The organism is Pseudomonas sp. Root329, from assembly GCF_001424925.1.
Lineage (GTDB): Bacteria > Pseudomonadota > Gammaproteobacteria > Pseudomonadales > Pseudomonadaceae > Aquipseudomonas > Aquipseudomonas arabinosi.
This window is the reverse complement of sequence record NZ_LMCV01000012.1, coordinates 115,344-173,014: the sequence shown is the minus strand read 5'-3', so window position 1 is coordinate 173,014 and position 57,671 is coordinate 115,344. Positions and strand designations below refer to the sequence as shown.

Sequence of the window (57,671 nt, the reverse complement as noted above, 5' to 3'; positions counted from 1 at the left end):
GCAAATGATGATATCCGGATGAACACCGGTCTCCATTGATAGAAAATTTTGGGTGACGACCAGATTCAGGTCTATCTCTGGATGAGATTCCAGGAAAGAAGGTAATCGCGGGCCAAGCCAAAAATGGGTGAACGCAGGCGAGCAGCACAGGGTTACCACATGCTTGGAGCTGGTATTACTGCGCATTCGCTCAGCCGCTTGAGCAATGCTGGTAAATGAAAGCTGCACCACGTCATAGAAATTAGAACCAGCATCCGTGAGTTTGACCGCCCGGCCTGCCCGGTCGAAAAGCTCCGTTCCGAGATGAGCCTCTAGCTCACGTATCTGACGGCTGATAGCACCTTGAGTAACGCAGAGAGCTTCAGCAGCGCGTGTGAAGTTTTGATACCTGGCGGCCGCTACGAACGCTTTGACGGCACGTAGAGATGGCATCTTGATCAGGGTTTGATCAGGTTCATTGGGCTTAACCATTACTGTAGATCATCACTAGCCCCTATAAAAAATCGGTTCTACCGGCCATAGGCCGCGCCTTAGACTGATGATCTGACGCTATAAACCGGCCGGTTGCGAAACACGCTACCTCATGTAGCGCTTATATGTCAGGTACGTTCGAGAGGTAAAGGGTCATGCCATCCAACCGCAACCTGTCAGAACAAGAACTCTTGATGCATGGAGTGATTTTGCGGGAGGCACTTCTGCGAATTCTTACCCGTCATTCCGATCTTTGCCGAGTCGATGGCGGCGATACTGAAGTCTGTGTTCGCTCTCTGGGCGATGCCCGCTTGAACATCGGCCTGCCTCCCTTTAAAGGCAGCTCCCTGCCCTCTTCCTTGAAACCCACGGTCTCAAAGGCGCTGTTTAGTGCTCCCAGAATTCAGCGGGACTTCAAGATTCTGCTATCAGCTCTCGAGGCATTACTACCCAATAGCCGCTGGATAAAGCGATCCGCAGCTGAAAGGGATGACGCTGCTTTCGAAGAAAAACATCGGCATGCATTGATTTTCGGAAAAGGCGCTCTGTTCGAATGTTCAACGATGACAGTGGGACTGGCAGTGATGGAGTCCAACCTTTGCTATCCGTTCCATAAGCATCCCCCTGCAGAGTTCTACGTCGTTTTATCAGAAGGTGACTGGTACCGGGAAGATGTCGGATGGTGGAATCCGGGAGCTGGCGGTGTGGTGTTCAACCCAACAGCAGCTGTCCATTCAATGAGATCAACTGACAAGCCGCTGCTCGCACTTTGGGGACTCATAGAGGAATCGTCACAGTTCACACTTGAGCTTTAAAGCTTAGCGGGATTGAGTTGAATCTCCCCACGAATGTCATCGACAGAAATAACGCCCAGAGACAATGGAAATTGGAGTTCACCACTTGCCAGTGCAGTCGGTTCTCTTTGAACCATGTCGTGGGGCTCCACCTGTCTTCACCACAGATGAAATCACCGTATTTAAGAATGCTGGAGGTGCCCACTTAGATCTTTTCACAGCAAAACTACTGGCGACACGAATGAGCGTTCAATAATCGACGAATAGAATGTTAATCACCATCAGGGGGACGCATGTCACATTCCCTACCCGCAAAGATGCATGCAGTGTTACTCAATGGACTCGGTGGACTAGAGCAACTCGAATACCGGACAGATGTCCCCGTTCCCCAGCCGGGTGACGGTGAAGTGCTCATTCAAGTACGAGCCTCTGCTGTCAACAATACGGATATCAACACACGGATTGGTTGGTACTCCAAATCGATCAGCAGCGCTACCGGCTCCGGTGGCGCAGACGGTTTCGACAGCGTGAACGGCGATGACGCCTCCTGGTCGGGCGCCGCGTTGAAATTCCCACGCATTCAAGGTGCCGATTGTTGTGGTTACATCGTTGCCGTTGGACGAGGCGTTGCAACTTCACGCATCGGCGAACGCGTGATCGTAAGTAATCTCCTACGTACCTATGTCGACTATAGGCCTTATGAGTGTTGGACATTTGGCAGTGAATGTGACGGCGGTTTTGCACAGTTTGCCGTTGCACCCTCTCAAGAGACGCTCAAGGTTGAATGCGACTGGACCGATGCGGAGCTCGCGTCATTACCTTGTTCATATTCAACTGCAGAAAACATGTTGCACAGATTAAAACTGGGTGTCGAGGTCGTGTTAATCACCGGCGCTTCGGGAGGCGTGGGATCTGCCGCCGTGCAGCTCGCCAAGCGACGGGGAGCGACCGTAATTGCGCAATGTTCCGCTGCCAAAGCTTCCGAGGTGATGGCCTTGGGTGCCGATCGCATTATTGATCGCAAAGCCGATCTGGTCTCGATACTCGGCGAAAACTCTGTGGACGTGGTGGTCGACGTTGTGGGCGGTGACGATTGGCCGAATCTTTTACGCGTACTTCGTCTAGGAGGCCGGTATGCCATTGCAGGTGCGATTGCGGGCCCAATAGCAGAGATTGATCTTCGTACACTCTATCTAAAAGACCTCACTCTTTATGGCTGCACTTTTCAAGAGGCCGAGGTGTTCACCAATCTCATCTCATATGTAGAGTCGGGAGACATACGTCCCGTCGTAGCTAAAACGTATCCGCTAAATGAAATTCATCAAGCACAAGAAGACTTCTTGAGCAAGGCGCACATAGGCAAGTTGGTTTTAATCATTCCAGAGGTAAATCAATGAAAATTGCCAGTGTTCATATTTATACCCATGAATTACCGGTCCTTGATGGGCCGTATACCATGGCCAACCAGGTCGTCTATTCATTGACGACCACGCTGGTCAAACTCGTAGCGGATAACGGACTGTTTGGGTGGGGAGAGACATGCCCTGTTGGCCCGACCTTCTCCGAGTCACATTCGGGCGGTGCGGCGGCGGCTCTGACTGAAATGGCCAAGGGACTCGTAGGCACTGAAGTGCTACCTGTTCCTCTGCACCGACGCATGGATGGATTACTCAAAGGTCACAACTACGCCAAAGCAGCGATCGATATCGCCTTGCATGACCTGTTAGGAAAACATCTGGGTCTCAGCGTTTCGGATCTACTAGGCGGTGCTTTGACAGATCGCGTCCCCTCCTACTCTGTTGTTGGTATCAGTGATCCCGACGAATCAGTCCGTCTTGCTGTCGATAAGCGCAACCAAGGTTATCCCCGCCTCCAGATGAAGGTAGGTGGCAGGCCAATCGAGGAAGATATCGCGGCCGTTCAAAAGGTGTGGGAAGCAGTAGGCAGTTCGCGTATCAAGCTCGCCGTAGATGCCAATCGAGGCCTGAATACACGCGATGCCTTGAGACTCTGCCGCGAATGCGCAAATGTCCCTTTCATCCTCGAGCAGCCTTGCAACACCATCGAAGACTTCCAAAAAATCCGCTCGCAGATTAGCCATGCGATGTACATGGACGAGAGCTGTACCAGCATAAATACTGCGATCACTGTAGCGGGAACCGGTCTAGTCGATGGTTTCGGAATGAAGGTCACAGCGCTGGGTGGCTTGCATCCAATGCGGGCATTCCGTGACATTTGTGCAGCACGGAACTTGCCCCACACCTGTGATGATGCATGGGGCGGAGATCTCATTGCGGCCGCCTGCACCCACATCGGCGCGACCGTCGCCCCTGAACTGCTGGAAGGCGTCTGGATCGCAGCCCCCATGATCGAGGGTAACTACGACCAGAAAAATGGAATACGGGTGGAAGGTGGCCATATCAAACGCCCACAAGGAGTCGGCTTGGGCGTTGTGCCTGAAGAGGGCATTTTTGGCGAACCGGTAGCGTCCTTCTAAATCAAAATCCTGGCGACGCTTGGCGGCAGCGCCAAGCGTGTAGCGTACGAGCATTTGTGACCCATCGCGCCTACCAAGCTCCAGCTCCTAAAAATAACAGCGGAAGAAGTCATGAATATCAAACAGAAGCTGACTTGGGCATTTGCGACCATCGCCTGCCTCCCAGCTATCTTAGTGGCGGTAATTGTCGTGCTAAATCTGCGTGACGCGGCACAAGCCAACTTCCTGGATAGCAGCGGCCGAGAAATTCGCCAGATCGACAATGGGATGACACAGTTCTTCGATAGCATCAGCCAGAGCGTTGAATACATCGCCAAGGATCCTCGGATCGTTACGGCTTCAGGACTGAAAAATTACTCGAGTGCCGAAGCCGCACAAATCCCCTTCCCCGAAATCAATCAACAGCTGTTGGGGATCTTCGAGAGATTTGCCAAAAGCCATCCGGCAACCGCCTATCTTTCGCTAGGCCTCAACGACGGAGGTTATGCTACCTGGCCTGACGATCCTAAGATGGCGAAGTACGACCCGCGCGTGCGGCCCTGGTACAAGGCGGCCATGGCCGCTCCGGGCTCCACCGTACGCACAGAAGCCTATTACTGGGCGCCGGACGATGTGTCGTTGATCGGCACCGTACGTACTATCGCCGACACCCGTGGTACTCCAGTAGGAGTAGTTGGCCTGGATGTATCGCTCAAGCAACTGACCGAGCTAGTGAAAAACATCAAGCTAGGCAAAAGCGGCTATCTAATACTGGTCGAGGCCAATGGCAACGTCCTGGTGGATCCCAGTAACTCAAAACATAACTTCAAACCGCTGGCTGATCTTGGCTCCAACTATGCTGAGCTGGCCAAGCACGCGGATGGCGTGAGTCAGGTCGAGATTGACGGTGTGCCCTACATGGCTAACGTAGTCAGCTCCCTGGGCTTGGGCTGGCGATTTATCGGTTTGATCAAACGAGACGAAGTTATGGCTGAGGCCTCCAGTCTAACTTGGCTGATCGTTGCCATCGCAGCGACGCTTGCCGTCATCTTCGCAATCGTCGGGGCGAGCTTCGCTGGGCTGATCGTGCGACCGATTCGCAGTGTCGCGAGTGGTCTGGAAAGCATTGCTGAAGGGGAAGGCGATCTGACTCGAAATCTGGAAGTTCACGGCCGAGATGAAACCGCCACGCTGGCCCGTTGGTTCAATCAGTTTCTTGGGGCTATTCGGCAGTTGGTTCAAAGCATCAGTTCGGCTTCTGGTGACTTGCAAAAAGCATCGGATAAAACCACTGAGGTTGCCCGTGACATGAATAATGCAGCTGGTCGCCAACGAGAAGCGGTGGAATTGGTGTCGACAGCATTCAATGAAATGGTCGCCACAGCCAATGAGGTCGCGCGCTCATGCAGTGCAGCAGCCTCTTCGGCAAACGCAGGTCGTAGCCAAGTAAACAATGGCCAACTGCGCATTGACGAGGCAACTGGCAGCGTTGGCCAGCTTAGCGAGAACCTGCTGCTATCGACACACGCTATGGAGTTACTGGAGAAAGACAGTAAAAACATCAACACGATTTTGGACACCATTCGTTCAATAGCCGATCAAACCAATTTGCTTGCCCTCAATGCGGCCATCGAAGCGGCACGTGCCGGTGAACAAGGGCGAGGTTTTGCAGTAGTGGCTGACGAAGTACGTGCTCTGGCAAAGCGCACCGCTGATTCGACCGGTGAAATCGATGACCTGTTGGGTGGCTTAGCTAGACGTACCCACGAGGTAACTACCCAGATGCAAAATAGCTTGGCCATGTCGAAGACCAGCGTCGAACGCATTCATCAGGCGCGCGAAAGTTTCGAGCACATTCGCAGTTCCGTTGAAGACATCCGTGAACAGACCACCCAGATTGCTACTGCGGCAGAAGAACAACACCAAGTGGCTGAAGATATAAATCGGCATATCATTCAGATCCATTCCGATGCACAACTGGTCGAAGATCTCGCGCAAGCCGCTCGCAGTGACTCAGGCACCTTGGCGCAATTGTCTGGCGAGTTGAACGGCTTGGTGGGGCGCTTTAGAACCTAAGCCTCGTAGGCTTTACCGCGACATCTTCATGTCGGCTTATTAACCCCGTCCATCCAAGGAGCACCATGGCGACATCCCAGGACAAAGGAACCACGTCAATCGCACTGGTGCATGAAGCCCTCCACAGCGCCAGGCAACGAGACATCGATGTGGCATTTGCATTAGAGAAAGCCGATATCGATCCTCAACTGCTGGACGCCCCGCGAGCACGGGTTTCTGCCAGTTCATTCGCTCGTCTGTGGGTCGAGTTGGCGGACCTGCTGGATGACGAATTCTTCGGTATCGACAGTCATCCAATGCGACGTGGCAGCTTCAAACTGATGTGCCATGCCCTCCTTGACTGCGACACGTTGGGCCAGGCTCTACAGCGAATGCTTTCGTTCCTGCGGCTGGTACTCGATGACCTCCATGGTGAATTGCACACCAAGGAAGATCACGCCTTGATCATCCTGCAGGATCACGGGAGCTTGCGACGTCTGTTCGCTTATGGCACCTGGTTTATCCTGGTCCATGGCTTGGCGTGCTGGCTGGTCAACCAACGTATTCCATTGCTGGCGCTCAGTTTCCGCGCCCCAAGACCTGCTGATGAAAGCGACTACCGAATGCGTTTTTGTGAAGCGATTCAATACGACGCGCGAATGACCCAGGTCACCTTCGACAAAAAGTTCCTGGACATGAAAATTGCACAGACGCCCGCCAGTCTCAGCGCGTTTCTGAAAGAGTCCCCCGCCAGCCTTTTGGTCAAATACCGCAACGACGACAGTATCAGTGCGCAGATAAGACGACGCTTGCGAGGGTTGAGCCCGGACAAGTGGCCAGAAAGGGACGAGCTGGCGCAGGTGCTCTGCATGTCCAACTCTACCCTGCAGCGCCGGCTGCAAGCAGAAGGAACTCATTATCAAAACCTCAAGGATAATTTACGTCGCGACATGGCCATCGACTTGCTCTCGCGTGGCGACCTGACGGTGACCGAAGTCGCGGTACAAACCGGTTTTCAGGAAACCAGCGCCTTCCACCGCGCATTCAAAAAGTGGACGGGGGTCAACCCTGGCGCCTATCGGCGCAACCATTCCGACGACTAGTGTCGCTTTACTGAAACGACGCACTGCCCTCCTTCCCCGCTCCATAGACGCCTGCCAGGAACTGCTTTCCTGGCAACCGCGCGCGCTCTTCAAACATGCCCAACCAGCTCACACAAGTTGGCGCGCCCAGGCATGGGCTGCCCAACATCGCCTACCTAGAATGGCCAGGAAACCGCGGCTATCTCGATGTATGCAGGCAAGTGCACTTCACCAACAAAAATAAAATCGAAGGAGACACGATATGCAACCAGTGAACGTCTATACGCTCGCAGGCGAATCAAAGTTCAACAGCTTCCATCGGCTGATTCTTTTCTGGTGCGTGCTGATATTGGTCATCGACGGCTACGATCTTGCCGTTGTGGGTGCTGCATTGCCCGCCATCATGCAGGACATGGGAATTGACCCGACCAGCGCAGGCATCATGGCCGGCTCGGCGCTGTTGGGAACGATGCTTGGCGCGATCTTTCTGGGGACGCTGGCCGACCGTATCGGTCGACCCAAAATGATCGCCATCTGCGTTGCGTTGTTCAGTCTGTTCACGGCGGCTGCGGGGCTCACTAGCGACCCGATCAGCTTCAGCGTCGCCCGTTTCATCGCCGGGCTGGGGATCGGTGGCGTCCTGCCGATCGTGACCGCGCAAATGGGCGAGTTCTCGCCGGCGAAGCTTCGTACCCGGCTGGTGACCTTAGTGTTTGCGGGCTACTCCGTGGGCGGCATTCTGGTCGCACTCACCGGAAAGCAACTGATCGAAAGTCACGGTTGGCAGTCGGTCTTTTACGTCGCCGGCCTTCCCGTGCTGTTGATCCCGTTGATTTTGAAGACCATGCCGGAGTCCATGGCTTTCCTGCTCAAGCAGGGTCGCCAGCAGGAATTGCGCACCCTCATCAAAAGGATCAGTCCCTCTTATCCATTGGACAGCCAGACGGTGCTTGCGGGTAATCCTGCCGAGAGCGAAGCCTCGCTCAACACCCCGATCAAAGGCCTGTTCAGCGAAGGCCGAGGCTTCAGTACGGTGATGATCTGGGCAGCGTTCATGACCGGACTGTTCATGGTCTACGCACTCAATTCGTGGTTGACCAAACTGATGGCAATGTCAGGCCATAGCCTGGGCTCGGCGCTCAATTTCGTCATCGTTTTCAACGTAGGTGCGATTGTCGGTGCGCTCGGAGGCGGATGGCTGAGCGACAAGTTCAACATCAAATATGTGCTGGTTTCATTCTACGTCGTGGGCGCGGTGGCGCTGACCGTGATGGGCTTTACACGCTCGACGGAGTTGTTGTTTGTGGTCGTGTTCATTGTCGGCGCCTCCACCCTCGGCACTCAATTAATTGCCTACGCCTATGCGGGCGATTTCTATCCGACTTCCATCCGTTCCACCGGCGTGGGCTTCGCTTCCGGTGTCGGTCGCATCGGCGCAATCATTGCGCCAGTGCTTATCGGCTGGCTCGTCTCGCTGGCTTTGCCACTCGAGCAGAACTTCATGGTGATCGCACTCGCAGGCCTGATTGGCGCCTTGGCGGTCACGTTTGTAAACCAGGCACGGGCGGACTCCACACAGGTCAGCAAAGCGCCAGCGTTGTCTCGCTGACCGACCGTCTGTAGTCCAGATCTCGTTGTCGTCTGACTCCAATCAGTTGAAGGATGTGTCCCTTGAATCGCTTGTCACTACCGCCGCTGTCAGCGCAAGAATTAAAGCGCACCGTCGACTGGGCAATCGCCTCACGCCGCAGTGTCAGAGCCTTCCTGCCGACGGCCGTGTCGCGTGAAGAAATCGAAGCGATTCTGGACATCGCGCGCTTCAGTGCCTCGGGGGTCAACATGCAACCGTGGCGCGTTCACGTCGTCACCGGCGACGTGAAGGAACGTCTGTCGGTGGCGATCGAAGCCATCGACAACGATCCGCAGCTCAGTAGCGATACGCAAGATCCCTACGAGTACTACCCGCGTGAATGGGTCACACCCTACGTCGATCGCAGGCGCAAAGTAGGTTGGGATCTCTACGGGCTGCTGGGGATCGCCAAGGGTGACAAGCAACGCATGCACCAACAGCACGGACGCAACTACCGGTTCTTCGATGCACCGGTTGGCCTGCTGTTTACGCTGGACAAAGTGCTTGAGCAGGGCAGCCTCCTGGATTACGGCATGTTCCTGCAAAGCGTGATGGTGGCGGCTCGCGGTCGAGGCTTGCACACGTGCCCACAAGCCGCCTTTCTCAAATATCACAAAGTCATTTCAGAGGTTCTGGGCATTCCGGCCGGGCAAATGCTGGTGTGCGGCATGAGCCTTGGCTACGCCGATCCCGCGTCCATTGAAAACACGCTGGTCACGGCCCGTGAGCCGGTCAGCGCTTTCGCCGTTTTTCATAATAATAAGGAGACCTGTCCATGATTACTGGTGCCTACACTCACGGACTCGATCAGAGTCCGGCGAACCATGTCCCGCTGACACCCCTCGGCTTTTTGGATAGAGCCGCACTGGTTCACCCCGAACGCGTCGCCATTGTCCATGGCGAGCTGCAGAGGACTTGGGCGCAAACCCGCGAGCGCTGCTACCGGCTTGCATCGGCGCTGGTGGGCAGAGGGATCCTTCCAGGCGATACGGTCTCCATCCTCTCGCCCAACACGCCGGCGATGGTCGAAGCGCATTTCGGGATTCCGTTATCGGGCGCCATCCTCAACACGATTAACCATCGCCTGGACGCCGAAGGCATTGCGTTTATTTTGCGTCACAGCGAATGCAAGTTGCTGCTGGTCGATTGTGAGTACATGGCCGTTGCCTGCGCGGCCCTTGAGCGACTCGAATGCCGCCCGGCAGTGATCAACATTCGCGATCACCTGGCCGCCGTGTGCGTCGACTCGCAGATGCCCGACTACGAAACACTGCTCGCCGAGGGCGACGAGAATTTCGAAGGGCTTTGGCCGAATACCGAGTGGCAAGCTATCGCCCTCAATTACACCTCGGGCACCACGGGAGACCCGAAAGGCGTGGTAGTCAGCCACCGTGGCACCTACTTGATGAGCCTGTTACAGATGACCAATTGGTCGCTCCCGCAAGCGCCTCGATACCTGTGGACGTTACCCATGTTCCACGCCAACGGCTGGTGCTTCACATGGGCGATCACGGCAGCGGCCGGCACCCATGTGTGCCTGCGCAAGGTATCGGCAGAAACGGTGCTCGACGCGATTGCCAAACACCAGGTTGATCATTTCTGCGCGGCCCCCACGGTGATGGCCATGATCGCCAATGCATCCGATTCCCCCGCGCTGCCCCACCCGGTTCGCGTATTGACGGCAGGTTCCCCGCCACCTGCAACCGTGCTGGACGCGGTGGTATCGATGGGTTTTCAGGTTGACCATGTGTATGGCATTACTGAAGTGGCGGGCACGCCGATCAGCTGCGTGTGGCAGGACGGATGGGATGAGCTCCCCGATCGAGACAAAGCGAAAATGCGTGTTCGACAAGGCGCACGTGCTGCAGCGTTTGAAGGCTTGATGGTCGCGGACCCGCAAACGCTACAACCCGTCCCCCATGATGGCCAGACCACCGGCGAACTGCTGCTGCGAGGCAATACCGTGATGATGGGCTACCTGAAAAACCAGACCGCCACGCAAAAGGCATTCGAGGGCGGCTGGTTTCATACCGGTGACGTCGCAGTGGTTCATGCAGACGGTTACATGCAGATCACCGACCGTTGCAAGGACGTCATCATTTCGGGTGGCGAAAATATATCCTCCGTCGAAATTGAAGACATCCTCCATAGCCATGCAGCGGTACTTCATGCCGCCGTGGTCGCGCAGCCGGACGATAAATGGGGCGAAGTGCCCTGCGCTTTTATCGAACTGAAAAGCGAAGCCCTCTCCCCTACAGAAGCGGAACTCATCGCGTATTGCCAGGCACGCCTGGCCCGCTACAAGTGCCCAAGCCGGGTGATCTTCATGGAGCTTCCAAAAACGGCCACCGGAAAAATCCAGAAGTTCATTCTTCGCCAACAGGCCGGCAGTCAGGAAGCGATCGTACGACTGGCTTCAAGTGGCTGACACCTGCGTGATCTCGCTCGAATCACGCTGATCCTGCACAACTGACACCCACACATTCATCAACGTGCGGAGCGCAGCCGCGTCGCTCTCTCAGGGAGAGGTGCGCGCTGCCGACACCAAAAACAACAACAAATGGTGCATTAGACATGTCAAAAAAACGCATGACATCGTTCTCGACAATCGTGTTCACTTGCGCGATCCCCAACGCCTTTGCAGACTTCATCGGCGACACGCAGACAAGCCTTGAATTACGTAACTTCTATTACAACCGTGATTTTCGCAACGAAGGCGCCAGCCAATCCAAACGCGATGAATGGGCCCAAGGTTTCATCTTGAACGTGCAGTCGGGCTTCACCCAGGGCACGCTGGGCTTTGGCGTCGATGCGCTCGGCCTGCTCGGGGTCAAACTGGACTCCAGTCCCGACCGGACCGGTTCCGGCCTGCTGGCCTTTGATTCGCAGCGCAATGTGAATGACGAGTACAGCAAGTTCATTCCAACCGCCAAGGCTCGCCTGGGACGCAGCGAACTACGCATCGGTGGTCTCAATCCCGTGCTGCCCCTGTTATCCAGCAACAACAGCCGCCTGCTCCCACAGGTGTTCCGCGGTGGAATGCTGATCTCTAAAGACCTCGAACCTTTGACCTTCAGTGCTTTACGCATTAACGCCGTGAAGCAGCGTAACTCTACGGACTTTGAATCCCTGACCACGTTCGGATACAAGCCGGTACAGGCCGATCACTACACCTATTTGGCCTTTGACTACAAAGTGATGCCGCAACTTTCGCTCAGCTACCATGTGGCCGAACTGGAAGACCTCTACCGCTCGAATTTTTTCGGCTTGAAGTACGAACGAGCGCTGGGAACCGGATCGGTGATCTCTGACATTCGCTACTTTGCTGCCAGCGAAACCGGGGATGAAAGCCTGGGTGAAGTGGACAACCGCACGCTCAGTACGATGTTCTCCTACCGTCAGAGCGGCCATACGTTTGGCGTCGGCTTTCAGAAAGCCTGGGGCGAAACGTCGTTCGCCATGGTGAATGGCGCTGATACCTATCTGTTCGGCGAGTCGTTGGTCAGTACCTTTACAGCACCGGACGAGCGCGTCTGGATCGCACGTTACGATTTTGATTTCGCAGCCGCCGGTTTACCCGGCCTGACCCTGGGCCTGAAGTATGTAAAAGGCGACGAAGTAGACCCTGCACGTTTGGGAACATCCCTGGCTGCCAACCTTCGATCTCAAGGGCAGGATGGCAAAGAGTGGGAGCGCGTCACCGACATTACTTACACCGTACAAAGTGGCCCGCTCAAGAACGTATCGGCACAGTGGCGCAACTCCACGAATCGTTCCACCTACGCCGACAGCGCCAACGAAAATCGTCTGATCTTTCGATACACCTTCAAGTTCTGAGAGACCTCTTAATTGGCAATAAATGCAGCTATCGCCAGAAAAAAAATGCATTGGGCGGGTGACCAGACCTTCCCAATGCAAAACGACCTGATTAGATGTTCCTCGAATCGATTAACCCAGCGTGTTCAGGCACACCACCTTGGGTTGGGTCATTTCCTCATAGGCGAAGCGCACCCCTTCCCGGCCCAGGCTGCCGTATTTGGAGCCACCAAACGGCATCGCATCGAAGCGGTAGTCGGAGGAGTCGTTGATCATCACACCCCCGGCTTCGATTCTTCGTGCGGCGCTCATGGCCGTTGCCAGATCATTGGTGAAGATCCCCGCATGCAGGCTGTATTCGGGCTCGTTGGCCAATGCGATGGCCTCATCGAAGGTTTCGAAAAGCTGCAAAACCACCACCGGCGCGAAGACTTCGGTGCGCCACAGCCGACTGCAATGATCGACGTTTTCCAATACCGTAGCGGCGTAGCACGAGCCTTGGCGCCGATGGCCGCAGAGCAATGTGGCGCCCTCTTGCAACGCGTCGTTCACCACTTGCTCGGCATTCTGCGCAGCTTGCGGGGTAATCATCGGGCCGATATCAGTGTCGGCACGCATAGGGTCGCCGTTCACAAGCGCCTTGGCCTGGCTGACAAAACGCTCACGGAACGCTTCATAAATCGACGCCTGAATCAGCAAACGCTGAGTGCCTATGCAGTTCTGCCCCGCTGCCCAGAAGGCCCCTGACAAGCAACTCTCGACGGCGGCCTCAAGGTCGCAGTCGCCCATGACGATCACCGGCGCATTGCCGCCCAAGTCCATGGCGAGCTTCTTCAGGCCGGCCGTGCGTGCAATCTGCTCCCCGGTGACGAAGCCGCCAGTAAAGGAAATCATCCGCACCTCACGTGAGGCCACTAAGGCCTTGCCCAGTTCCGCGCCCCCGGTGGCGACCGTGACCACCGATTCGGGTAGCCCTGCCATGACCAGATACGACACCAGCTTGATGGCCGACAACGGCGCCAGCTCAGACGGTTTGAGAATCACCGCGTTGCCGCCGGCAATGGCGGGACCGAGCTTGTGCGCCACCAGATTCAACGGATCGTTGTACGGGGTGATCGCAACGATCAGGCCCAAGGGTTCGCGGGAAAACCAGCCTTGGCGCGACTCGGAGCCCTCATAGGCGTCGAAAGGCACCACTTCCCCGGCATTACGCTTGGCCTCTTCGGCAGAAAGCTTGAGGGTGTTGACGCAGCGTTTGACTTCTTTTTCAGCCTGCTTGAAGGTCTTGCCGGCTTCGGCGACGATCAGCCGGGCAAACGCTTGGGCATCACGCTCGATGTTCAATGCAGCTTGTTCGAGAATGCGTGCCCGACGATGACGCGGTAACCCGGCACACACTCGCGCACCGCTGCGCCCGGTCTCCAGCAACTGCGGCACTTGCGACGCACAGACATCTGCGACGGTCCCGATGACGGTGCCGTCAAAGGGGTTAAAGACTTCGATTTGTGGCTCCACAACAGCCAGGGCCAGACGCGATAGGTTCACAGGCATTCTCCTAGTTGTGTGCAACAGACTGATGGATGCTGATGATGTCAGACAGCAGCGCAAACGCTGTTTCCATGCGCCCTGCCCCCGGCCCCGAAACCGTCACCGCGCCGAGCAGATGGGTGGTAAACGACACGGCATTGGTGGCGCCGGAAATACCGGCCAGCGGATGATCGTGTTTCAACAGACGCGGTTCGACACTGGCGCTGATCGAACCATCGGCATGCCGCGTGGCCGCGCCAATAAGCTTCCAGCGAGCCCCGTCCTGCCGGGCTTTTTCGATGTCGCCAAGGTCGAGTGAGGAAATACCGCTGCACCTGACATCGCTGACGTTCAGCTTGGCATCCAGCAGTTCATTGGCCAGGATCACCACTTTGAGGCGCACGTCATGCCCCTCGACATCCGCCGTCGGATCGGCTTCGGCGTACCCCAACTCCTGAGCTTTACTGACCGCTTCGGCAAACCCCAATCCACCTTCCATACAGGTAAGAACGAAGTTGGACGTGCCGTTGAGAATCCCCTCGAAACCGACAATCGAACTGCCTGCCAGCGACTGCTTGGCTACGCGAATAACCGGCGTGCCACTCATCACCGAACCTTCGTATTCAAAGGCGACGTTATTGCGTCGGGCCAGTGCTTTCAGCTCGGCGCCGTGCAAGGCAATGGGTCCCTTGTTAGTGGTGACTACATGTTTGCCGCGTTCCAGCGCCCAACGGCAGAACGAGGTGGCCGGCTCGCCGTCCACCGGATTGGTGAAGGTGGCCTCGACAATGATGTCTGCACCGCAATCCTTGATCACCGCTTCGTTCAGGGCCTCAGCTGCGCCACCCGGCAACTGCGCCAATGCACCTTTGACTGCCGGCAGCTTGGCCAGCAACGCGGCGTCCAGCCCTTCGCGGCCAATCACCGAGCCGAGAAACAGGTCGGTCACGCCAACGATTTTCAGGGTAAAACCCAGTTCGGTTTTCCAGTTTTCGTTACGTTCGGCAATCATCTGAGCCAATGCCCGGTTCACACCGCCGAAGCCGACCAGCGCCAGTTTGTATTCAGTCATTTTTTTATGCCCTTGATCCGGGTGATGGGTTGTTGGGCTCTAGGTTAGGGACGCGACCAGGGCAGTGAAATAGGCCAATTTGCTCTATTTTGTGGGCGTTTTGACCAGCACCCGGGCAAAACGCCAGGCATAAAAAAAGCCAACACAGGTTGGCTTTTTTTAGAACGACAAAGGGGTTAAACGACGGACGACAGCACGAATGAGGTCACGGTGTTTTCCACCCCGGGCAACGCGGAGATTTCATTCCAGACCTTATGCACCCGCTCCGGACTGGCAGCGCCGACCCGCAACATCAGATCGAACTCGCCACTCATCACATCGCACTGAATGACTTCCGGTATTGCCCGCAGGGCCTGCAGCACTTCCGCGCCGCGCATGCGGTCATAGCGGTAGACGAAAATCACCGCATTGATATTCGAAGAAGCTTGTCGCCCCTCCCCCGTGCGTATCGTATAACCCTGTATCGCCCCGTCGCGCTCAAGCCGTTCAATGCGCTGGCGCACGGCATTGCGCGACAGGTTGACCTTCGCAGCCAGCTCGGCGTGGGCAGCCCGGGCATTGAGCCGCAGTTCCGCGATGATGTGTTCATCGAGAGGGTCCAGAATTCGCTTCACTTGGCCTCCTGTTGCTGCGCCTTCACAGCGCGCCGAGCAGTTGATGGATGGTGTCGAGGTCGTCCGGTTGAATCCGGCAAAGCTGCGCCGGCCCTTGCTCCGCGACCGGACCGTGTTGCGCCGGCGTGCTGATCCCCAGCTCGCCGAGCAGCACCGCCGATTTGGCCGGCGAGATTTCCCCCAGGGTAACCATCGGCGCCACCAGGCTTCGGCGATACAACCTGGCCGCGAGGACACCGGTGGCGGTATGCGGGTCGATGACGTAACCGGTGTCGCGATACAGCGAGGTGATTTCCTTCAGTGTCTCCTCATCACTGACCGCGTAAGAGTCGATGATCATCCGTGCCTGCAACCAGAACTCGTTGGCGATGGTCATCTCGCCGCTGGATTCGAACGTTGCCATCAGCGCGCTCACGGCCTGATCGTCATGCCCGTAGAGTTCCCAGAGAAAACGTTCCAGGTTAGAAAAGATCGACAGGTCCATGGCCGGCGACAAGGTCTTGTTGGCTCGCAACCTGGAGTAGTGGTTCTTCAGAAACAACTGATGCAACGCGTCATTCTGGTTGGTCGCAACGATTATCTGAGTGATCGGCAAGCCCATTTTCTGCGCGATGTAACCGGCATAGACCTCGGCAAAACTCGCGGCTGGCACGCTGAAACCAATCGGACGCTGACCGCCCCCCAGTTGCAGCACGGCGTGGAAATAAAACACCAGTTGCGCCAACACACTGACCCAGTTGCTGGAGTTGAAACTGATCGCCTCGTGCTGCGTGTACGGCCACTGAAGGAAAAGCCGGGTGACGATGGCCTGGCACTCGTCGAAGCTGCCATTCACTGCGAACTGATGAACCTTGGGATGCGCCACCGCTTGCAGATGCTGGAGTTGGTCTTGCGGTACACCTGCCTCCGGGTAAAACACCACCACGTCCGTTTCGTCGCAGTGCTTGAATGCCTCGATGGCGGCGAGTCCGGTATCGCCGTTGGTGGCACCGAGCACCACCGCGCGACGCCCGCGTTTGCGCAGAAAGTATTGCACCAGCCGTGCCTGCAACTGGGCGGCAAAATCCTTCGAGGAGCGGGTCGGTCCATGGAACAGCTCCAATACCCATTCGTTGCGATCCACCTGATGCAAAGGTGCCAGGGATCGATGGCTGAATTGGCTGCCAGCCTCCTTGAGCATGCATCTGAGGTCTGCCTCGGGGATTGCCTCGCCAACAAACGGACTCATCACTCGATAGGCCAGTTCGTCATAGGGCAACGTCGACCAGTTGGCGATGTCCTGCGGTTCGAACAGTGGCAGTTCGAGCGGCACGAACAACCCACCGTCCTCGGCAATCCCAGACAACACGACCCTTTCGAAATCGACCTGAACGGCCGAATTTCGGGTACTTACATAGCGCATGGTTGGCTCCGGCCATTCATTTGAAACGATGTGCCTGCTCGACCAGCCAGGTGGAAAACATGACCGCGTCAGGGTGCTGGTCGGCCCCGGAACCGCGTACGAGGTAAAACGACTCGCTGGCTTCGATGCGCTGGTCGAAAGGCTCGACCAGTCGTCCGTCCTGAAGCATCTCTTCAACCATCGAGGACCGGGCCAGGGCAATCCCCTGTCCCAACTCGGCCATGCGCAAGGTGGAAATCAGTGTGTCGAACTGCATGCCGGTCGACGAATCGACGGTGTCCGCACCGACCATGTTCAACCAGTAACCCCAACCCTCTTCGTAACCCAGGACATGCAACAACGGATGGTTCGCCACGTCCGCCGGCACCGTCAGCGGCGAGCTCGCCATCAGGGCTGGCGAGCAGACCGGAAACAAGGTGTCCCAAGTCAGGCGCTGCGACACCAGGCCGGGCCATTGACCATGGCCCCAGCGAATTTCCATGTCGTCCTCACCATCCAGTTCTTTAACCCAGATGTTGCTGATGTAGCGGATGTCGACCTGTGGATGGGCCTGGCGAAAATCCACCAGCTTGGGTGCCAGCCAGTGCACGAAAAACGCCAGGCTGCCGCGCACCTTGATCGGCCGGCGTTTGTGCTGGCCAAAAATCTCGTTGGTCCCCACCGACAGTCGAGTGATTGCATCCTGCACGACCGGCAGATAGGCCTGACCTTCCTCGGTCAGCCCCAGGCCACGGGGCAAACGCTTGAACAGCGCCACCCCCAGATGGCTTTCCAATTGGCGGATCTGCTGGCTTACCGCACCCTGGGTCAAAAACAGTTCTTCAGCAGCGTGAGTGAAGTTCAGGCAACGGGCGGACACCTCGAATGCCCGCAACCAGTTCAATGGGGGTAACGTCTTTTGCTTCATGGTCTGAACCTCAATGACGCCCCCTCCACCGAGCACGCTTGCCCACCCCGTCGACAGTGCCTAGAACGCATCGGACGGTTGTGCCAAGGGGGTAACCGACAAGCGTCGCTCGCGGCTTTTGCGGGTAATGTAATACACGAAATAGCACCAGGCGATGAATGGCAAACCGAAGTACAGAGCCACCCGCTGTTCAGGGTCGAAAGCAATCCCGACACACGCCAGGCTGCAGCAGACCAGCGCTCCCAACGGCACCCACGGATAACCCCGGACGCGGAACTTAAGGTCGCGGACATCGCCGCCATTGGCCACATAGTGACGGCGGAAAGCAATCTGGCTCGCGGCGATGCTCATCCACACCACCACCACTGCCAAACCGGAGATCGACACCAGTGCCAGATAGATGGTGTCGGCGGCAAACACGCTGCTGAGCAACGAGGCAGCACCACCGGCCATGCTGACGATAATGGCGTTGAGTGGTGTGCCCATGCGGGTCAGGGCCGAGAACTGTTTGGGCAGGTGACCTTGGTCACTCAGGGTCCAGAGCATCCGTGAAGCAGCGTACAAACCGGAGTTGGCGGCCGACAACAGGGCACTGATGATCACGAAGTTCATGATGTCTGCGGAGTACGGAATCCCGATGTAGGTGAACACGGTGACGAATGGACTCTCTACGAGCCCGGCCTGTTCACGGGGTAACAAGGTCGCCAGGACGAAAATGGTCCCCACGAAAAAGATTGCCAGACGTAGCACGGTAGTGCGAATGGCACGCGGCACATTGCGCTGGGGGTCCTTGGTTTCACCCGCGGCGATGCCGATCAGTTCAGTGCCGGAGAACGCAAAGGAGACCGCCAGTAACGTCATGGCAATCGGCATGAAACCGGTAGGGAAAAGCCCCTCGCGAGTGAAGTTGCTCAGCCCGATACTGTGAGCCTGATCGATATGCAGCAGGCCGAGAATCGCGCCACCACCGATTAGCAGAAACACCACCACGGTCACCACTTTGACCAGTGACAACCAGAATTCGGTCTCAGCGAACAAGCGCACCGATATCACGTTGGTCAGAAACACCAAGCCTGCGAACAGCGCACTCCAAATCCATACCGGTGTATCGGGATACCAACGCGCCATCAGAATCCCGGCGGCGGTGAATTCAGAGCCGATTGCCACAGTCCAGGTCAGCCAATACAGCCACGCCACGGTATAGCCGGTGCCGGGTCCGAGAAAACGCGTGGCATAAGTGCTGAACGAACCGGTTTCCGGCATCTGTACCGCCAATTCGCCCAAGCACATCATGACCATGTAAACCATGAGTGCGCCGATGATGTAAGCGATAACCGCACCTAACGGACCGGCCTGGTTCACGGTGTACCCGGACGTGAGAAACAGCCCGGTACCAATGACACCACCCAATGCCAACATGACAATATGGCGCGTCTGCATTTCCTGTTTAAAACCGGTACGTGTGTTGAGTTGTTCTTCTTTTATGGACATGGTTGTTCTCATGAAAGTTGTTAGGGCGCGCATTAACGTCTGCGATGAGTTACGGGGCAGAGTAAAAACAGGTCGCCACTAGTTTTATTATTATTCCACTTCATGAACGCCTCACTAACGGCCTTGTCGTGAGGTACTAACGTTAAAACTTCAGCTTGCTGCCTCGATGCACGTTTTGTTGTTTGAGTGCTGTGTGTTTGCCTGTGCCAGCTCATCGCGTGAACACCTGACAAAAGCGAACGCCTGCTTCAAATCGTCGAGCAGATCGTCAGTGTCTTCAATGCCGACCGATATCCGCACCAGTCCTTCGGAGATACCCAGAGCCAGTCGTTCCTCCATCGTGTTCTCGACATGGCTGGTGGTCCGGGCCGGGCCGTAAATGGTTTCCACTGCACCGAGATTGCCCGCGCAGTGGGCGAATCGCAGACGTGGCAAGAGCACCTTGACCGTGTCCATCCCACCGACCAGAACAAAACTGACGATGGCGCCGAAGCCGGACATTTGCGTGCACGCCACAGCGTGGTTCGGATGACCGGGCAAGCCGGGATAATTGACCGACTCCACCAACGGTTCGGTGCAGAGGAACTCCGCCAGGACACGGGCACTGCGTTGCTGTTGACGCATGCGCAGCACCAGCGTTTTCATGCCCCGGATGATCATGTAGGCCGAGAACGGGTCGAGCGTCGCACCGTTGATTTCCCGGTAATGACGAACCTTGGCCATCAAGGATTCGTTACCGCATACCAGACCGCCGAGCACATCGCCATGGCCACTGAGGAACTTGGTCGCGCTGTGGATGACCACGTCCACACCTAACGCCAGGGGGTTTTGATTCAACGGCGTGGCAAAGGTGTTGTCCGCCACCACCACGGCACCGACGCGCTTGGCTGCAGCTACCAGACGCTGGATATCGAGTATTTTCAGGGTCGGGTTGGTCGGCGTTTCCAGGTACACCAACTGGCAGCCTTTGGCGATTTCACGCTCGATTTCCTCGTGATCGAACGTCTCGCACAAGGTCACCTCCACACCTGTACGCGGCAGGAATTCTTCGAAAATCTTGTTGGTGCCACCGTAGCTGTCCTTGGTTGACACCACACGATCGCCATTGGCCAGGAAGGTGAAAAGCACACTGCTGATCGCCGCCATGCCGCTGCTGAAGGCCACGGCGGACTCGGCCATTTCCAACTCACGAATTTTTGCTTCGAGGATCTCGACCGTCGGGTTGCTCATGCGGCTGTAGATAAAGCCCGGCGTCTTGCCCAACGCAACGTCGTACCAGACGTCGATGTCGTCGTAACCGTAAGCGGCACTGACCACGATCGGTGTTTGAGTGGCGTTGTAGGGGTGCCTGACTTGCTCCCCGCCCCAGACCGCTCGGGTCCCCGCTCCGGCGTTATCAAGCCCTGCGTTGTCAGGTTTATTGTTCATTAAGACTACTCGCACTGAGGGTGGTGAGTGTTGAGTCATTCACCAGATCTGGCGGCCAATATATTGAAAAGCGGTGCGCCCGAGAAACGATGTTATCGGTGCCAAAGGGCTGCTTTTTTTAATGGCTGTGTGTAGTCCTGAATTAGCTTTACACCTTCTGATCTGTTTTTCAGGAGGACATGATTGTTCGGCGGCTGTCGCCCAATGTTGCCTGGGTCATCGTCGGGGCTCCGGACTACCTCAATCGTTTTACCCCTTGCTCGATTGGGGTATCGCGATACGGCTACTGGTCTTGACCTCGCGTAACGACAAACTGGACTGGATGGAGGCAATACCCACCTGACGCCTGAGAACCTGCTCGATAAAGTCACTGTAGCTATCAAGATCTTCTGCCAGCACTTGCAGCACGTAATCGGCATCCCCGGTGATCTTGTGACAGGACAACACTTGGGGCAATTGCGCAATCACCGCCTCGAAGGCGTCCGGAGCGTGATCGGCGTGGGTGGAAAAACGGATGTGCACGAACGCCATGATATCCAGCCCCAGCATTCGTCGATCAAGGATGGCTTGGTAGCCCTTTATCACGCCCGCCTCCTCCATTCTCTTACGCCGCCGCCAGCAAGGCGTAAGGCTTAACGACAGCCGCTCACTGAGCTCGGCGTTGGAAATACTCGCGTCCTCCTGCAGCAACGCGAGAATCGCCAGGTCGGTGTCGTCGAGACTGATGCGTTTGGATGATTTTTTCTGCATTACGCCATTCCTGAGTAAAAATTCCCGATTAATCTAGTAAACCACGAAAACAAAGCAAAGAAAGCGCACCCCAGCCGGAACAGAATATTTGCACTGGCTTACATCAACGGATGCGCACAATGTTTACAGTTTTCAGTGATTCCCACCGTTTGCACCACGGCACCGAATTGAAAGACGGCGTGCTCAAGCCGTCCTTCGAACAGCCCAGTCGGGCCGATACCGTCCATCATCGGGTCAAACAGGTAGGGCTTGGCCAGATCATCGAACCGCAAGCATTTGATCGGTCGTGCTATGTCAACGCGCACAGCGAGCGCTACGTAACTTTTCTGGAATCTGCCTGGTCTGAATGGTGCGCAACCGGGCGCACCCACGATGCCTTGCCGCTGGTATGGCCAGTGCGTGATCTGGCCAACGAGCAAGTGCCGACTTTCATCGACGGCAAACTGGGTTTCTACGCCATGGACGCCGGCTCCCCGATTACCGCCACCACATGGCACGCGGTAAAAACCAGCGCCGATATCGCGCTGACCGGACTGGCGCTGATCGATGAAGGCCACGACAGTGCCTTTGCCCTATGCCGTCCGCCCGGCCATCACGCAGCACGTGAATACATGGGCGGCTATTGCTATCTGAACAACGCAGCCATTGCCGCACAGCAGGCCATTACCCAAGGTGCCAAACGTGTCGCGGTACTGGATGTCGACTTTCATCATGGCAACGGTACCCAGAATATTTTCTACGGGCGCAGTGACGTCATGTTTGTCTCGCTGCACGGCGAACCGACGGTGTCCTATCCGTACTACTCAGGCTACCGCCACGAAGTCGGCGCCGGCCACGGCGAAGGTTACAACCTGAACTATCCGCTGCCGAAGAACACCACGTGGGAAAGCTACCGCAACGCCTTGCTCCACGCCTGCAAGAAACTCCAGCAATTTGCCCCTGAAGTGCTGGTTATTTCACTGGGCGTCGACACGTTCAAGGACGACCCCATCAGCCACTTCTTGCTGGAAAGCGAAGACTTCATCGGCATCGGCGAGCTGATAGCAGGCGTGGGCTGCCCCACCCTGTTTGTGATGGAAGGTGGCTACATGGTCGATGAAATCGGGATCAATGCGGTCAACGTGCTGCATGGCTACGAGAGCAAACGCGCCTGATTCATCCCCTGAATCGCAGCGCTTCAACTATTGAATCGGAGAATAAAAACATGACTCTTTTTATCGATGTCGATCATGCCGCACGCCTGTTCGCCAAGGTGGGAATCCGCCGGGCTATCCGCGAAATGGCGGCTTACATCGAAGCTGACTATTCACGCTGGGCACAGTTTGATAAGTCACCTCGCACCGCCAATCATTCGGCCGCCGGTGTGATCGAGTTGATGCCGACCGACGATGGCCAACAGTACTCGTTCAAATACGTGAATGGACACCCGGACAACGGTCAAAGGGACTTGCTGACGGTCATGGCCTTCGGTGTCCTGGCCGATGTCCACAGTGGCTATCCAACCCTGCTCAGTGAACTGACGCTGACCACAGCCGTGCGCACTGCCGCGACCTCTGCCTTGGTCGCGCAGTCTCTGGCGCGCCCCGGTGCAAGCATCATGGCAATTATCGGCAATGGCGCTCAGAGCGAATTTCAGGCCCTCGCCTTCCACGAAATGCTGTCCATCAAGGAACTACGTATTTTCGATATCGATCGCGACGCTTCACTCAAGTTGAAGCACAACCTGTCCGCATTCCCGGATATCGAGGTGATTCTGGTCAACTCGGTACAGGAAGCGGTCAAGGGCGCGCACATCGTCACCACAGTTACCGCAGACAAAGCCTATGCGACGATTCTGACGCCCGAGATGATCGAGCCCGGCATGCATATCAATGCCGTCGGCGGTGACTGCCCGGGGAAAACCGAACTGCACGCCGACATTCTGCGCAATGCCCGGGTCATCGTTGAGTTTGAACCTCAAACCCGGATTGAAGGCGATATTCAACAACTGGAGCCTGACTTTCCCGTCGTGGAGCTTTTCAGGATTGTTCAGGGTGAAGTCCCGGGCCGCGAGAACGACGCACAGGTCACCGTTTTCGATTCGGTGGGTTTTGCCCTGGAAGACTTTTCATCACTGCGCTACGTGCACGACCTGGCGCGCAAGCATGCCATCGGTGAGCGCATCCATCTGGTGCCGACGCCTGCCAACATAAAAAATCTCTACCAACTGCTTGGGCAGCAACCAGCAGTTCTCTCGCGCCTGCGCACAGTCAGCTGATAGCCCCCTGAGCAAGTGCCAATGGGCCGTGCACCTTGTTAGCGGAGGAGAAACCCTGCCACCCCCAAACCACCACCGTCAGTAGCCGTTGCATCTCTAACAAGAACGCTAGACACCCACTTTCTGCCAAAACTCAAAAACATAAAATCAAGAGGTTTTGTAATGAAATCGACTCCATCCGAGCGGGTTGAACAACCCGCGCTGCAGCGCACGCTCAGCAATCGTCACATTCAATTAATGGCCATGGGAGGTGCCATCGGTACAGGCCTGTTCATGGGTTCCGGGAAGATCATTGCCCTCTCGGGCACGTCGATCATCCTCATTTACATGATCATCGGGATGTTCGTCTACTTCGTCATGCGCGCCATGGGCGAACTGTTGCTGTCCAACTTGAACTTCAAAAGCTTCGCGGATTTTGCCGGTGCTTACCTCGGCCCGCGAGCGGCATTTTTCCTCGGTTGGTCGTACTGGCTGAGTTGGAGCGTAGCGGTGGTGGGCGATGCCGTGGTGGTCGGCGGATTCTTTCAGTACTGGTTCCCCGATGTACCCGCCTGGATACCGGCCATCGGTATGCTAATGACGTTGTTTGCCTTGAACGTGCTGACCGTGAGGCTTTTCGGTGAAGTGGAGTTCTGGTTCGCAATCATCAAGATCATTGCTGTCGTCACCCTGATTGGGGTCAGCATGGTGCTGATTGCCAGCTCCTTTGTCTCACCCAATGGCGTCACGGCATCCCTGAGCCACCTGCTGGATAAACAGGCAACCTTCCCTAACGGCTTGTTCGGTTTCTTCGCCGGTTTCCAGATGGCCATCTTCTCATTTGCCGGCACCGAGCTGATCGGCATCGCTGCCGCCGAAACCCGTTCCCCCGAGAAGACCCTGCCTAAAGCCATCAATTCGATACCGCTGAGAATCATCCTGTTTTATGTGTTGGCACTGGCCTGCATTATTGCAGTGACTTCCTGGCAGCAGGTTTCGCCCAGCAAGAGCCCCTTCGTCGAACTGTTTCTGGTTGCAGGGTTTCCCGCAGCAGCAGGTATCGTTAACTTTGTGGTGCTGACGTCTGCCGCCTCATCGGCTAACAGTGGCGTATTTTCATCCAGTCGTATGCTGTTTGGATTGGCTAATCACGACAACGCTCCGGGGATTTTTCGGCGCCTGTCGAGCAGTAGCGTGCCCTTGCTAAGCCTGGCGTTCACGACACTGTTGATGTTGGTGGGCGTACTGCTGCTGTTCATCGTTCCGGAAGTCATGACAGCGTTCACCATCGTCTCTACCGTGTCGGCGATCCTGGTGATTTTCACTTGGTCGACCATCCTCGCGTCGTACATTGCCTATCGCAAAAGCCGACCCGACCTGCATGCGCAATCGACCTACAAGATGCCTGGTGGCGTGCCGATGGCCTGGTTCTCCCTGGCGTTCCTGGGGTTTGTTCTCTGCCTGCTGGCATTAAGACCTGACACTCGTATTGCCTTACTGGTCATGCCAGGGTGGTTCATTTGGTTGGCAATTGCTTATCAACTGACCCATTCCAGAAAGCTAAAATCCGCTGCTGGTTCGGCAAATCAGTACAGCTGATGTTCACCTGCCGCCTCTAAGTGCCGATGCAATGAAACGCGCTGCGTTGCGTCCCACTGCCAGCGGCAGGGCTCTTCACGCCGGACGTGTTCAATGTCGATTGCAGCCCTTCCCTTCAGGCGGCACGCACTTATGTCTGCCACCCAGGGGACTATCGGTTATTCAATCGACCAGAAGTGAGGATCTCCTCAAGAAAATCGATGAACACATTGATGCGGCTGGAACCCCGGTGATTGGGCAAATACAGCGCATTGATGCAACTGCTCGCACTGCCGGGATTGACTTCGTAATGCTCCAACAAACGTGTCAGCCGGCCTTCGGCGACATCGTCGCGCACCAGCCAGTCGGCCAGAAGGGTCACCCCGCCGCCAGCGATTGCCGCTTCTCGCAGGATGTCGGCGTTGTTACTTTGCAGGCGGCCGTGCACGTTGAGCTGGATAGTTTGCTCGTCGCCCTGGAACGTCCAGTGATGATGCGAACCACCGTAATCGAAGCGCAAGCATTGGTGCTCGAGCAAGTCACGGGGATGACACGGCGACGCATGACGGCTCAGGTAATCCGGGCTGGCCACCACCCAGCGCTGGAAGGCCCCTACCCGTTTACTGACGATGTCCTCACTGACCACCGACGATCCGAGACGCACGGACACATCGATCTGCTCGCTCAACAGGTCACTGACCTGATCGCTCAACGACACGCTTATTTCCAGTCCAGGATGACGCTCGAGCAATCGGCTCAGATGTGGCGCGATGATCCGCCGACCAAACTCGACGGGGACACTGATCCGCAGGCGTCCTTGCGCCTCGCTGCCACGGTCGGCGACCACGGCATCGGCTTCATCGATGGCCTCAAGGATGGCGACGGCCTTTTCGAAATAGGTTTGCCCGGCGACGGTCACGCTGGTGTTGCGTGTCGTGCGGTTGAGCAGACTGGCGCCCAGCTCGTTTTCCAGTCCCGCCACTTGGCGAGTGACCGAAGACGTCGAGATCCCGAGTTTGCGCGCCGCGGAGGAGTAACCGCCGCAACGCACGGTTTCAACAAACATCTTCAGTGCCAGCAACTTGTCCATAAGCGGAGCCCGGTCGAAAAGGAACGGTGATGATTGTGCATCACCGTTCGCCAGCCGTCTTGTATGACCGTGCTTCACCGAACTCCCCTGCGCCTGGCGCTCAGGCATTGGCCTTGCGACCCAGGAACATCGTCAGGGCCAGAGCCGGGAGCAATGCCACCGACACAGCAGACAGGCTCCAGCCGAAGTGTTCGTAGAGCGGGCTCGCCACCAGCGATCCCAAGGCACCGCCAACGAAGATGCTGGTCATGTACACGGCATTGAGGCGTGCCCGGCTATGCGGGTCGAGGGCGTACACCTCGCGTTGGCCCAGCACCATGTTCAGTTGCACGGCGAAATCCAGCAACACCGCGCACACCACCAGCCACAGGTAGCTGCTGCCGGGCAGTGCGGCGATCAACAATGAAACCGGTGCCAGCAGCAGTGCGACCAGTGTCCCGCGGCGGCTGTGACCGGCATCGGCCAAGCGCCCGGCAATCGGCGCAGCGACGGCACCTACCGCTCCGACCAGAGCAAAAATCGCGACCTGCGCCTGGCTGAAACCGTGGTTACGCATCAGCTCAATGGGCGCGAGGGTCCAGAACAGGCTGAAGCTTGCGAACAACAACCCCTGATACAACGAACGTTGACGCAGCAGCGGGTGGCGACGAGCAAGGGCAAACACCGAGCCGATCAACGCAACGTAAGTCGCCTGATGCGTCGGCATACGTCGCGGCAGCACAGCCGCGGTGATCAGGGCGATGACCGCCATCAGTGCCGCCGCGCTGTAAAACACTCCGCGCCAGCCGAACACGTCCACCAGCAGGCTGGACAGCGGACGCGACAACAGAATGCCCAGCAGCAGCCCGCTCATGATATTTCCCACCACGCGGCCGCGCGTTGCTTCAGGCGTCAGGTGCGCCGCCAGTGGCACCAGAATCTGCACCGCGACTGAAGTAAGGCCGATCAGCAATGAAAAAACGAGGAACATCGACGGCGAGTGCGTCAGCCCGGCACACAACAGCGTAACGCTCGCCGCGAGGGTGAAGCCCACGACCAGACGCCGGTTTTCCATCAGGTCGGCTAGCGGCACCAGCAACAGCAGGCCCAACGCATAACCAAACTGTGTGAGTGAAACGATCAGGCTGGCATTAGCGCTGGACAGGCCGATCTGCGGCGCGATCAATTCGACAATCGGCTGGGCGTAATAGAGGTTGGCCACGACCGCGCCGCAGCAAAACGCCAGGAACGCGACCATCAGGCCGGAGAGTGAAGCAGGCTGTTCGGCCTTGGCCGCCGCTGCGGGGTTGCCCGTGAGCATCATGACACCTCGTTGAGTTCGGGAAAGTGGTGGCAAGGCTAAGGGCACGGGTCGACGCAGAGAATCCATCCCCCGGGCAATGGAGTGATGCGCCATCCGCAACGACCCCGGCGTTGCTGTTGGCGCAATGCGCTATTGCGCGACTTGGCAATACTCCGGCGTTTGCGCCTTCTCTACCCTTGGGCACTTGGCGCAGGGCTCTCCATCAGCGCCCTTCCCCGGCTACTCAAGGAGCTGTTCATGATCCCGAATCCATCATCAATGCCCACCGTGCGTCTCTCGCGCTTCCAATCCTCATGAAGGGCAACCTCCTGAGGTCCAGCCCCCTGTGGATCAGCGCGGCCGTCCTCGCTTCGATAGGCGCAATCGGTGCGGCGATGCTGATGTGGCGCCCGGCGATAGCGCCCATTGAGCGCCCGCGAGCGTTCGATTCCGCGCAATTGCAGCGCGGTGCGCGAGTTGTCGAGGCTGGCGATTGTGCGGTGTGCCATACGCGTCCCGGCGGTCAATACATGACTGGCGGACTGGCGTTGGTGACGCCGTTCGGCACGCTCTATAGCACCAACATCACACCCGACCCGCAGACCGGTATTGGCCAATGGTCACTGCCGGCATTCGAGCGGGCGATGCGTGAAGGGATCTCCCGCGACGGCCACTTCCTGTACCCCGCCTTCCCGTACGTTCACTACCGCGGCACGACCGCAGGCGACATTGCCGATGCGTATGCGTACTTGATGAGCGGCCCTGCCGTGGACTCGCCGGCCAGGCAAAACCGCATGAATTTCCCTATGAACATCCGGCCGCTGGTGTCGTTCTGGAATGTGCTGTTCCTGCATGCAAAGCCGCTGACGCCTGTGGCGCAGCAATCTGAAGCGTGGAATCGCGGGCGTTATCTGATTGAAGGGCCTGGCCACTGCGCGGGCTGTCATTCACCGCTGAACCTGATCGGTGCCGAGAAGTCCGGTAAAAGCCTCGCGGGCGGTGTTGTGGATGGCTGGGAGGCGCCTTCGCTGCTCGGCATGGCCCGTCGCGCAAACCCGTGGAGCAGCGAGCAATTGGTCCGCTATCTGCGGGCAGAAGTGGTAGACGGGCACGGCACAGCCGCCGGCCCGATGCGCCCGGTCAGCCTCAGTCTGGCTCGCTTGCCAGTCAGTGACGCAGAGGCGATTGCCGAGTATTTGCTGAGCCTGCAAACCAAGGCCGTGACCACCGAAACCCAACCCGGCGCTGCGAGCTTTGAGACCTACGACCAGACCAGCGGCGCCCTGCTGTTCGCCAGCGCCTGCGCTGGCTGTCACGCCCCAGCGGCGCCGATGCGCGAAATCGACGGACGTCCGGGGCTGAATCGCACGTCCGCGTTGCAAGCCCCGAGCCCGCGCAATTTCCTTAAAACGGTGTTCGAAGGCCTGCCGACAACTCCGGGTGTACCCGGACCGGTCATGCCGCCGTTTGCCGCCAGCCTGGACAACGTTCAACTCACAGCCCTGGCGTCCTACCTGCGCCAGCAAGCCAGACCTGACCAACCCTGGACAGAGCTTTCTTCCACTATTGAAGCGATACGTCAGGAGACGAAATGACCCCAGTCACGCTCAACGTCAACGGCTCGGCCCATGCCTTGGAGCTGGAACCTGACATGCCGCTGCTCTACGCGCTGCGCAATCACCTGGGGCTGAACGGCGCCAAGTACGGGTGTGGTTTGGGGCAGTGCGGCGCCTGTACGGTCATCGTCGATGACAAACCGGTCTTTTCTTGCGTGACGCCCTGCGCGGGCCTTGAAGGCAAAAAGGTTCGAACGGTTGAAAGCCTCGGTACCGCCGAACGTCCCGGCCCTTTGCAAAAAGCCTTTATCGACAAACAGGCGGCCCAGTGCGGCTACTGCATCGCCGGCATGTTGATGCGCGCGCAGTCATTGCTGGAAAGCACTCCGCACCCGGACGAACAGACCATTCGCGAGCACATGGCAGGCAACCTGTGCCGCTGCGGCACGCACCTGCGGATTATTGAGGCAATCAGCCTGGTAGCCAGGCAACACGGGAGCGCGCTATGACGGTGGTTAAAGAGGTCGATCACAGTCGCCGCGCTTTCTTGCGTGGAGGCGCCTTGCTAGTGGCGTTTACCCTGGTGCCGGTAGCGCGGCGTGCATGGGCCGACACCGAAGTGGATACCCTCGGCACAGTGGTGCTGGCGCCGGATCTTCCCGGCAGTCTGCGCACCAACCCCTATCTCGATGCGTGGATCCGCGTCGGTCCTGAAGGCATCACCGTCTACACCGGCAAGGTCGAATTGGGCACCGGCGTCAAAACTGCCTTGCTGCAAATTGCCGCCGAACGTCTGGAGGTCTCCCCGACGGCGATCAACCTGATGACGGCCGACACAGCCCTGACGCCCAACGAAGGCTACACCGCCGGCAGCCACAGCATTTTCGACAGCGGGACCGCTTTGTTCAACGCCGCGGCGCAGGTGCGCGAGTTACTGCTTCAGTCAGCCGGGCGCAGCTGGAAGGTTGCGCCGGCACTGTTGACGACTCAGGAGGGCATCATTCACGGCCCCACCGGACAACAAATGTCCTACGCCGACGCCGTCAAAAAAGTCGATCTGCACCTCTTCGCCAAGTCCGAATCGCCGACAATGCCTGCGACGCAATTCAAGCTGATCGGCCATTCCCTGCAACGGCTGGATATTCCGGCAAAAGTCAGCGGCGGTCCTGCATTTGTTCAGGACATTCGTCTACCGGGCATGCTGCACGCTCGGGTCATTCGCCCTCCTCGTCCCGGCTGCACGCTGGAAGCCTTCGACGCGGAGTCGATCAAAACGTTGGCCGGGGTTGTGCAGGTGATTCGCGACGGCAATTACCTTGCCGTGGTGGCGCGTGATGAATGGCAAGCGATCAAAGCCATGCGCAGCGGGTATGAATCAGCGCGCTGGAGCGGCGGACAAGCCATACCCGAGTCACGGGACATCCACGGATTGCTCGAACGCCTCCCTTCGCGCCGCTATCCGATCAGCCATGAGGGCACGCCACAGGTCGCGACCGACAGCAGCTATCGAGCGCGCGTAACCAAGCAATATCTGATGCACGGATCCATCGGCCCGTCCTGCGCCGTGGCCTGGTTCAAGGACGGCACCCTCACCGTCTGGACCCACACCCAAGGCGTGTATCCGCTGCGCACCGGGATCGCCGAGATGGTGCGGTTACCTCCCGACCGCGTTCGCTGTATCCACACCGAAGGGTCCGGTTGTTATGGCCACAACGGCGCAGACGATGCAGCGGCCGACGCGGCGTTGATTGCCATGCGAATACCGGGCACGCCGGTGCGGGTGCAGTGGATGCGCGAGCAGGAAAATCTCTGGGAGCCCTATAGCTCGGCGATGGTGACTGAAGTGCAAGCCAATCTTGATGCGCAAGGTCGATTGCAGGACTGGAACTATGAACTGTGGACCACGCCGCATAACGAACGCATCGTCAATGCGGGTAGATTGCTGCCTGCGCGACTACTGGCCCGCCCGTTCACCTCCGCGCCTTCAGTGCCCATCGCTCAACCTGAAGGAGACGGTGATCGCAATGCAGTGCCGCTGTACACGCTGGCATCCACGCGTATCAACTTGAACTTCGTCACTGAGATGCCGTTTCGCACCTCAGCCATGCGCTCGCTGGGCGCGCATATCAATATCTTCGCGATCGAAGCTTGCATCGATGAGCTTGCCGCCAGGGCCGAGGTCGATCCGGTTGCCTTGCGCCTTGCCCATTTGGCGGATCCCCGGGCACGGGCCGTGGTGGAGCGGGTTCGCGACGCCATCGGCTGGTCGCAAAAAAGCAGCGAGCCTGGCGCGGGCATCGGCATTGCGTTTGCCCGCTACAAAAACATCATGGGCTATTGCGCGATTGCGGTGCGTCTTCAGGTACATCCGCAGACCGGCGAAGTGCAGATCGATCACGTCGTCACGGCGGTGGACGTCGGGCAGATCGTCAACCCCGATGGCCTGCGCAACCAGGTGGAAGGCGGGATCATCCAGTCCACCAGTTGGACGCTGTATGAAAAAGTCGCCTATGACGCCGGGGGTATTCGCAGCTACGACTGGAGTGGCTACCCGATCCTGCGCTTTTCGCAGCTGCCTAAAAAGGTCGACGTTCATCTGCTCGACCAACCGGGACAACCGTTTCTCGGCGCCGCCGAAATCGTCCAGGGACCAATGGCCGCGGCCATCGGCAATGCCGTGGCGAGCGCCACCGGCCGGCGCTGGTTGAACCTTCCAATGACCCGCTCGGAGCAGCCGTCCTGACCTGCGCAGCGTTGCGCTTTACGCAATGCAGTGTGCTGGTTTTTACGGATTATCAAGCGGCATCCCGCGGATTAACTTACGGCCATCCGATACCTGAGCAAACGTCCGACGCCGCCCTGCTTCCTCTTTTCGAATACTGGAGAACACCTCATGACGCAGCACCTGTTCCAACCCATTGCATTGGGCCCGTACACACTCCCGCACCGAGTGGCGATGGCGCCGTTGACACGCTCTCGCGCCGGGCAACCGGGCGACATTCCAACGGCCATGAATGCCGAGTATTACCGCCAGCGTGCGAGCGCTGCGTTGATCATTACCGAGGCGACGCAGATTTCCCGGCAGGGCCAGGGCTATGCCTGGACCCCGGGAATCTACAGCGATGAACAGGTGCAAGCCTGGTGTGAAGTCAGCACCCAAGTGCACGAGGCCGGCGGTCTGATCTTCATGCAACTCTGGCACGTGGGCCGCGTGTCGCACCCCAGTTTTCAACCTGACAACGCACTCCCGGTTGCCCCGAGCGCATTACCCGTGCCGGGCAAGACGTTCATCGTCGACACGGATGGCAACGGTGTCTGGGGGGATGTGCCGGTGCCGCGAGCACTGCAGACCTCAGAGATCGCGGACATCATCAGCGACTACCGCCGGGCCGCTCGCAATGCGCTGAACGCCGGAATGGATGGTGTGGAAATTCATGCGGGCAACGGTTATCTGCTGGACCAGTTCATCAACAGCAACAGTAACCAGCGCGAGGATGCTTACGGTGGCAGCCTGGAAAACCGTGCACGCCTGTTATTGGCAGTGGTCGCTGCCGTGGTCGACGAAGTAGGCGCAGAGCGCGTGGGCGTACGCCTCACGCCGATGGGACGCTTCATGGGCATGGGCGATGAGACGCCGCAAGCGACGTTCGGCCACATCGTGCGCTCGTTGAACCAATGGACGCTGGCCTACTTGCACCTCGTCGAGCCAGCTGTCGTCGGCACCGTCAAGGACGAGAACTTCGATCCGCGCTGGGATGAAATTATCGGTCAATTGCGTGCGGAATGGGACGGCGTGTTGATGATCGCCGGTGGCTACGACCCTGAGACGGCGGAACAGGCGCTGATCGACGGCCGTGCGGACATCATTGCGTTCGGCAGACCGTTTCTGGCTAATCCTGATCTGCCACGGCGAATTCGCGACAGGTTGTTGCTCAATACGCCGGATCCGAGCACCTTCTTTGGTGGCGATCAGCGTGGATACGTGGATTACCCGGCTCATTCCTGACCTGGGTTCAATGGAATTGATCAGACTGAAAGTCGGCCGCCACCGTGGCGGCTAACTTCATCTCGGCCCGCAAAGTTCGCGGATCTGACGCTTCGTCCTGACCATCGCCCATGAACACACGCTAAAGCGGTGTGACCATGAGTTTCATAATTTTTAAGGCTTGCTTAAGGACTTTAAAGGTCGCCGGCGGACAGACTTTCCCTAACGATCAGGAGAGCTGCCATGAACCCGCAATCGGTGAATTCAGACCATCCATGTGAACTTGCGCGACCGCTGGGCGCCCTGTCCAGCTGGCAAGAGCGCCGCGCCAAGGAACTGATGCTGCGTGATATGGGCAGCTGCGTTCGCATCAGCGAGATTGCCGAACACTGCAACCTGTCGCGCAGTCATTTTTCCCGGGCGTTCAAAAAAGGTACCGGCCACTCACCGCAAGGCTGGCTGATGAGGATGAAAATCGAAAAAGCCAAAAGCCTGCTGATCACCTCGATGCCGATCACCGACGTCGTCTATGAATGCGGTTTCGCGGACCACTCGCATTTCACCCACACCTTTAGCCGGCTGGAAGGGATGACACCCAAGGCCTGGCGGCGGGCCGTTGATCACGTGATCACAAACCGACGTCCCAACACGCCAATGATTGATCGGGACATGCCAGACAGGAGAATTCCCGATAGCGTGGCCAACGACTTGCGACAACTTCGCGCGCAGGCGCTGCACGCGTGAACTGATCGAGACCGATAGAACGAACTCCTCCCCTTTGGCCGCTCATGCGGCCTTTTTTTATCCGGCGCTGGCCGCCGCGACCGGCAGATTGAAACAGATTCTGGCGCCCTGCTCGCTGTCCTGAACCACCAGCGTCCCGCCGTGCGCACCGATCACTGACCTGCAGATGGCCAGCCCCATCCCCATGCCGCTACCTTTGGTGGTGTAGAACGCATCGAAGATTTGCTCGCGCTGTTGTGCGCCAATTCCCGGCCCATTGTCCTGGAAGCAGACTTGAACATGATCGTCCTTGACCGCTGAGCCAATGATGATGCGTCCATCTGGCAACCCGGCTCCCGTGATGGCTTCCTGCGCATTAATGATCAGGTTGAACACCACTTGCTGGATCTGCACCGCATCGACCCACACCGGGCATTGCGCATCAAGACGGGTTTGCAGTTGCACGTTGCGGTTCGCCAGATCGGTGGCGGTCAGGCGCACGACGTCACCGATCAACTCGTCGATCTGCACCGGTAGCCGTTGCAACGGCGCCTGTTTGGCTAGCGCGCGAAGCGCCTGAACAATGTCGGCAGCACGGGCGCTGTCTGAGCGAATGTCTTCCAGCCCCTGAATCGCCTCTTCCAGATCGGGCTGATCGCGCTTGAGCCAGCGAAGGCTCGCCGAGGCGTTAGACAAGATGCCCAGCAACGGCTGGCTGATTTCATGGGCAATCGAAGCAGACAGTTCGCCCATGACTTTAAGGTGCGAGCTACGCGCCAGTTCTGCCCGGGAACTGCGCAAGTCCGCTTCCATTTGCGCTCGCAGCTGGGTGTCCTCGACCAGCCGCGCGTACAGCCGGGCGGTTTGCAGTGACACGGCAGCCTGGGAGGCTAGAATTTCCAACATGGTCAGGCGCTCGGCGCTGAACAGTTTGGGGACCAGGCTGTTTTCGAGATAGACCAGACCGATCAATGTGCCTTGTCTGAGCAACGGCAGGCACAACATGGAACGCGTCTGGCGCTGTAGAAGGTCGGCGCTGTAGGCTTCGGGACAATCTGCCCGGGCATCGTCGAGCACCAAAGTGTTACGGGTGCGCATGCTGGTGTTGAGCACCGAGGTCGGCGCCACCTGTTCAAGCGGCTGCCCGGTGTCCAGCGCGACCCGCACGTTGCCGGCCTCGACAGAAGCGGTTGCCGCGAGTTGCAGCTCGGCGCCGCTGACGATCATCAGAGCGCCATGATCAGCACCCGCCTGAATCATCAGGTGGTTCATCAGGGTTTCGACCAGTCGTTCCAGCAATACCTCTTGCGAAAGTGCGCGCGCCGCCTCGATTCCCACTTCAAGATCGAGGCGGACCTGGGTCACAGGCCGGACAGGTTCGAACGACGACTCTGCGCTCAGAAACGGGTGCAAGGCTTCCAACTGGCGGGCCTTGCCGTCGGCCCCCCAGAGGTTGTAGCAGTCGCGCGCCACGCGCAGGTGGTGATTGGCACCCGATACCAGCCCGTTTGGTAAGCAGATATCGGCCAGCTGCTCATGGGCCAGTGCCTGCTCGTGGATGAAACCGGCCGCCGCCGCAGCGATCTGCGACTGATCGAAGCAGCGGATAGCAACCAGTTCCTGACCGCGCAAACGGGCGATGACCCCTTCGATCAGCAGCAATTTGTTGCGGAAGGTTGTCGGGTTGAGCTCGACCCATGGCAGAAACCGCAGACGTTGCCGCTCGAGTTGTTCCAGTTTTTCGGCCACCTCCCCCGGTGCCTGTGCACTGCCCAGCGCCAGACCGTAGAACAGGTAGTAATCGGCGAGATTGATGTGCGCCGGAATGGACCAGGCCAGCGCGGCCGCCTCTTCGAAACGCCGCAATGCGTAGGGGATATCGCCGAAATGAAACGCAGACATGCCTGAATACAGCCACGTCCAGAACAGCGTCGGCTGTGACACGCTGGTACGGTCGATGGGGCCGAAACGGTCATGTTCAGTGCCGTCCAGTTCGGTCAGCGGCCGGTGCTGACGCCCATCGCGCAGATCGCTGGCGTACGCCTGTTGCGCCAGCAGGATGCGTTCGATGTCGATGTAGTGAAACTGACGCACCCAGGCCAGGCCATGCTCCAACTCGTTCAACACTCCTTGTAAGGGTTCTCCCATGAACAACAGATCGGAGCCGATGTGGTTGCAGGCATAACAGGACATACCCAAGTCACCGCCGGCCTGACCGCACTCGAATGCTGCGAACGCCTTCTGTCGGGCATACGCCATCGGTCGGGTCCACGGGCTCACCTGATCAAGCGCCACCAGCGTACCTGTGCGTCCGGCTTCGTAGCCGTGCTTGTCAGTGAGTTCAAGGGCCACTTCGGCGAAGGACTGCCCGTCCACATACTCGCCATAGCGCTCGGCAATCATCACGCCAAACCAGGCAAACCCGTAACCGCTGCTCGGCGTGGTGCCATGCATCAACGTAAGTTCGACCATTTTCGCCAAATGCAGAAAACGAATGTCGTCGTTGACGAAGAACGAGGAAATCAACGTGCTGAGCAACTCCATGGCCACTTCGACAGGCGGGTCATCGGCCTTGGGTAAATGCACCAGATCGGCGATGCGGCGCGCGCCCACGAGTGCGCGTACCTGGGCAAACGCGAGGCTCAGCTGTTCGTGCGAGGGCTTGCGCTGCAGGGGAATATCCAGCAGGGCCAACCCGGTCAGCGCCTCGGTTATCGCACCCTCGTAATCGGAGTGCAACGTGCGTAAGGTGGCCCGTAACCGATAGGTTTTAGCACGGTCGAGCCCTGTGGTGGCGTGATTCAGGCAGTCGTCGAGGCGGTGTTGGGCACTGGCCAAATCGGCCAGCAACATGTCGCATTCGGCAGCCAGCCATTGGGTGGCGAACGCCTGAGTGTAAAGGTTCGACCACCCCGTCTGCCCGAGCAGTCGCTCGGCCGTGCGCAGATAGCCCACGGCCTGCTCGACAGCGGCGGTATCCCTGGCGCGTTCGGCGGCTTCGACCAAAAGCTCAACGAACGCGGCGCGGCGATGCGCCTCCGGTTCATCGGCGTCAATGCGCTGAACCTGGCTGGCGACTTCAAATACACGCTCATGGCTCTGCGCGCCCCACTGATCAAGCATGGCGGCGGCAATACGGGCATGCTCGGCGGCGCGTCCCACTGGCGCAGCTAGCTGACAGGCTGCCTCAAGTACACGGTCGTGGGGAAACACCAGTTGCTCGCGCTCGCGCAACAGAAACCCTGCATCGACCAGGCTTTGCACTTCACGGTTGATCTGTTGCGGATCGCACGGTAACAACCGGTGCAGCAGCGACTCATCACAGCGTCCGCCGATATATCCGGCCGTGCGCAGCACTTCGCGTTCCATCGGTGCCAGCCGTTCGAATCGCTGCACCATCAAGTCCGCGACGTTATCGGCGTAACGGTAACCATCCACCTCCTCCTGATTCCAGACCCAGCGGCGACCGTGCACGTCGAAGCGCACCAGACGTTCATCGATCAACGCGCGCAACACCTGGCTGACGAAAAGAGGGTTGCCGGCCGTCTTGTAGTGCACGACTGGCGCGAGCGACTCGATAGCCTCGGGGTCGGTGTCCAGTTCAGCGGCGATCAGTTCCGCGACTGCTGGCACCGATAGTGGACCCAGCATGACGCTTGCACAGGGTAACGATTGCCCATGCTCCAACACCTGCAGCAACCCACCCTCACGCTGGAGGGACTGCGATTCGGCCTCACGGTACGCCAGAATGAGCGCCAGATGCCGGGGCGGCCGGGCGATGAAGGCTTGCAAGAACGACAGCGTCGAATCGTCGGCCCACTGCACGTCATCTACGAATAGCACCAGGGGTCGTCCCGGCTGAGCGAAGACTTCCAAAACATCGAGTAGCGTTTGATTGGCGCGATCAAGCGCATGCCGGGCCGGCATGTTCGGCAGTTCAGGCGCGACACCGATGACCAGCTCGGCCTCGGGCGCCAGCTCCGCCAGGAGTTTGCCCCGCCCCTTGAGGCGTTCGATCAGTTGCTCGCTCAGCGTCTCCAATTCCAGAGCCGGCTTGCCCAGCAATTGGGTCATCAGCGACTTGAAGATCTCCGCCAATGGCGCGTAGGGAATTTCCTGCTGCAGCAGATTGCTCTTGCCGCTGGCCCAGTAGCCGGGCGCCAGAGGCCGGACACCCTGGTGGATCAGCGTCGACTTGCCGGCACCCGGCGCGCCACCGACCAGCAGGACCCGGGCGATGCCATCGCTGCGCACCTGACTTATCTGCTCGATCAACTGCGCGCGTTCGGACTCTCGACCAAACAGAACTTCACCGCGGGCCACAGAAGGCAACGCATCGAAGGCACCCAGCCGAAACTCATCGATGCGCTCGTGGTGCAGCCACTGCTGTTGGCACCAGGCCAGATCCGCGGCCATCGATTCGGCGCTCTGATAGCGGGCACCCGGTTCCTTCGCCAAGCCTTTGAGCAGCACTTGGCAGATGCCTTCCGGCAGATCGGCAACATGGATTGCCGGTGATTGCGGTTGCACGGCGGCGTGCACGTGGAGCCATTGCGAGGGGTCGCGGGCGGCGAGCGGCAGTCGGCCGGTCAGCGCTTGATAGAGGATTACGGTCAGGGCGTAGATATCGCTGCGTGTGTCAAAACTGGCGGCATCGCGCCGTACCTGTTCGGGCGCCAGGTACGGCCATTGTTCCAGGCCGGGCAATTCAGCGGTGGGCACCTCTGCGGCATGACTGTGAAAACCCAGGAGTCTGACCGAATCGGCGGTTTCCACCATCAAGTGGTGAGGCAGCAGACTGGCATGTCGCACACCCGTTTTCTGGGCGCAGGCCAGCGCGTTGGCCGCCGCCACGGCGATGGCCAGCAAGCGCCCCAGCGGCAGCGAGGTGTCACCGACCAGGTCCATCAGCGGCGTCCCCGATGCGGGATAGATCAACAAGGGCCCCTCGGCCGAGCGGATAAACGCGACAGGTGCAATCGCCCATGCCGGATCCAGGCGCAGATGAAAATCCCGCTCCAGCCGCTGGCACGAGGCGGGCAGTTGAATCGGTGCCCGGGCGGCAAGCCAGTGTGTGCCCGATGGCCGGTCCTGAAGCGTGAACCAGGTCAGGTCGTTTTCCCGGCGCAGCATGGCGAAGGTGCAGCGTTCCAGCCAGGCTTCATCGTGGACGACATCAAGACTGCGGGAACCGGATGTTGAGAGAGGACGGCTGGACATGAACAATCACCGCTGAAGATTCGTTTCGGGCTGGGCCCTGGAGTATACGCAAGGCTCTGGCCCGACGGCTGCATGGGGGTAATCCTGTCCGTCATCGGCACCATGATGGCTGTCGTAATGCCCCGAAGCCGATGGTTTTTGCGCACTGAAACCAAGGCGCGTTATCCCTCGGGATAATTGCATTATGCGAAGCCGTCCCCTAGCGTGTAGCCCTGATGAATCGATGCTCCGGCGTCACTCTCCATCCACGCAGTGCAGAGGAACGCATGATCCGACTTGGCCAAGCCACTATTTCCCTGGAGCGGCGCGAAGCCTTTCTTGATGGACGGCCGCTACGTGTCGGGGGCCGCGCGTTCGAAATCCTCTCGGTGCTAATGCGGGCCGATGGCCGGATTGTCAGTAAAGACGAATTGATCACACAGGTCTGGCCCGACACCGTCGTCGAGGAAAACAATCTGCAGGTGCAGATCTCCTCACTGCGCAAGTTGCTCGGAGAAAAAGAACTCATCCAGACGGTCCCGCGCCGAGGTTACCGACTATTGAAAGAACGTGAACCGCCCCTGCCCCTGTTCCATCCGGTGGCACTGGGCCCTTTGGCGTCCGAGGATCAGGAGACGATCGATCCTGACAGCGTGCCGGTGTTCATCGTCGACGATGAAGCGACCGTGCGTACAGCACTCAGCCGACTGCTGCGGGCCGAAGGCATCGCGCACCGGATATTCGCCTCGGCCGAAGAATTGCTCAACGCTGACCTCGACGTCGGCCCCGCTTGCCTGTTGCTTGACGTCAGTCTGCCCGAGGCGACAGGCCTGGAACTTCAATCGGCACTCGGACAGCGCGGGCATCCGTGGCCGGTCATTTTCATGACCGGTTTCGGCACCATCTCGATGTCGGTGCAGGCCATGAAAGCAGGTGCGGTCGAATTCCTGACCAAACCATTCAACGACGACCAGTTGTTGGACACCCTGCGCGCCACCCGTCAACGTGCAGCGACGGCGTTCGAGCAATGGCAACGCATACAAAGCGCACGTCAAAAGGCCGCCCTGTTGACTCCCCGTGAGCGCGAAGTGCTGCCGCTGATCGTCGCGGGTCTGTCCAACAAGCACATCGCCAACCAGCTGGGCACCAGTGAAGTCACCGCGAAGGTCCATCGCAAACACATCATGGAGAAGATGCAGACGCGCTCGCTGGTCAATCTGGTCAAGCTGTATGGCTTGATCAGCACAGAGCCAGCGTTTGGCATGCAGGGTACTTCATGACTATGGAGACTGGCTGCGCCCCCCCCGAATCATCCCGTAGCACCATGATCATCGTCTGCATCGTGGACGACGATTCGTCCGTACGCAAAAGCCTGGCCAACCTGCTCCGGTCGGCCGGATACCGTTCTCGGGTGTTCGCCTCGGGTGAGGAATTCCTGGCCCTCGAAAACTTCGATGACGTTGCCTGCCTTCTGTTAGATCTGAAAATGAACGGCCTCTCAGGGCTGGACGTCATGCGCGCGCTGACGCTCAAGGGCAGAAAATTTCCGGTGATTTGCATGTCGGCACACTGGGATGAAGCCTCACTGGCCGAATCCAGCCGCTATGAGCCCATCGAATGCTTGCGTAAACCCTTCAGCGGCGATGTCTTGCTGAGCGCCGTCGAGTTTGCGCTGCAATGTGAGCGATGAACAATCACGTATTAGACGGCGATTGCGGCGTATCAGGATTAAGTTGCTGACGCCTGAATTGCCCTGGAGGCTGGCCGTGGATCTGGCGGAAGCGTCGCGAAAAATAAGCCTCGTCAGCGAAACCGCACAACCTCGCCACCTCCCCCACCGGTCGTGTCCCATTAAGCAAATAATTGCGTGCCGCGTGCATCCGGCGCTCGAGCACCAGCTCAGTGAAGGTCTTGCCGATTTCCTTGCGCAACCAGTGCGTCAGGTACGTCGGTGACAGGTACGTCGCAGCAGCCACCTTGATCAGGTTGAGGTCGGGGTCGGCGATGTTCTTGCGCAAGTATTCGGACATCCTGCTCAGCGCATCGCGTCGGCTGACTTCGGCGGCATTCTCTTCGGCCAACCGTTTGAGCGGCTCGGCATACAAGGCACAAACGCTCCCCACCAGTTGCAGCAACAACCCCTTGAGCATCTCGCGAGTGCCGAACTGACGGTTTTCATCGAGCACGCGCATCTGTTCGATCAGGGCACAGACTTTGCTGAAATCTTCATCGGCCAGAATGAAATCCAGATGCTCCTGAAAGCGGAACGGCGACAACTCCGGGGCCAGGAGTATCGAGACTTCCTCCAGGTCCATCGGATCGCACTGCAAATGCGGCAGCAGGAAAGTCTGGGAAAAGTTGATCACCATGAAATTGCTGTCGGCCGGATGCGGAATCACGTGCACGCGATGCGGCAGGATGAAGGCCAGCGTATTGTGCGGAAACGGACGTTCGACGTTGCCGATGTGCTGCACGGTATCGCCACCGAGGTTGACCTGGATCTGGAAATACTCATGGCGATGCGGGCTGGTTTCGGCGCGCCGACCCTTTTTGTCGCGGATGTAAAAGTCCGTCAATTCGCTGCGTTGCTGCATGACGTAAGTGGGCACTCGATCGGGTGACGACATCGCCTGGGATTCCTCGACAGGTACATGGACAGGTTGTCGTCGCGCCGGGATGCAAGCGGCGACTGCGGTGATTGTGAAGGCAGACACCGCTGGCTTCAACACGTCATAGGATGACAAGGAAATACAGAGAATTAATTGTATCCGTGTGTGATGTGTCGTCTGTCCAAAAAACCACGAGCACACATAAATATTTAATCATTTAAAAACAATGACTTATTAAACTAATAAAGCATAACCAAGGAAATTAGCTGATTTGATTTTTCTTGGACACCTGCATTGATCGCCTTTTCCAGAAGAAAAAACGATCTAACGCCTCCGTTGATTTTGAGAGGTTGTACGACCACTGTAACAACCAATGCAGCCCGACCCTTCCAAAAACAATCAACAGGTGCGCACGTGATGAATCTGTTTTTCCCCCTCGCCAACCCTCCCCCGATCGAGCAGGCCCGGAGGCGTATCTAAGCGCCTGACAGCGGCTGTCCGCGCCTCTCATTCAAGTAGCGATTGCTCTGCCCCGACACAGGGGGCATCGGCTTCGGCTGCGCGCGAACATCTCGATTCTTCTAACAATAAAAAGGTCTACTCATGTCGAACTCGCAAACCTCCCCGTCCACCGCACCGTCGGTGAGCGCCGGCGCCCGGGACGCCCTGTTGCCTCAGCGACTGCCGACACGTCGGCGCTGGTTCATGCTGTCGTTGCTGCTGATTGCAACCATCATCAACTACATCGACCGCGTGAACATCTCGATTGCCGCACCGTTCATGGCCAAGGATCTGGGCCTGGACAAGATCGAAATGGGCCTGATTTTTTCCGCGTTTGCCTGGACCTACGCACTGGCCTTGGTCCCCGCCGGGTTCATTGCCGATCGCTTCGGTTCCCGTTTCACTTACGGGGTGTCGCTGATCAGTTGGTCGACGGTCACCGTGTGCCAAGGCTTTGCCACTGGGTTCGCTTCGCTGTTCGGGCTGCGCCTGGCCGTCGGCGCCATGGAAGCTCCAGCGTTTCCGGCCAACAGCCGCGCGGTCACGGTGTGGTTCCCGGCCCGCGAACGGGGCCTGGCCAGCAGCATTTACGTGTGCGGCCAGTATTTGGGCACCGCGCTGTTTACCGGCGCGCTGTTATGGCTGGCGACGACCTATGACTGGTGCCATGTGTTCTACAGCACCGGGATTCTCGGGATTGTATTCGGTGTGATCTGGCTGTACCTGTACCGCGATCCGCTGAGCTGCAAGAACGTCAGCCAGGAAGAACTGAAGTACATCGAAGCCGGGGGCGGACTGGTCAAGAGCAGTCAGGAGCGCACCAAATTCAACTGGCGGCAGATCGCCGAGCTGTTCAGCTATCGGCAGATCTGGGCTATTTGCATCGGCAAGTTCGCCAGCACCTCGGCGCTGTACTTCTTCCTGACCTGGTTCCCGACGTACCTGATCGAAGAGCGCAAGCTGACCATGATCAAGGCCGGGATCTTTGCGGTGCTGCCGTTCGTGGGCGCTACCGTCGGCATTCTGCTGGCCGGCATCGTCTCCGACTTGCTGATCCGCCGCGGCTATTCAATGTCCTTCGCTCGCAAGTTGCCCTTGGTGGTCGGATCGATGTTGGGCATGTCGATTGTCCTGGTGAATTTCACCGATTCGAACGTGATCTGCATTGCCGTGCTCACCATTGCCTTCTTCGCCCAGGGAATCGCTTCGTCGTCATGGGCGGCCGTATCGGAAGTCGCGCCCAAGGAACTGATCGGCCTGACCGGCGGAGTCACCAGCCTGGCCGCCAACATCGGCGGGATCGTCACCCCGATTGTGATTGGCGGCATCGTCCACGCGACAGGCTCGTTTGCCTACGCCTTCTGGTTCATTGGTGGCGTGGCGTTGATGGGTACCTTGTCCTATTCGTTGCTGCTCGGTCGCCTGTATCGCATCGAACTCAAGGCGCGCTGAGCCAAGACACCGTTTTTCTCCAACACGAAGCGGCATTCGTCCAACTTCGCAAAAGATTGCCGCCTTACGCTGACGCTTCTAACAGGACGACTACAAAAATGACGATGACCGAGTATGTATTTACCCCGGATCTGCCCGTGACCTTACCGGTTGCCGGCAGCCAGCAGCGCTTTCCCATTGGCCGGGTATTTTGCGTCGGCCGCAACTACCCTTGGCCAGACACCCAAGGCCAGTCGCGCCAGCCGCCAGTGTTCTTCATGAAACCGGCGAGCAACGTGGTGGATGCGGCGGGTGAAGTGACTTTCCCGCCGTTGACCGAAGAGTTTGTCCACGAAATCGAATTGGTCGTGGCCATCGGTGAAGGCGGCGCCAATATTCCGCAGAGTCAGGCGCTGGCCTATGTCTGGGGCTATGCCGTTGGTCTTGATCTGACCCGTCGTGATGTCCAGCGCGCGGCCAAAAGCAATGGCTTGCCGTGGGAAGGTGCCAAGGTGTTTGACGGCGCCGCACCGATGACCGCCATCGTGCCGGTGACTCGCGCCGGACACCCGGACGGCGATTTGTGGCTGAACGTCAACGGCGAAGAGCGCCAGCGCGACAGCCTCGACAGCCAGATCTGGTCGGTCAGTGAAATCATCAGCCGCATCTCGCAATCGGTAGCGCTGCGGGCCGGTGACTTGATCATGACCGGCAGCCCGGCAGGCGTCGATGTGCTGCAACCGGGCGACATCATTAACGCCGGGATCGACGGCATCGGCCAACTGGAAATGCGCGTCGGTCAGCGACCTTGAACCCGGCACACCCCCTCTCGAATTGAACAAGGAGAAACCCTTTGAACAGTCCTTTGAAAGTAGCCCTGGTCACCGGCGCCGGTAGCGGAATCGGTCGCGCCGTGACCCTGGCTCTGATGGCCGACGGATTCACCCTGGTATTGGCCGGACGTCGGCCGGAGCCGTTGCAGTCCTTGGTCGAATTGGCGCTCAGCGAAGGACACGAAGCGCTGGCGGTGCCCACTGATGTGCGCGACCCGGCCAGTGTCGATACGCTGTTTGCCACCATCACAGAGGTATACGGACGCCTCGACGTGGTGTTCAACAACGCTGGAGTCAACGCCCCTGCCGTGCCGCTTGATGAGCTGACGTTCGAGCAGTGGCGAAACGTAATCGACACCAACCTCAACGGCGTTTTCCTCTGCGCGCGTGGCGCCTTCGCACTGATGCGCCGGCAACAGCCACAGGGCGGACGCATCATCAATAACGGCTCGATCTCCGCCCACACCCCACGTCCGTTCAGCAGCGCCTACACCGCCAGTAAGCACGCGGTGCTGGGACTGACCAAATCCCTGGCCCTGGACGGGCGCGAATTCAACATCGCCTGCAGCCAGATCGACATTGGCAACGCCCTGACCGAAATGTCGGTGCGCATGACCAAAGGCGTGCGCCAGGCCAACGGCACCATCGCCGTGGAGCCGATGGTGGACGTCAAGCATGTGGCCGAAGCCGTGCGCTATATCGCTGGCCTGCCGCTGGAGGCGAACGTCCTGAACATGACCGTCATGGCCAGTGCCATGCCGTTTGCCGGTCGCGGTTAAACCGGCCTTTTTATTCCGTTACGCGAGGTTTACATGAAGCCAGAAGTCTTGCAGCTCAGCCCGATCCTGATCCCTGAAATCAACGCGCGGCTCGATGAGCTGTTTACCGTCAGACGTTACTTCCAGCAGGCCGACAAGCAGGCTTATTTGCAGGAACACGGCGCGAACATTCGCGGGGTGATCACCGGCGGGCATACCGGGATCAGCCAGGCGCTGATGGCGCAATTACCGAAACTGGAAGTGGTGGCGGTCAACGGCGTGGGTACCGATGCGGTGGATCTGGCTTACGCCCGGGATCGCGGGATCCGCGTGACTGCAACCATCGGAGCGCTGACCGAAGACGTCGCCGACCTGGCCATCGGCTTGTTGATTGCCGTGTGCCGGGGTCTGTGCACCAGTGATCGTTATGTGCGTTCGGGGCAATGGCCCCATAGCCCGACACCGTTGGCACCGTTGCCGTTGGCGCGTCAGGTGTCGGGCATGCGCATCGGGATCGTCGGCATGGGCCGGGTCGGCCGTGCAGTGGCGACCCGGGCCGCAGCGTTCGGCTGCCCGATCAGCTACACCGATTTGCAGCCAATGAGCGATGTGAACCACACCTTCATCGCCGATCTGAAGCAGCTGGCCAGCAACAGTGATGCGCTGATTCTCGCGGCCGCTGCCGACAAGGCTGAAGCCATCATCAATGCCGAGGTGCTGCAGGCACTGGGCAAGGACGGGTATCTGATCAACGTGGCGCGCGGCAAGCTGGTCAACGAGGTCGATCTGGTGACGGCACTGGCCGCTGGAGAGATCGCGGGTGCGGCGCTGGATGTGTTTGTCGATGAACCGAACATTCCCGAGGCACTGTTTGGTAACGAGAACGTGGTGCTGCAACCCCATCGCGCGAGTGCGACGCTACAGACCCGCACGCGGATGGGCGAGATGGTGGTGGCGAGCCTGGTGGACAGTTTCGCCGGGAGAATACCGCAGGGGTCTGTGACTGACTGACGGTTGGCCACCGAGGGGACGTTGCGTCCCCTCGGCGGCTCGGTGTCAGGTAAACAGATCGACGCCCAACTGGAAGGCGACCCACAGCGCGAGGCCTGTAGCAAAGAGCAGCGCGATGTTTTCAAACAGGTTGTTGCGATATCTCTTGTCCAGCAGCGACTTCTGGTTGGACATGATCAGCAGGCCCAGGGAAATGACCGGCAAGCCAATGATGTTCAACGCGCTGACACCAATGGTCAGGGTCACGAAATCCGGCATGCCTGGTAGCGACCAAACTAACGGCGTCACGAGAATGAACAGCATGAACCATTTATGCATAGGATCATGATGAAACTCCTTGCCGTACTTTTCGCGACGTTCAGGAAGAACGTGTTGGAAGGCGTCGGTAATCAGCATCGGGAACGCGGTGGTCTTGCCTGAAATGCTGGCAAACAGTGTCGCGAACACGCCGATGAAGAACACATACCAACCAATCGGGCCGAAGAAAATTTCAAGCGCCTTGCCCAGGTCGCCCAAGGTCTTCACCTCGATACCGTTGGGCCGCAGGATTTCCGCGCCGACGATCCAGATGGCCAGGTTGATGACAATCCCGACGAACACTGCAAACAGCAAATCGTTACGTTGAACACGCTTGTGCTGCGGCCCTACCCAGCCCTTTTGGCGCATGACATACGGATGTACGAAGTTGGCGATGGAGCCCGCAACCGCGCCGATAACCGATACCGCCACCAGCAGCGCGCCATGCACGCCTTCATCCGGCGGGATACTGAAGCCGATGGTGCCTTTGACGATGCCGACAACATCGGGGCCGGACATCACGGCCAAGGCGATAAAGGCCAGGGTCATGATCGCCAGCAACACCTTCATTACGCCTTCGATCATCGAATAAATATTACGACCCACCAGCATCCACACCGCGAGTACCACCGCCAGTGAACACAGCAGTGGCTGGTCGATCTTCAACAGCATCGCCAGAGACTCACCCGCCCCCTTGATCATGTAGGCGTTCATCAAGTGCCCCATCAACAGGGCGTAGACGAGCATGAACCAGGCGAAAAAGGGATTCAGCTGCGCATAGCCTTGCAGGATGGTCATGCCCTGGTTATTGCACAGCTGGAAGCGAGCGATGATGTTGACGATCAGGTATCTCAAGAGCAGAGAGACCGCCAGCACCCACATCATTGCGTAACCGTAATTGGCACCGGCCACGGACGACGTAATCAGGTCACCTGCGCCCAGCCAGGACAGTACGGCGATGATTCCGGGGCCCAGCAGTTTGAGTATTCGGGAAAATCGATTTTGTGCGGGCGCCGCAGCCTGGCCTTCGACGGAAGGAATGCTCGTCATAGAGGGTATCTCCATTTATTTTTTTTGTGAGAACGAGCGCAGTCGACCATAATAGATAAGACGTCGTACAACAGTACTTGAACGAGTGTGTTTAGAAATGTTTCCACTCTGGAGGGCTGTTCCTAAAGGCTACAACCACAATCCACCGGAGAATCACGACTGTCCGAGCAAAACAGGGATTGATGCCATTCGACTACAGTCATAGGATGACCGACCACAATCATAAAAATAAGGAACCGCTGTGACCAAACCCCTTCTCATCGCTGCTGCCGTTTTCTGCAGTATCAGCCTGCAAGCCAATGCCGCCACCTTTGCCTATATCTCGAGCCCGGGAGACGGTCTGATTTCCCAGTATCGCCTAGACCAGAACAACGGCGCGTTGAGCCTGATTGAACAGGTCAACGCCGGTGATCAGGTCAACCCCATGGCCATCACCCCCGACGGCAAAGTGTTGTTTGCAGCCTTGCGGGTCAAGCCGTTTCAGGTGCTGGGCTACCGCATAGATTCCAAAAACGGCCACCTGACTCCGCTGACCAAGGCCCCCCTGGCAGAAAGCATGGCTTACCTGTCTACCGATAGAAAAGGCCATTATCTGCTCGGTGCTTCCTATGGTGCCGACACCGTCAGCGTGCAGGCCATCGACAAGGCCTATCAGCCTTCTGCCAGCATCCTGAGCTACAAGACAGGCCCGCATGCGCATTCGGTTCGTACCGACCCGAGCAACCGTTTTGCCTACGCGGGCAATCTTGGCGCGGACCAGGTCCTGCAATATCGTCTCGATGCCAAAACCGGCGCGCTCTCCCCTATCGGCAGCGGCCACGTCAGCGTCCCGGCCAATACCGGGCCAAGGCACCTGGCCTTCTCCCCAAATGGCAAATACCTGTACGTGGTCGGTGAAATGAGCGGCACGGTCACAGCGTTTTCAATCAATGACAGCACCGGCGCATTGACTCAGATTGCCGTTGCCAATGGCATTCCCGAGCGTTTGAAACTGGCTCGCGGCGAAGTGCGTGATGCCCATAACAACGACTTGAAGGATGACCCCACACCACGTATCTGGGCGGCGGACCTGCGGATCTCGCCCGATGGCACGCTACTGTTGATGACCGAGCGCACAAGCAGTTCGGTATCAGCATTCGCGGTGAACCCTTCAACAGGCAGCTTGAGCTTTCTCGATAACTATCCGGTGGAAGAGAAGCAGCCACGCAATATCGCTTTTTCACCCAACGGGCGCTGGTTGCTGGTAACGGGCGAGAAAAGCGAAAAAGTCGGCACTTACGCGGTCAGCAACACCGGCGCCTTGAAACGTGTCGGTGAAGCGGCGTCGGGCAAAGGTGCGTTATGGATTGAGACTGTCAGCATCGGCGCGCGGGATATTCAGGGCTCCCTATAAGTTAAACCAGGAGGGCGCACACCCAGCCGGGATGCTCTCTTCGTCATGGCCCCGTTTATCAGGGCCATGATTTCACATTGTCTTCAACCAGCCTTGAGAAGGCGTAACGCTCGCCCAAGCGAACGTTTGCCCGCTCAATCAGGCAGGACGTACATGTGTCGAGAGTTCCTGTGGGGCTTCAGACTTGATCTTGAACCAGAGGGCGTACATCGCTGGCAGGAACACCAAGGTCAGCACGGTGCCGGCAAACGTACCGCCAATCAGGGTGTACGCCAGCGTTCCCCAGAACACCGAATGGGTCAGCGGAATGAACGCCAGCATCGCCGCCAACGCCGTGAGAATCACGGGCCTCGCGCGCTGCACAGTGGCTTCGACCACTGCGTCATAAGGCGACAGACCGGCTTGCTTATTAGAGTGAATCTGGCCAATGAGGATCAGCGTGTTGCGCATCAGAATCCCTGACAAGGCAATCAATCCCACCAAGGCGTTGATCCCGAACGGCTGCTGGAACAGCAGCAGAATGGGCACCACACCAATCAGACCCAAAGGCGCGGTGGCGAACACCATCATCATTGCCGACATCGAGCGCACCTGAATGATGATGGTCAGCAACATCAGCGCGATCATGATCGGGAACAACGGCAGCAATGCCTTGTTTGCTTTACCCGACTCCTCGATCGCGCCGGCAAACTCAATGCGGTAGCCCGCCGGCAGCTTTTCGATGATGGGTTGCAACTGCGTTATCAAGGCGTTGGAGACATCGGGAGGCTGAAGACCTTCAGCCACGTCACCGCGCACGGTGATGGTCGGCGTCCGATCACGACGCCGCAGGATGGGCTCCTCCATGCGCACATCCACCGCCCCCACCTGGGACAGCGACACGCGCTGGCCTTGGACGCCGGTCAGCGTGAAGGCGGCAATTTTCGACGGATCCAGACGCGTTTCACCCGCCGAGCGAGCCACCACCTGAACCGAACGAATGTCCTCACGCACCTCGGTGACAGGCACCCCCGTAAGCAGGAATTGCAGCTGTTGCGCGACATCGGTCGAGGTCAAGCCGAATGCTTGCAGGCGATCCTGATCCAGCGTGAGATGAAGTGCCGGTGTGCGCTCGCCCAAGTCGGTGTTTACGGTCCTCATCATGGGGCTGGCGGTCATGACCGCACGCACCTGCGCGGCGATATCTCGTAACGCCGCGGGGTCGGCGCCCATCACCCGAAAGGCCACCGGATACGGTGAATAAGGACCAAATACCAACTGCGTCACCCGCACTCGAGCTTCAGGCGCCAAGCCATTGGCCGCCGCTTGTCTGAGGCGGAGCTTGAGCGCCTCACGCTCTTGCTGATTCGCGGTCAGGACGACGATTTTTGCGAAGGATGGATCGGGTAGTTCAGGGGCCATCGCCAAGTAGAAGCGCGGCGCGCCCTGGCCAATGTAAGCAGTGACGATCTTGGCCTCCGGCTGCTGAGCCAACCACGCCTCGACCTTGGCCGCCGCCACATCAGTCTGTTCGATAGAGGTGCCGTAAGGCATCTGCACCTCAACCAGCACCTCAGGTCGGTCGGACGTGGGGAAGAACTGCTTGTTGACCACGCCCATGCCCAAAATCGCAACAACAAACAAGCCCACGACGGATGTCGCCACCAGGCCTTTGCGGCGGATCACACTGCCCAGCAGGCGCCTGAAACGCTGGTAGTTCGGTGTACCGTAAATCGCCGTATGCCCGCCTTCAGGCACCTTGATCTGCGGTAGCAGTTTGACGCCCAGGTAAGGTGTAAACACCACGGCCACCACCCAGGAAGTGATCAGCGCGATGCCAACGATCCAGAACATGTTCGCGGTGTACTCACCAGCGGTCGACTTGGCAAAACCGTTGGGCATAAAGCCGATCGCCGTCACCAACGTTCCCGACAACATCGGCGCGGCCGTGTGGCTCCAGGCATAAGCGGAGGCCTTGATTCGGTCGTAGCCCTCCTCCATCTTCACCACCATCATTTCAATGGCAATGATTGCATCGTCCACCAGCAGTCCCAGCGCCAGAATCAACGAGCCCAGGGTAATTCGATCAAAGTCCTTGCCCGTGGCCGCCATGACAATGAACACGGCCGCCAGGGTCAGCGGCACCGCCGCGGCAACCACAACGCCGACACGCCAGCCCATGCTGAGAAAACACACCAGCAGCACCACGCCCAAGGCAGCAAAAAACTTCACCATGAACTCATTGACGGATGCGTCAATATTCACCGCCTGATCCGTGACCTTGGTCAGGCTCATGCCCAAAGGCATCTGCTCGTTGATCGCTGTCGCCTCCGCCTCCAGCGACTTCCCAAGATCCAGACCGTTCCAGCCATCGCGCATGACCACGCCGAGCAACAGTGCCGGCTCGCCGTTGTTGCGTACCAGGAACGTCGCGGGGTCCTCATGACCACGCTTGACCTCAGCCACATCGGACAACTTGAGGGTTCTGCCTTGCACCGTCAGTGGGGTATTACGAATCTTCTGCAGGTCATCAAACGCGCCATCCAGGCGGATGAAAACCTGTGGGCCCTTCGCTTCTACCGAACCTGCCGGAGTTATCATGTTTTGCGTGTTCAACGCACTGAAGATGTCTCGTGCGGAAATGCCCAGTGTCGCCAAACGCTCGTAGGACAGCTCGACAAAAATGCGCTCGGCCTGTTCACCGATGATGTTGACCTTCTTCACACCCGCCACATGCAGCAGACGCTGGCGCAAGCTCTCGGCTTCGCGCACCAACAGACGTTGCGGCTCGCCCTTGGCCTTGAGCGCATAGAGCGCGAAGGTGACATCGGAATACTCATCATTGACCATCGGGCCGATCACCCCAGACGGCAACCCCTTCTGCTCATCCAGGATTTTCTTGCGCGCCTGGTAAAATTCCTCCTGGACGGCTGAGGGCGGCGTACTGTCGAGCAGGTACACCGTAGTGAATGCCAAGCCGGGCCGGGTAAAGGTCTCGGTCCGATCGTACCAACGCAGCTCCTGCATGCGTTTTTCCAGCTTTTCTACCACCTGGTCTTGCATCTCCTGGGCCGTCGCCCCAGGCCAGGCAGTGACCACCGTCATTTGTTTAATGGTGAATGCGGGATCTTCCGCACGCCCCAGTTTGAAGAAGGCGTACAACCCACCCACAGAAATCAGCAGGATCAAAAACAGCGTGATTGAGCGCTCGCGTACGGCCAGCGCCGAAAGATTGAAGCCGCTCATCGACTTACCTCAACCACTGAATTTTGCGGAGCATCGGCGAGTTCAGTCCTGACCTTCTCTCCCTCGCTTAGCAAGTGAGCACCCAATGCGACAACTCGATCACCCACCTGCAGATCCCCCGTCACGCGCATGCTGGCCTCATTATTCAGGCCGCGAACCTTGATCGGGCGCCATGCCACCTGCTCAGCTTCCCCGCCCACCACCCAGACCCCCGGGCCTTTACCGGCGTCGTAAAGGGCCCCGATGGGCACCTGTAATTCCTTGGCATCAGCAACATCCGTGTCAGCGATAACCACCGAGATCGTCGAACCCAGGGTGGCGTTGGAGAGTGCCCCCTCCAGCACATAACGCGCTTCAAACGTTCGGGTCTGTCGGTCGGCAGAGTCGGACAATTGGCGTAAACGCGCTTTACCTGCAGTCTGGTGCTGGCCGTATAGCTCAACCGTCGCCGCCGAGCCCAGCGCAGGACGTAGCGTCTCGGGTAACTGGATCACGGCCTCGCGCTGCCCTGAATGGGCAACGCGTACCACCACCTGCCCTGCGCCAACTACCTGCCCCGGCTCCGCCAAGGTATCCACTACCACCCCGTCAGCATCCGCCAGCAACGTCGAATAACCGGTCGCGTTTTTCGCCACATCAGCCTGGGCCTGGGCTGCGTTGAGTTGGGCTTTCGCCGAGTCGGCAGCTGCTTTGAACCCTGCGTAAGCTGAAGCAGATACCGCTCCGACGGACACCAGATCACGGTAGCGAAGCTCGTCATCGGAGGCCTGCCGAGCTCGGGCCATGGCGGCCAGTACCGCTTCCTGCTGTGCCCGCGCGGTCAGCGTCAGGTCGTTGGCATCGATTCGCATAAGGGGCTGCCCGCGCTTGACACTCTGTCCAGCATCCACCAAACGCTCCAAGACCTTCCCAGGTACCCGAAAACCGAGATCGCTCTGAACTCGGGCCGCGACGATACCGGTGAATACCCGTGCCGCAGGCGCGGAGGGTTGAACCACGCCGATGCGCACCAAGGGCACTTGAAGGCGAGGATCGACAGGCGTGGCCTCGTTGCAGGCCGCTAGGGCAAACGGCAACAAGCCAATGAAAATGAATGACAGGTGGGGGCGCTGGATCATAGAGACCTCTCGGTAGCGGATGCGCCATGCTTATTCAAGTGACCAAATATGTCAATAGTCACTATCGAGACGAATGAACATCACCCACTTGATCAGAGCAAAGCAGAGAGAGGCTTGATATCCAGTTTTTCAGGCGCACACGCTGATACGGATGCGCAGCGCCTCCGTCAGCAGAGGTTTAAGGCATCAGGCTGCGCAGAACAAGATTGGAGATGAGAGAAGGGGCTTCTTCAACAAAATCGAGGTTGTACTGCAATAGCAGAGGATTGATGAAGGGCCGCAGAGCGAGATGAATCGCCTCTACCGTCTCGTCCAGCGGAGTCTTGCGTTCAAACTCACCGAGCTCTCGCCCCTCACGCACGATTTGCAACACGAAGCTCTTGATCTGAGCGTCATAGACTTGTGAGCTGGGCCATCGCTCCGACGCGGCGAACGCTGCGATGTCGTAGAGTTTACGGTCGTTAAAGAACAGGCTCACACCTGTAGCGATTAAGGTTTTAACCAGGCGCCGAAAACGTTCAGTCGGCGAGATGCCGTCTGCATTGATGGCTTGCTCCACTGCCGCAGCGATTTCAGTCAGGCAATTTGTACAGATTGCTTCACCAATCGCCTGCTTGGATTCAAAGAATTTGTAGATGTAAGCCTTGGAAAAGCCGATGGCCTTGGCTAGGTCAGAAACCGTTGTTTTGCCGTAACCGTATTGACGGAAATGTTCGTTGGCCGCCGCGACAATCTGGTCTCGAATGTCGTGATCGGCTGGGCCACGGGCGCTGGGCGAAGAAACTGATGGCTGATTCATGCGAGCAGCTTACTCATCCCAAAGGTGGTTGACAACTTGTGACCAAATTGTAATATCGTCACAAACCGACCCTTTCGCAGGTATCGCATGCACCCTCCTCCTCGTTTCGCCGTTTTACTGTGTTTGGGTATGGTTGCAGGTTGCGCAGTGGGCCCCGACTACTCAAAACCCCGTGTGGAATTGCCCGAGCATTTCTCCGCGCAAACGTCCAAGGCACGACAACTGGGCGCCGCAAATGACGATCTCGCCGCTTGGTGGAACGCATTTAATGACCCGATACTCAGTCAGATGATAAATCGAGCACTTGAACAGAACCTCGATTTAGCCCAGGCAAACGCAAGGATCGAGCAGGCTCGCGCCGGTTTGGGCGCAGCTAACGCAGCCCTCCTGCCGTCGGCTACCGTCAATGGTCAAGCGGCCCGAGCCCGTCAGTCATTGGAGACGCCGTTGGGCCAAGTGCTGAATTCAGACCCTTCCTATAATCGCTACGGCAGTGCCTATGAGGCGAACTTGAATGCCGGCTGGGAGCTGGATGTGTTTGGCGGGCTGCGCCGAGGTAAAGAAGCGGCCTTCGCCGATTATCAGGCCTCGCAAGCCGGAGCGATTGCCACACGCCTGGCAGTGGTCGCGCAGACAGCCGACCTTTACATCAGCATCCGTGGCCTGCAAGCACGCCTGGAAATTGCCCGGCAGCAAGTAGACACACGACAACAACTGCTCACCACCATCGAACATCTCTACGCAAAAGGCCTGGCGGCCGAACTGCAGTTGAACCAGACCCAAGGCGCGCTGAACCAAGCGCAGGCCACCGTTCCGGTACTGCAAGCAGGCATTGACGCGGCAATGAATGCGCTGGATGTCATGTTGGGCAAGGCGCCCGGCACTTACAGCGCGCAGTTGACTAAGCTGGCGCCCATCCCCGAGGTGCCAGGCCTCTCGGACATGGGCGCTCCGGCCGACCTGCTGCGTCGGCGTCCAGACTTGATCGTCGCGGAGCGCCGTCTTGCGGCATCCAGCGCGCGCATCGGCGAAGCCGTGTCCGAGTACTACCCCAAACTGTCTGTGGCGGCGCTGCTCGGCAGTGCTACATCGATATCCAGCGCAAACCTGTTCAGCAACGGCGCCAGTCAGGCTTCGGCGGCACTGGGATTACGCTGGCGGCTGTTCGATTTTGGCCGCATCAACGCCCAGATTGATTTGGCAAAGGGCCAGGAAGCCGAAGCCTTGGCCGCTTACCGCCAGTCCGTTCTGCGGGCCTGTGAAGATGTGGAAAGCGCTGTTTCGGCACGGATCAACCGCGAGCAACAATCGACCCAGCTCGCCCAGGGCGAGTCGGCGTATGCGAAAGCCAGAGCGACATCGTTTGCCGCCTATGAAAAAGGCGTGGTCAGCTTGATCGAAGTGCTGGATGCCGATGAACATCTCCTGGCGGCATCTGATGGCAGAGCCCAGGCACAAACTGAATCGGCTCGCGCTGCAGTGGCCACGTTCAAAGCATTGGGCGGCGGTTGGCAGCGAGATGACTCAGGGGCGCATGTTGCCTCAAAGGCACTATAAGGCCTTGGTTTCGACCCGCTTTGCATCGTGTAAGCGTGATTTCACTACCGCCTGTTTCCGCCAAGATGCGCTGTATCGTTTTGACCAAATGACAAGCGGCATTGCGAGCAGAAACGCCGGTTTCCGTCATTCCGCTAGGCTAATTGCAGCGGACAAAATTCGCCTGACTCATATCCCTCCTAGCAAACAAGAGGCTAATTAGGATCATCAGGAAACTTTTCAAATTTCATCCTCAAAAACCTTGAGCCTATTCTGTGTTTTTCAGATCAATTGTTTCAGTGAAGGATCAGCCATGGATCTCATTTTTCTTGGCACTTCAGCGGGCGTCCCTACCCGAAATCGAAATGTGAGCGGCACCGCCCTCATCGAATCTTCAGGCAAGGGTTGGTATCTGGTGGATTGCGGTGAAGCCACTCAACATCAAGTGATGCGCACCCCATTGTCTTTACGTGAGCTTCGCGGCTGCTTCATAACCCATGTACACGGCGATCATTGCTTCGGCTTACCCGGCTTGCTGGCCAGCGCCGGCATGTCGGGGCGAATCGAGCCTCTCGATATTGTGTTGCCGGTCAGGCTGCATGAGTGGTTGAGGCTCAGCATGACCGTCAGCAAAACCTGGCTGCCCTTCGAGTTGCATCTGCATGCGAGCGAAACCTTCAGTGGCTGGCAAAATGGCAATGTTCAGGTCGACACCGTTGCCCTCTCTCATCGTGTTCCCTGCCATGGCTATGTTTTTGCCGAATCAGTTCCTCATTCGCGACTGGATATTCAACGTCTGGAGGCCGAAGGGATTCCTCGTGGCCCGCTGTGGGGCGAGTTGGCGCATGGACGTGAGGTTGAGCACGCCGGACGAACATTTCGTGCGGAGCAATATTTGCGCCCTGCGCGCCCCGCTCAACGCATTATTATCTGCGGCGATAACGATACCCCTGAGCTGTTGGCAGAAGTGGCGCCCAGTGCGGATGTGCTGGTACATGAGGCGACCTTCACTCAGGCATTAATCGATCACACTCGCGAGAGTTACGGGCACAGCAGTGCCGCCGCCGTGGCGCGTTTTGCTGAGTCGGCAGGCATTCCCAACCTGGTTCTTACCCACTTCAGTGCGCGGTACCAATGCAGTCCCGGGCGAAGTCCATCCATTGAGGATGTGCACGAAGAAGCAGCGGCACACTTCACCGGCGAGCTGATCCTGGCGCGAGATCTGCAGCGTTATCACCTCGACCGGGACGGTCGTTTAAAAGTCGTCATGGGCCGCTTGTCGTAATGGTGATTCGTTCTGGGAATCTGACACGGCAATGCCCTGATCGTTTTACAAATTTGCCTCTTTGTTATGAACCTTCGTGGATACAAGAAAAACCTGGAGGACCACTAGACTCATTGATCGACATCGTCAGTAATGTCGACAGTTCTAAAGCATTGCGCAGCGCTGCACCGCTGGCCGTGTTATCGAGAATGCACCACACGGTCGCGCCCTCGCCAGCCGCAACCCTCAGTTGGTTCGCAAGGTTTTTCAAATAGGCTAAATCATAGGCGCTGTAGTAAATACGCGGCGAGCCATGCAGTCGCCAGTACTGCACTTTCGGAGAGCCTGCGGTTGATGAGTCAGTACTGATTCGCGATGGATCGATGACCGCCTGAGTAATCCGGTACGCCCTCAGCAAGGGAGCGGCATCAACCCAGGATTCGTGCCGAGGTTCCAGTATCACCGTCCCGGAATATTGCTCTTTCAGCACCCTGAAGAAGCCTTGTGCAATCACCTCTTCAAATGCCAGTGATGGTGGTAGCTGTACCAGCAAGCACCCCAGACGCTCGCCCAATCCACTGCATTGATCGAGAAACTCTTCCAGTGGCTGCTCACAATCCGCCAAGCGTAGTTCGTGAGTAATTCGCTTGGGTATCTTTACGCTGAATCGAAACTCTTTCGG

Annotated in this window: 44 protein-coding genes and 1 pseudogene (2 of these 45 cut by a window edge); 27 read left to right on the top strand and 18 right to left on the bottom strand. The window is 58.2% G+C overall.

The features are described 5' to 3' along the window. Window positions 1–471, bottom strand: the 5' portion of a protein-coding gene (locus tag ASC74_RS12315) for a LysR family transcriptional regulator (protein ID WP_056741613.1). Its footprint begins 519 nt before the window's first position; 471 of the gene's 990 nt are visible here — the first part of the coding sequence; its start codon is at window positions 469–471; the stop codon falls past the left edge of the window. A 155-nt stretch (window positions 472–626) separates the two neighbouring features. Between ASC74_RS12315 and ASC74_RS12310 the strand changes: the two genes are divergently transcribed. From ASC74_RS12310 to ASC74_RS12270, 10 genes and pseudogenes are all read left to right on the top strand, one after another. Beyond that, window positions 627–1,286: a dimethylsulfonioproprionate lyase family protein gene (locus ASC74_RS12310; protein ID WP_082555810.1), complete on the top strand. Its 660-nt coding sequence runs from the start codon at window positions 627–629 to the stop codon at window positions 1,284–1,286. A gap of 272 nt (window positions 1,287–1,558) precedes the next feature. Continuing rightward, window positions 1,559–2,662, top strand: coding sequence for an alcohol dehydrogenase family protein (locus tag ASC74_RS12305; protein ID WP_236713276.1), 1,104 nt, complete (start codon window positions 1,559–1,561; stop codon window positions 2,660–2,662). Next, window positions 2,659–3,762 carry a mandelate racemase/muconate lactonizing enzyme family protein gene (locus ASC74_RS12300; RefSeq protein ID WP_056741611.1) on the top strand — a complete coding sequence of 368 codons (1,104 nt, stop codon included), beginning with the start codon at window positions 2,659–2,661 and terminating at the stop codon, window positions 3,760–3,762. The genes ASC74_RS12305 and ASC74_RS12300 overlap by 4 nt, the downstream gene beginning before the upstream one ends. Window positions 3,763–3,873: 111 nt before the next feature. Beyond that, window positions 3,874–4,962 (top strand): annotated as a pseudogene (locus tag ASC74_RS32665) (cache domain-containing protein); the annotation flags it as partial. Between the two features lie 87 nt (window positions 4,963–5,049). Next, window positions 5,050–5,817 (top strand): methyl-accepting chemotaxis protein, encoded by a 768-nt coding sequence (locus tag ASC74_RS32660; RefSeq protein ID WP_442965777.1) that lies wholly within the window; start codon window positions 5,050–5,052, stop codon window positions 5,815–5,817. Between the two features lie 65 nt (window positions 5,818–5,882). Then, window positions 5,883–6,899 carry an AraC family transcriptional regulator gene (locus ASC74_RS12290; RefSeq protein ID WP_056741609.1) on the top strand — a complete coding sequence of 339 codons (1,017 nt, stop codon included), beginning with the start codon at window positions 5,883–5,885 and terminating at the stop codon, window positions 6,897–6,899. A gap of 241 nt (window positions 6,900–7,140) precedes the next feature. After that, window positions 7,141–8,487 carry an MFS transporter gene (locus ASC74_RS12285; RefSeq protein ID WP_056741608.1) on the top strand — a complete coding sequence of 449 codons (1,347 nt, stop codon included), beginning with the start codon at window positions 7,141–7,143 and terminating at the stop codon, window positions 8,485–8,487. A gap of 62 nt (window positions 8,488–8,549) precedes the next feature. Then, a complete protein-coding gene (locus ASC74_RS12280; protein WP_056741607.1) occupies window positions 8,550–9,287 on the top strand; it encodes a nitroreductase in 738 nt (245 codons plus the stop codon). Beyond that, window positions 9,284–10,936, top strand: coding sequence for an AMP-binding protein (locus tag ASC74_RS12275; RefSeq protein ID WP_056741606.1), 1,653 nt, complete (start codon window positions 9,284–9,286; stop codon window positions 10,934–10,936). Before ASC74_RS12280 ends, ASC74_RS12275 begins: the two co-directional genes overlap by 4 nt. Window positions 10,937–11,082: 146 nt before the next feature. Further along, window positions 11,083–12,345, top strand: a complete 1,263-nt coding sequence (locus tag ASC74_RS12270) for an OprD family porin (RefSeq protein WP_056741605.1) — start codon at window positions 11,083–11,085, stop codon at window positions 12,343–12,345. 111 nt (window positions 12,346–12,456) lie between these two features. On the opposite strand, the gene ASC74_RS12265 is transcribed toward ASC74_RS12270, so the two are convergent. From ASC74_RS12265 to ASC74_RS12230, 8 genes are all read right to left on the bottom strand, one after another. After that, window positions 12,457–13,869 carry an aldehyde dehydrogenase family protein gene (locus ASC74_RS12265; RefSeq protein WP_056741604.1) on the bottom strand — a complete coding sequence of 471 codons (1,413 nt, stop codon included), beginning with the start codon at window positions 13,867–13,869 and terminating at the stop codon, window positions 12,457–12,459. Window positions 13,870–13,879: 10 nt separating this feature from the next. Next, window positions 13,880–14,923, bottom strand: a complete 1,044-nt coding sequence (locus ASC74_RS12260) for a homoserine dehydrogenase (RefSeq protein WP_056741603.1) — start codon at window positions 14,921–14,923, stop codon at window positions 13,880–13,882. A 176-nt stretch (window positions 14,924–15,099) separates the two neighbouring features. Next, window positions 15,100–15,537 (bottom strand): Lrp/AsnC family transcriptional regulator, encoded by a 438-nt coding sequence (locus ASC74_RS12255; protein ID WP_056741602.1) that lies wholly within the window; start codon window positions 15,535–15,537, stop codon window positions 15,100–15,102. A 22-nt stretch (window positions 15,538–15,559) separates the two neighbouring features. Further along, complete coding sequence (thrC, locus tag ASC74_RS12250; protein WP_056741601.1) at window positions 15,560–16,939, bottom strand: threonine synthase; 1,380 nt, start codon at window positions 16,937–16,939, stop codon at window positions 15,560–15,562. Window positions 16,940–16,955: 16 nt separating this feature from the next. After that, window positions 16,956–17,846 (bottom strand): LysR substrate-binding domain-containing protein, encoded by an 891-nt coding sequence (locus tag ASC74_RS12245; RefSeq protein WP_056741600.1) that lies wholly within the window; start codon window positions 17,844–17,846, stop codon window positions 16,956–16,958. Between the two features lie 60 nt (window positions 17,847–17,906). Then, a complete protein-coding gene (locus ASC74_RS12240) occupies window positions 17,907–19,337 on the bottom strand; it encodes an amino acid permease (protein WP_056741599.1) in 1,431 nt (476 codons plus the stop codon). 150 nt (window positions 19,338–19,487) lie between these two features. Further along, the gene (locus ASC74_RS12235; protein ID WP_056741598.1) at window positions 19,488–20,765 is read right to left on the bottom strand and encodes a cystathionine gamma-synthase family protein; all 1,278 of its coding nucleotides are present in this window, start codon (window positions 20,763–20,765) and stop codon (window positions 19,488–19,490) included. A 249-nt stretch (window positions 20,766–21,014) separates the two neighbouring features. Continuing rightward, the gene (locus ASC74_RS12230) at window positions 21,015–21,515 is read right to left on the bottom strand and encodes an Lrp/AsnC family transcriptional regulator (RefSeq protein ID WP_056741597.1); all 501 of its coding nucleotides are present in this window, start codon (window positions 21,513–21,515) and stop codon (window positions 21,015–21,017) included. Between the two features lie 119 nt (window positions 21,516–21,634). On the opposite strand from ASC74_RS12230, the gene ASC74_RS12225 reads away from it, so the two are divergent. The 3 genes from ASC74_RS12225 (at window position 21,635) to ASC74_RS12215 (ending at window position 25,350) form a co-directional block, all read left to right on the top strand. Next, the gene (locus ASC74_RS12225; protein WP_056741596.1) at window positions 21,635–22,669 is read left to right on the top strand and encodes a histone deacetylase family protein; all 1,035 of its coding nucleotides are present in this window, start codon (window positions 21,635–21,637) and stop codon (window positions 22,667–22,669) included. A gap of 50 nt (window positions 22,670–22,719) precedes the next feature. After that, window positions 22,720–23,772, top strand: a complete 1,053-nt coding sequence (locus tag ASC74_RS12220; protein WP_056741595.1) for an ornithine cyclodeaminase — start codon at window positions 22,720–22,722, stop codon at window positions 23,770–23,772. 162 nt (window positions 23,773–23,934) lie between these two features. Then, window positions 23,935–25,350, top strand: a complete 1,416-nt coding sequence (locus ASC74_RS12215; protein ID WP_056741594.1) for an amino acid permease — start codon at window positions 23,935–23,937, stop codon at window positions 25,348–25,350. A 151-nt stretch (window positions 25,351–25,501) separates the two neighbouring features. On the opposite strand, the gene ASC74_RS12210 is transcribed toward ASC74_RS12215, so the two are convergent. Further along, entirely contained in the window at window positions 25,502–26,419 is a 918-nt protein-coding gene (locus ASC74_RS12210) for a LysR family transcriptional regulator (protein ID WP_056741593.1), read from the bottom strand. Window positions 26,420–26,519: 100 nt separating this feature from the next. Further along, window positions 26,520–27,719: an MFS transporter gene (locus ASC74_RS12205; RefSeq protein ID WP_056741804.1), complete on the bottom strand. Its 1,200-nt coding sequence runs from the start codon at window positions 27,717–27,719 to the stop codon at window positions 26,520–26,522. 377 nt (window positions 27,720–28,096) lie between these two features. Between ASC74_RS12205 and ASC74_RS12200 the strand changes: the two genes are divergently transcribed. The 5 genes from ASC74_RS12200 (at window position 28,097) to ASC74_RS12180 (ending at window position 33,986) form a co-directional block, all read left to right on the top strand. Then, window positions 28,097–29,296, top strand: coding sequence for a c-type cytochrome (locus ASC74_RS12200; RefSeq protein WP_236713275.1), 1,200 nt, complete (start codon window positions 28,097–28,099; stop codon window positions 29,294–29,296). Next, window positions 29,293–29,766, top strand: coding sequence for a (2Fe-2S)-binding protein (locus ASC74_RS12195; protein WP_056741591.1), 474 nt, complete (start codon window positions 29,293–29,295; stop codon window positions 29,764–29,766). The genes ASC74_RS12200 and ASC74_RS12195 overlap by 4 nt, the downstream gene beginning before the upstream one ends. Next, a complete protein-coding gene (locus ASC74_RS12190) occupies window positions 29,763–32,000 on the top strand; it encodes a xanthine dehydrogenase family protein molybdopterin-binding subunit (RefSeq protein ID WP_056741590.1) in 2,238 nt (745 codons plus the stop codon). The genes ASC74_RS12195 and ASC74_RS12190 overlap by 4 nt, the downstream gene beginning before the upstream one ends. Window positions 32,001–32,150: 150 nt before the next feature. Further along, window positions 32,151–33,263: an alkene reductase gene (locus ASC74_RS12185; RefSeq protein WP_056741589.1), complete on the top strand. Its 1,113-nt coding sequence runs from the start codon at window positions 32,151–32,153 to the stop codon at window positions 33,261–33,263. Between the two features lie 222 nt (window positions 33,264–33,485). Next, window positions 33,486–33,986: a helix-turn-helix transcriptional regulator gene (locus ASC74_RS12180; RefSeq protein ID WP_056741588.1), complete on the top strand. Its 501-nt coding sequence runs from the start codon at window positions 33,486–33,488 to the stop codon at window positions 33,984–33,986. Between the two features lie 57 nt (window positions 33,987–34,043). Here the strand turns inward: ASC74_RS12180 and ASC74_RS12175 are convergent, their stop codons facing one another. Then, on the bottom strand, window positions 34,044–39,098 hold the full coding sequence (locus tag ASC74_RS12175; protein WP_056741587.1) for a trifunctional serine/threonine-protein kinase/ATP-binding protein/sensor histidine kinase: 5,055 nt from the start codon (window positions 39,096–39,098) through the stop codon (window positions 34,044–34,046). Between the two features lie 353 nt (window positions 39,099–39,451). Here ASC74_RS12175 and ASC74_RS12170 point away from each other — a divergent pair, with 353 nt between their 5' ends. Together ASC74_RS12170 and ASC74_RS12165 are read left to right on the top strand one after the other, a co-directional pair. Continuing rightward, entirely contained in the window at window positions 39,452–40,444 is a 993-nt protein-coding gene (locus ASC74_RS12170) for a response regulator (RefSeq protein ID WP_056741586.1), read from the top strand. Window positions 40,445–40,488: 44 nt separating this feature from the next. Further along, a complete protein-coding gene (locus ASC74_RS12165; RefSeq protein WP_056741585.1) occupies window positions 40,489–40,854 on the top strand; it encodes a response regulator in 366 nt (121 codons plus the stop codon). A gap of 4 nt (window positions 40,855–40,858) precedes the next feature. Here ASC74_RS12165 and ASC74_RS12160 read toward each other — a convergent pair whose 3' ends face one another. Then, complete coding sequence (locus tag ASC74_RS12160) at window positions 40,859–41,791, bottom strand: helix-turn-helix transcriptional regulator (protein WP_056741584.1); 933 nt, start codon at window positions 41,789–41,791, stop codon at window positions 40,859–40,861. Between the two features lie 585 nt (window positions 41,792–42,376). Between ASC74_RS12160 and ASC74_RS12155 the strand changes: the two genes are divergently transcribed. The 4 genes from ASC74_RS12155 to ASC74_RS12140 all read left to right on the top strand — a co-directional run bounded on the left by ASC74_RS12155 (window position 42,377) and on the right by ASC74_RS12140 (window position 46,307). Continuing rightward, entirely contained in the window at window positions 42,377–43,726 is a 1,350-nt protein-coding gene (locus tag ASC74_RS12155) for an MFS transporter (protein WP_056741583.1), read from the top strand. A 98-nt stretch (window positions 43,727–43,824) separates the two neighbouring features. Continuing rightward, window positions 43,825–44,517: a fumarylacetoacetate hydrolase family protein gene (locus ASC74_RS12150; RefSeq protein WP_056741582.1), complete on the top strand. Its 693-nt coding sequence runs from the start codon at window positions 43,825–43,827 to the stop codon at window positions 44,515–44,517. 41 nt (window positions 44,518–44,558) lie between these two features. Further along, window positions 44,559–45,317 (top strand): SDR family oxidoreductase, encoded by a 759-nt coding sequence (locus tag ASC74_RS12145; RefSeq protein ID WP_056741581.1) that lies wholly within the window; start codon window positions 44,559–44,561, stop codon window positions 45,315–45,317. 33 nt (window positions 45,318–45,350) lie between these two features. Next, a complete protein-coding gene (locus ASC74_RS12140; RefSeq protein WP_056741580.1) occupies window positions 45,351–46,307 on the top strand; it encodes a 2-hydroxyacid dehydrogenase in 957 nt (318 codons plus the stop codon). Window positions 46,308–46,352: 45 nt separating this feature from the next. Here ASC74_RS12140 and ASC74_RS12135 read toward each other — a convergent pair whose 3' ends face one another. Further along, the gene (locus ASC74_RS12135) at window positions 46,353–47,654 is read right to left on the bottom strand and encodes an Nramp family divalent metal transporter (RefSeq protein ID WP_056741579.1); all 1,302 of its coding nucleotides are present in this window, start codon (window positions 47,652–47,654) and stop codon (window positions 46,353–46,355) included. Between the two features lie 241 nt (window positions 47,655–47,895). On the opposite strand from ASC74_RS12135, the gene ASC74_RS12130 reads away from it, so the two are divergent. After that, window positions 47,896–49,047 carry a lactonase family protein gene (locus tag ASC74_RS12130; RefSeq protein WP_056741578.1) on the top strand — a complete coding sequence of 384 codons (1,152 nt, stop codon included), beginning with the start codon at window positions 47,896–47,898 and terminating at the stop codon, window positions 49,045–49,047. Window positions 49,048–49,185: 138 nt separating this feature from the next. On the opposite strand, the gene ASC74_RS12125 is transcribed toward ASC74_RS12130, so the two are convergent. The 3 genes from ASC74_RS12125 to ASC74_RS12115 all read right to left on the bottom strand — a co-directional run bounded on the left by ASC74_RS12125 (window position 49,186) and on the right by ASC74_RS12115 (window position 54,189). Then, the gene (locus ASC74_RS12125) at window positions 49,186–52,272 is read right to left on the bottom strand and encodes an efflux RND transporter permease subunit (protein ID WP_056741577.1); all 3,087 of its coding nucleotides are present in this window, start codon (window positions 52,270–52,272) and stop codon (window positions 49,186–49,188) included. Next, on the bottom strand, window positions 52,269–53,390 hold the full coding sequence (locus ASC74_RS12120; RefSeq protein ID WP_056741576.1) for an efflux RND transporter periplasmic adaptor subunit: 1,122 nt from the start codon (window positions 53,388–53,390) through the stop codon (window positions 52,269–52,271). The genes ASC74_RS12125 and ASC74_RS12120 overlap by 4 nt, the downstream gene beginning before the upstream one ends. A 178-nt stretch (window positions 53,391–53,568) precedes the next feature. Further along, entirely contained in the window at window positions 53,569–54,189 is a 621-nt protein-coding gene (locus ASC74_RS12115; protein ID WP_056741575.1) for a TetR/AcrR family transcriptional regulator, read from the bottom strand. Window positions 54,190–54,276: 87 nt separating this feature from the next. Between ASC74_RS12115 and ASC74_RS12110 the strand changes: the two genes are divergently transcribed. Next, on the top strand, window positions 54,277–55,746 hold the full coding sequence (locus ASC74_RS12110; protein ID WP_056741574.1) for an efflux transporter outer membrane subunit: 1,470 nt from the start codon (window positions 54,277–54,279) through the stop codon (window positions 55,744–55,746). A 292-nt stretch (window positions 55,747–56,038) separates the two neighbouring features. After that, window positions 56,039–57,010, top strand: a complete 972-nt coding sequence (locus ASC74_RS12105; protein WP_056741573.1) for a ribonuclease Z — start codon at window positions 56,039–56,041, stop codon at window positions 57,008–57,010. A gap of 64 nt (window positions 57,011–57,074) precedes the next feature. Here ASC74_RS12105 and ASC74_RS12100 read toward each other — a convergent pair whose 3' ends face one another. Next, on the bottom strand, window positions 57,075–57,671 hold the 3' portion of the coding sequence (locus tag ASC74_RS12100) for a DUF72 domain-containing protein (protein ID WP_056741572.1). The gene runs 186 nt beyond the window's last position; only the last 597 of its 783 coding nucleotides appear in the window; its start codon lies beyond the right edge, outside the window; the stop codon is at window positions 57,075–57,077.

What these genes read in the sequence shown, in the direction of transcription:
- ASC74_RS12230 (WP_056741597.1), bottom strand. Translation starts at nt 21,515, where the DNA reads ATGCAGAAAAAATCATCCAAACGCATCAGTCTCGACGACACCGACCTG.
- ASC74_RS12205 (WP_056741804.1), bottom strand. Translation starts at nt 27,719, where the DNA reads ATGCTCACGGGCAACCCCGCAGCGGCGGCCAAGGCCGAACAGCCTGCT.
- ASC74_RS12105 (WP_056741573.1), top strand. Translation starts at nt 56,039, where the DNA reads ATGGATCTCATTTTTCTTGGCACTTCAGCGGGCGTCCCTACCCGAAAT.
- ASC74_RS12210 (WP_056741593.1), bottom strand. Translation starts at nt 26,419, where the DNA reads ATGGACAAGTTGCTGGCACTGAAGATGTTTGTTGAAACCGTGCGTTGC.
- ASC74_RS12185 (WP_056741589.1), top strand. Translation starts at nt 32,151, where the DNA reads ATGACGCAGCACCTGTTCCAACCCATTGCATTGGGCCCGTACACACTC.
- ASC74_RS12135 (WP_056741579.1), bottom strand. Translation starts at nt 47,654, where the DNA reads ATGACGAGCATTCCTTCCGTCGAAGGCCAGGCTGCGGCGCCCGCACAA.
- ASC74_RS12150 (WP_056741582.1), top strand. Translation starts at nt 43,825, where the DNA reads ATGACGATGACCGAGTATGTATTTACCCCGGATCTGCCCGTGACCTTA.
- ASC74_RS12240 (WP_056741599.1), bottom strand. Translation starts at nt 19,337, where the DNA reads ATGTCCATAAAAGAAGAACAACTCAACACACGTACCGGTTTTAAACAG.
- ASC74_RS12200 (WP_236713275.1), top strand. Translation starts at nt 28,097, where the DNA reads ATGCTGATGTGGCGCCCGGCGATAGCGCCCATTGAGCGCCCGCGAGCG.
- ASC74_RS12125 (WP_056741577.1), bottom strand. Translation starts at nt 52,272, where the DNA reads ATGAGCGGCTTCAATCTTTCGGCGCTGGCCGTACGCGAGCGCTCAATC.
- ASC74_RS12245 (WP_056741600.1), bottom strand. Translation starts at nt 17,846, where the DNA reads ATGAAGCAAAAGACGTTACCCCCATTGAACTGGTTGCGGGCATTCGAG.
- ASC74_RS12155 (WP_056741583.1), top strand. Translation starts at nt 42,377, where the DNA reads ATGTCGAACTCGCAAACCTCCCCGTCCACCGCACCGTCGGTGAGCGCC.
- ASC74_RS12310 (WP_082555810.1), top strand. Translation starts at nt 627, where the DNA reads ATGCCATCCAACCGCAACCTGTCAGAACAAGAACTCTTGATGCATGGA.
- ASC74_RS12120 (WP_056741576.1), bottom strand. Translation starts at nt 53,390, where the DNA reads ATGATCCAGCGCCCCCACCTGTCATTCATTTTCATTGGCTTGTTGCCG.
- ASC74_RS12165 (WP_056741585.1), top strand. Translation starts at nt 40,489, where the DNA reads ATGATCATCGTCTGCATCGTGGACGACGATTCGTCCGTACGCAAAAGC.
- ASC74_RS12290 (WP_056741609.1), top strand. Translation starts at nt 5,883, where the DNA reads ATGGCGACATCCCAGGACAAAGGAACCACGTCAATCGCACTGGTGCAT.
- ASC74_RS12215 (WP_056741594.1), top strand. Translation starts at nt 23,935, where the DNA reads ATGAAATCGACTCCATCCGAGCGGGTTGAACAACCCGCGCTGCAGCGC.
- ASC74_RS12170 (WP_056741586.1), top strand. Translation starts at nt 39,452, where the DNA reads ATGATCCGACTTGGCCAAGCCACTATTTCCCTGGAGCGGCGCGAAGCC.
- ASC74_RS12260 (WP_056741603.1), bottom strand. Translation starts at nt 14,923, where the DNA reads ATGACTGAATACAAACTGGCGCTGGTCGGCTTCGGCGGTGTGAACCGG.
- ASC74_RS12285 (WP_056741608.1), top strand. Translation starts at nt 7,141, where the DNA reads ATGCAACCAGTGAACGTCTATACGCTCGCAGGCGAATCAAAGTTCAAC.
- ASC74_RS12305 (WP_236713276.1), top strand. Translation starts at nt 1,559, where the DNA reads ATGTCACATTCCCTACCCGCAAAGATGCATGCAGTGTTACTCAATGGA.
- ASC74_RS12275 (WP_056741606.1), top strand. Translation starts at nt 9,284, where the DNA reads ATGATTACTGGTGCCTACACTCACGGACTCGATCAGAGTCCGGCGAAC.
- ASC74_RS12180 (WP_056741588.1), top strand. Translation starts at nt 33,486, where the DNA reads ATGAACCCGCAATCGGTGAATTCAGACCATCCATGTGAACTTGCGCGA.
- ASC74_RS12270 (WP_056741605.1), top strand. Translation starts at nt 11,083, where the DNA reads ATGTCAAAAAAACGCATGACATCGTTCTCGACAATCGTGTTCACTTGC.
- ASC74_RS32660 (WP_442965777.1), top strand. Translation starts at nt 5,050, where the DNA reads ATGAATAATGCAGCTGGTCGCCAACGAGAAGCGGTGGAATTGGTGTCG.
- ASC74_RS12140 (WP_056741580.1), top strand. Translation starts at nt 45,351, where the DNA reads ATGAAGCCAGAAGTCTTGCAGCTCAGCCCGATCCTGATCCCTGAAATC.
- thrC (WP_056741601.1), bottom strand. Translation starts at nt 16,939, where the DNA reads ATGCGCTATGTAAGTACCCGAAATTCGGCCGTTCAGGTCGATTTCGAA.
- ASC74_RS12220 (WP_056741595.1), top strand. Translation starts at nt 22,720, where the DNA reads ATGACTCTTTTTATCGATGTCGATCATGCCGCACGCCTGTTCGCCAAG.
- ASC74_RS12190 (WP_056741590.1), top strand. Translation starts at nt 29,763, where the DNA reads ATGACGGTGGTTAAAGAGGTCGATCACAGTCGCCGCGCTTTCTTGCGT.
- ASC74_RS12175 (WP_056741587.1), bottom strand. Translation starts at nt 39,098, where the DNA reads ATGCTGCGCCGGGAAAACGACCTGACCTGGTTCACGCTTCAGGACCGG.
- ASC74_RS12115 (WP_056741575.1), bottom strand. Translation starts at nt 54,189, where the DNA reads ATGAATCAGCCATCAGTTTCTTCGCCCAGCGCCCGTGGCCCAGCCGAT.
- ASC74_RS12235 (WP_056741598.1), bottom strand. Translation starts at nt 20,765, where the DNA reads ATGAACAATAAACCTGACAACGCAGGGCTTGATAACGCCGGAGCGGGG.
- ASC74_RS12225 (WP_056741596.1), top strand. Translation starts at nt 21,635, where the DNA reads ATGTTTACAGTTTTCAGTGATTCCCACCGTTTGCACCACGGCACCGAA.
- ASC74_RS12195 (WP_056741591.1), top strand. Translation starts at nt 29,293, where the DNA reads ATGACCCCAGTCACGCTCAACGTCAACGGCTCGGCCCATGCCTTGGAG.
- ASC74_RS12110 (WP_056741574.1), top strand. Translation starts at nt 54,277, where the DNA reads ATGCACCCTCCTCCTCGTTTCGCCGTTTTACTGTGTTTGGGTATGGTT.
- ASC74_RS12160 (WP_056741584.1), bottom strand. Translation starts at nt 41,791, where the DNA reads ATGTCGTCACCCGATCGAGTGCCCACTTACGTCATGCAGCAACGCAGC.
- ASC74_RS12300 (WP_056741611.1), top strand. Translation starts at nt 2,659, where the DNA reads ATGAAAATTGCCAGTGTTCATATTTATACCCATGAATTACCGGTCCTT.